Genomic DNA, 50,358 nt, shown 5'->3' with positions numbered 1-50,358 from the left:
GCGGGGGCGCGGTGCCCGCGGGGGCGCCGTACGGGGGCGGCGGCGCGGGGGCGGGCGGGAGCACGGTGCCGTGTGCGGGTGTCGCCACCGGCCGCTGGACGGGCGGTGCGGGCGCCCACGGCCCGGGGCCGCCGTAGGGAGGGGTGCCGTAGGGGTCCTCGGCGTGCAGCGGCCGCTGCCGGGGCGGCGCGGCGGGCGGGCCGCCGGCCGTCACCCCGGCGAGGGGCGAGGCCTCGGCGGTCTCCGGGGTGGCCTCGGGGGTCGTCGTGGCGGGCGCGGCGGTCGTCGGGGCCGCCTCGGTGGTCGCCGGGGCGGGCGCGGTGGTCTTGGTGGTGCCGTCCGCTGCCGTCTCCCGCGTGCTGTCGGGCACCTTGCCGAGCGTCACGGTCGACGGTTCCGGGCGCGTGCCGCCGGTGCCGTCCTCCGGGGCCCGGGGGGCGTTCGGGGCCGAGGCGTCCGGGGCGGTTGCGTCCGGGGCCGTGGTGACGGAGGGCGTGGTGACGGGGGCCGTGGACGGGGACGCCGCGCCGTCCGGGGTCCGGGCCAACTCGGTGGTCTCCTCGGCCCTTTCGGCCGGAATCGCACCCTCGGACGGGCCGGGCACGGGGCGCTGCGCCGCGCCGTCGCGCGGCTCCGGGGGGCGCATGAGCCAGTCCTCGGCCGGCTGCGCCCCGGACGGGCCGGGGGCCCCGGCCCCGGCGGCGGGCTCCGTACGCGCGGTGCCTCCCGGGCGGCTCCACCACTTCAGCTTCGGCCCGGCGGCCTTACCGTCGTCCATGCTCTCCCCAGACTTCGCCCGCGGTCCTGCGCGGGCCACCACCACCTCGCGGCATGCGCCCGCTCAGGGGTGCGCCGCCCAGAGGGATTCAACCAGTTCCGCGCGGGGCCGCGCAGGGGACGGTCAGTGCCGGGCGGGGGTTGAGCCATGTGCGGACGGGCCGGCCGGGGCGGCGGGGCCGATCAGCGGGCGCATGGGCTCCAGCGGGGGGAGCGGCGGCGGATTCTTGCGCGCGGGAGGGCCGCCGGTGGCCGCCGTCAGGGGCGGGAGGCCGTACGCGACGGCCGGACCGTTCGGGGCGGTCTGCGGCGACAGCCCGAAGCGCCCGGCCGGGGCGGCCGCGGGCGGGGTGTACGACGGCGAGGGGGACGCCGCACCGGGGCCGTAGAGGGTCATGGCGCTGGGGGCCGGGGCCAGGCTCGGGCCGCCGGACGGCTGCCGTACGCCCGTGCCGGAACGGCCGGCGGGGAACTGGTCGCCGCGCAGCAGCACATCGCTGTCGGCCGCGGGGCTGACGCTGAGCGGGGTGACGGTCGTGCCGTTGCCGTCGGTGCGTGCGCCGGGCAGGTCGGCGGCCGCCTCCAGCGGGAGGGCACCGCCGAGCGCGATCGCCGCGAGGGAGACCGCACCGGCCGCCGCGAAGGCGAACCGGCGCCGCTGGCCGGGCCGTTCGGCCTCGTGGACGCGGAAGCCGCGGGAGCGGGGCTGGGGGGCGATGCCGGCCAGGGCGTGGCCGGAGTGGTTCCGGGAGGCGACGTAGGAGAACGCGCCGCTGTCGCGGGCGAACTCGCCGCGGCCGAAGCTGCCGCCGTCGAGCCGGCTGCCGGGGCCGCCCGGGTCGCCGCCGGGCAGCTGCTGCAACCGCGCCAGCAGCCCCTCGGACGGGCCGGGGGGCGCGGTCTGCGCGAAGACGCTCTTGAGCCGACGCTGGGCGTCGGCCTCCGCCTTGCACTTGCCGCAGGTCGCCAGATGCGCGAGCACCCGCTCGCGCGCGTCATGCTTCAACTCGCCGTCGACCAGGGCCGCGAGGCGGTCGCCGAGATGCTGCTCGGCGGGGGACGGACCGCCGCTGCCGCTCACGCGATCCCGACCTCCCCCGTGGGGACCACGGCCAGCGAGCGCCGCTGCTCACGCTCTTCGGCGCGGGTGGCCGGGGCCCGGTGCTTGAGGGACTTGCGCAGATGGGAGCGGCCGCGGTGGATCCGGCTGCGGACCGTGCCGAGCTTGACGCCGAGCGTCGCGGCGATCTCCTCGTACGACAGCCCCTCGATGTCGCACAGCACCACGGCGGCGCGGAACTCGGGCGCGAGGGTGTCCAGCGCCTGCTGCACATCGGCGTCGAAGTGGGTGTCGTTGAAGTGCTGCTGCGGGGAGGGCTCCCGGCTGGGGAGCCGCTCGGCGGCGTCGTCACCGAGCGCGTCGAAGCGGATGCGCTGGCGGCGCCGGACCATGTCCAGGAAGAGGTTGGTGGTGATGCGGTGCAGCCAGCCCTCGAACGTGCCGGGGGTGTACGTCGACAGCGAGCGGAAGACGCGGACGAACACCTCCTGGGTGAGGTCCTCGGCGTCGTGCTGATTGCCGGTGAGGCGGTAGGCGAGGCGGTAGACCCGTGCACTGTGGGTGCTGACGATCTCCTCCCAGCTGGGCGGAGTCCACGCCTGGGCATCCGCGTCTGCGGCGAAGGTCGCGGTCGTTGCGGAGTCGGCGTTGGGGGTCCCCCCACTCGAGCGGAGTCGAGAGTGGGGGAGGAAACGGTCAGCGGTGTCGGTCACGGATTTCGGCTCGGCGAACGACCTTTTCAAGCGCCTCAGCACTCGACGGTCCCCCGTCGCAGCCGCACCTCCCCTGGTGGCTCTGGTGGTGTCCAGTAGAGCCCCTACCATATCCACCTCGCCCGTTAGCTCCGGATAAGCAGTTTTGACCTGCATTTGGTCCTGCTTCTGGCCTTGCCCCGTGTCTCGCGCGGTCTTCACCGGTGCGTCCCCCCGTCCTGCATCCACCCCTCTTCAACGCCCGGTCCCATCTGCGAGTTCCCGCATCCAGCGGATACAGTCACGGTTGCGTCAACTACGGGGACAGGAGAGGGCCATTACCGGCAACCGGCAGACGATCTTGGCATTCGCCGAGGCGTACGGCGCCGGGACCATCGACGAGGCCGCCGAGGCCGCCCTGACCTGGGCACGTGACCGTGCGCAGGAGGCCGGCATCCGTACGGTGACCAGCGGCACCGGCGCGGCCCTGCGCCTGCTCGCCGCCGCCGCGGACGCCAAGGCCGTCGCCGAGATCGGCACCGGCACGGGCGTGTCGGGCATCCATCTGCTGCACGGCATGCGCCCCGACGGGGTGCTGACCACCGTGGACCACGAGCCCGAGCGGCAGGCCTGCGCCAAGCAGGCGTTCCGCGCCGCGGGCTTCGCCGGCAACCGCGCCCGCTTCATCCCCGGCCGCGCCCTGGACGTCCTGCCCCGCCTCGCGGACGGCGGCTACGACCTCGTCTTCTGCGACGGCGACCTGCTGGAGTGCCTGGAGTACCTCGCTGAATCGTTGCGTCTGCTGCGCCCCGGCGGCCTGGTCTGCTTCGAGGGCGTCTTCGCCGACGGCCGTACGGTCGACTCGGCGGTGCAGCCCGCCGAGGTGCTGCGGCTGCGGGAGCTGCTGCGGGCCGTCCGGGAGAGCGCGGCGCTGGTGCCGGCGCTGCTGCCGGTGGGCGACGGACTGCTCTGCGCGGTCAAACGCGGCTGACGCCGTCACCCGCGCGGGCGGCGAAAAAGTCCCGGGACGCGAAACGGCCCGGGACACGGAAGGTGCCCGGGACGCGAAACGGCCCCGGCATGCGGCGCGCATGTCATGCGCGCCGCATGCCGGGGCCGGGGTATCGGCTGGGGATACCGGGGTCAGCCCCGGGAAACCGCCGGTTGCGCCGCCCTTGTCAGACGGTGACCTTGTCCAGGGCCTCACCCAGGGCCTTGGCTTCGTCGGGGGTCAGCTCGACGACGAGCCGCCCGCCGCCTTCGAGCGGAACGCGCATGACGATGCCCCGCCCCTCCTTGGTCACCTCGAGCGGGCCGTCGCCCGTCCGCGGCTTCATGGCCGCCATGCTCGTTCCCCTTCCTGAAACCAGCTCATCTCAGCCGACGGCCCGGATAGGCGCGTGTCACCGGCATCGAACACATTGCTTCCAGGCCATTATCCCGCATCGAACGACCCGATGACCAACATCGGACAGCATCCCTTCGGCAACGCACTCCGCAAACCCCCTCAATTCGGTGAGGGGGCTGGGATACTTCGCCGATCGCCGTCCCCCGGCGCGCCCGCATTCTTTGATGTACGTCACATGCCGGGGCCCGATGATCTCCGGCATCCTGAGCGCTGACTGCCGCTGCCGCGCAGTCCGAGCCGCGACGGAGGGGACTCCCACTATGGCCGACACCGTGCTCTATGACGTGACCGACGGGCTGGCGACGATCACGCTCAACCGCCCCGACGCGATGAACGCGCTGAACATCGAGGCGAAGGTCCTGCTGCGGGACACCCTGAAGGAGGCCGCCACCGATCCGGCCGTCCGGGCCGTTCTGCTGACCGCCACCGGGCGCGCCTTCTGCGTCGGGCAGGACCTCAAGGAGCACATCGGCCTGCTGGCCGAGGACCGGGCCACCGGCTCCGGCGCCACCATGAACACCGTGCGTGAGCACTACAACCCCATCGTGACGGCGCTGGCCTCGATGCCCAAGCCGGTGGTCGCGGGCGTGAACGGGGTCGCGGCGGGTGCCGGTGCGGGCTTCGCGATGGCCGCCGACTACCGCGTCGTCGCCGACTCGGCGTCGTTCAACACCTCCTTCGCGGGCGTCGCGCTGACCGCCGACTCCGGGATGTCCTGGACGCTGCCCCGGCTGATCGGCCAGGGCCGGGCCGCCGACCTGCTGCTCTTCCCCCGCAACATCAGCGCCCAGGAGGCCTACGACCTGGGCATCGCGAACCGGGTGGTGCCGGCCGCGGAACTGGCCGAGCAGGCCGCGGCCGTCGCCCGGCGGCTGGCCCAGGGCCCGACCGCGGCCTATGCGGCGCTGAAGGAGTCGCTGGCCTACGGGGCGGGGCACTCGCTCACCGAGACCCTCGCCAAGGAGGACGAGCTGCAGGGCCGGGCCGGGGCGTCGGAGGACCACCGGATCGCGGTCGAGGCCTTCGTCAACAAGGAGAAGCCGGTCTTCCTGGGGCGCTGACCCCGGCCGCGCCGCGGCTCCCGGACGGTCCCCCGCCGGCCGGCCCCGGCTCCCCCTGCCCGGCCCGGTGCCGCCCGCCGGGCCCGGGTCAGCGGGCCGCCGTCTCCACTGCCCGGCGGACATGGCAGTCCGCCAGATGGTCGTTGACCAGGCCGCACGCCTGCATCATCGCGTACGCGGTGGTGGGGCCGACGAAGCGGAAGCCGCGCTTCTTGAGGTCCTTGGCGAGCGCCGTCGACTCCGGGGTCACCGGCGGCACCTCGTCGACGGTGCGCGGCACCGGCCGGGCGGCCCGGTCGGGGGCGTAGGACCAGATCAGGCCGTCGAGTTCACCGGGGGCCAGCGCGGCGGCGACCTCGGCGTTGGCGAGCGTCGCGGCGATCTTGGCGCGATTGCGGATGATGCCGGGGTCGGCGAGCAGCCGCTCGGCGTCGGCGTCCGTGAACCGCGCGACCTCCGGGATGCGGAAGCCGGCGAACGCGGCACGGAAGCCGGTGCGGCGGCGCAGGATCGTCAGCCAGGAGAGCCCGGACTGGAACGCCTCCAGGGTCATCCGCTCGAAGAGGGCGTCGTCGCCGTGGACCGGGCGGCCCCACTCGGTGTCGTGATACGCGCGGTAGTCGGCCATCTGCGGCGACTCCATGCCCCACGGGCAGCGCGGCACGCCGTCCGGTTCGCGCACCACGCCGCTCATGTCCGCTCCTCGCCGTCCGCGGCCGCGGGGGCGCCGGGCCCGTCCGCGGACTTCCCGCCGCCGGTGTCCTCCGACGGCGCCTCTTCCGGTCCCAGGACGGGCGGGCCGTCCTGTATCAGCCCCGGGCCGCCCATCGCGGAGGCGTGCGCCCCCGCGAGCGCCGCCTCCAGCTCGGCGATCCGGGCGTCGCGCTCGGCCAGCTCGGCGCCCAGGCGGTCCAGGGCGTCGTCGACGTCGTTCATGACGTAGCCACGCACGGTCACCGGGAAGCGGACGGCCTCCACATCGGCGCGGCCCAGCGGGCGGTCCTGCGGCAGCGGGTCGTGCAGCCGGTCCGGCTCGGCGTCCCGCAGCCCGCCGCCGTCACCCCCGCCGACGACCACGAGCGTGACCGCGCCCACCACCACGACCATCGCGATCAGCAAGAACCAGAACACGACCAACTCCCCGGACTATGTGCCTGCACTGATCGTGCCATGCGGGTGTGACAGTTAGGGTCGCCCCCGGACCACGGAGAGGGAGTCAGGGAATGCTGCGGCTGGGGAATCGCGAGTTCGGTGCGTACGAGCCGGTGATCATGGCCATCGTCAACCGGACGCCGGACTCGTTCTACGACCAGGGCGCCACGTTCCGTGACGAGCCCGCGCTGGCCCGCGTGGAGCAGGCGGTGGCCGACGGCGCCGCGATCATCGACATCGGCGGGGTCAAGGCCGGTCCCGGCGAGGAGGTCACCGCCGAGGAGGAGGCCCGCCGCACGGTCGGGTTCGTGGCCGAGGTGCGCCGGCGCTTCCCGGACGTGGTGATCAGCGTCGACACCTGGCGGCACGAGGTCGGCGAGGCGGTCTGCGAGGCCGGCGCGGATCTGCTCAACGACGCCTGGGGCGGCGTCGATCCGAAGCTCGCGGAGGTGGCGGCGCGGCACGGCGCGGGCCTGGTGTGCACGCACGCGGGCGGTGCCGAGCCGCGTACCCGCCCGCACCGCGTCACCTATGAGGACGTGATGGCGGACATCCTCCGGGTGACGTGCCAACTGGCCGAGCGCGCCGTCGCGTTGGGCGTCCGGCCGGACGCGGTCATGATCGACCCGGGGCACGACTTCGGCAAGAACACCCGGCACAGCCTGGAGGCGACCCGCCGGCTGGGCGAGATGGCGGAGACCGGCTGGCCGGTGCTGGTGTCGCTGTCCAACAAGGACTTCGTCGGCGAGACCCTTGACCGGCCGGTCAAGGAGCGGGTGCTCGGCACCCTGGCGACCACCGCCGTCTCGGCCTGGCTGGGCGCGCGGGTCTACCGCGTCCACGAGGTCGCCGAGACCCGGCAGGTGCTGGACATGGTGGCCTCGATCGCCGGCCACCGGCCCCCGGCGGTCGCCCGCCGGGGCCTGGCCTGACCGGGCGGGCCCGCGGCCCCCACCGGCCGGGGCCGTCCGACACCCCCTAGATCCCGACCTCCTTGGTCACCAGCGAGACCGTCTCGTCCACGTCGTCGCTGAGGTGGAACAGCTCCAGGTCGTGCATCGACGCCTTGCCCTGGGCGATGAGGGTGTCGCGCAGCCAGTCGACCAGCCCGCCCCAGTAGGCCGTGCCGAACAGCACGATCGGGAAGCGGGTGACCTTGCGGGTCTGGACGAGGGTGAGCGCCTCGAAGAGCTCGTCGAGGGTGCCCAGCCCGCCGGGGAGCACCACGAACCCGCGGGCGTACTTCACAAAACAGGTCTTGCGGACGAAGAAGTACCGGAAGTCGACGCCGAGGTTCACATAGTCGTTCATGCCCTGCTCGAAGGGCAGCTCGATGCCCAGCCCGACGGAGGTGCCACCGGCCTCGTTGGCACCCTTGTTGGCGGCCTCCATGGCGCCCGGGCCACCGCCGGTGATCACCGCGAACCCGGCGTCCACCAGGGCCCGCCCGAGCCGCACCCCGGCGTCGTACTCCTTGGAGTCCCGCGGGGTGCGGGCCGAGCCGAAGACGCTGACGGCCGGGCCCAGCTCGGCCAGCGCGCCGAAGCCCTCGACGAACTCCGACTGGATGCGCATCACGCGCCAGGGGTCGGTGTGCACCCACTCCGAGGGGCCCTCGGAGTCCAGCAGCCGCTGGTCGGTGGTGCCGGACTGCACCTGCTCCTGGCGGCGCAGTACGGGACCCAGCCGCTGCTCCTCGGGGACCGGTGCTCCCTCGGGACTGGCCATGTCGTGCTCCCTCCGCTGGCAGTACGTGTGCCGTTTCAGCCTAGATCCGCCGAGGTGAAGAGCAGGGGAATTCGGGGCGGAGGGGAACGGTCGGCGGCCCGGCCCGCCGAGGTCAGTCGGTCAGCCAGGCGCGCAGCCGCTCCTCGCAGTGCCCGATGTGCTCGGTGGCGACCCGCTCGTCCCTCTTGTGCGCGAGCAGCGGGTTGCCGGGGCCGTAGTTGACGGCCGGGACGCCCAGCGCGCTGAAACGGGAGACGTCGGTCCAGCCGAACTTGGGCCGGGCGCTGCCGCCGACGGCCGTCATGAACGCCTTGGCCGCCGGGTGGGACAGCCCGGGCAGCGCGCCCGGGGAGTGGTCGTCGATGACGAACTCGTCCACGGGGCAGTCCGCGAAGACCTCCCGCACATGGGCCACCGCCTCCTCGGGCGTGCGGTCCGGGGCGTAGCGGAAGTTCACGGTGACCGTGCAGGCGTCGGGGATGACGTTGTTGGCGACGCCGCCCTCGACGCGGACGGCGTTGAGGCCCTCGCGGTATTCGAGGCCGTCGATGACCGGGTGGCGCGGCTCGTACGCGGCGAGCTTCGCCAGGATCGGGGCGGCGGCGTGGATCGCGTTGGCGCCCATCCAGCCGCGGGCGGAGTGGGCGCGCTCACCGGTGGTGCGCAGCAGGACGCGCAGGGTGCCCTGGCAGCCGCCCTCCACCTCGCCGTCGGAGGGCTCCAGGAGGACGGCGAAATCACCGGCGAGCCAGTCGGGGTGCGCCTCGGAGACATGGCCGAGGCCGTTGAGGTGGGCCGCGACCTCTTCGTTGTCGTAGAAGACGAAGGTCAGGTCGCGGTTGGGGGCGGGGACCGTGGCGGCCACCCGCAGCTGGACGGCGACGCCGGACTTCATGTCGCTGGTCCCGCAGCCCCACAGGAAGCCGTCCTCGTCGAGCCGGGAGGGCACGTTGTCGGCGATGGGCACGGTGTCGAGGTGTCCGGCGAGCACCACCCGCTCGTCGCGGCCGAGGTGGGTGCGGGCCACGACGTTGTTGCCGAACCGGTCGACGGTCAGGTGCGGCAGCGCGCGCAGGGCGTGCTCGACGGCGTCGGCCAGGTCCTTCTCGTTGCCGCTCTCGGAGGGGAAATCGACCAGCCGCGCGGTGAGCTGGGCGGCGTCGAGCGACAGGTCGAGGGAGGGATGCTGTCCGGTGTGCTCCATGGATCCGACCCTATCCGGAGCACTCCAGTACGGTGGGCCCGTGTCCGCCCAGCCCTCGTCCTCGCCGTTCCGTGCCCGCAGGTGGCGCACCGCCGCAGCCGTCGCCGTGCTCCTGGGGCTGGTCGGCTATCTCGTGGTGCAGTACGTCACCGGCGGCCCGGGGGCGCCGCACTGCACGGTGCGCGCCGAGGACGGCTCCGACGACTACGAGCTGTCGCCGGAGCAGGCCGCCAACGCGGCGACGATCTCGGCCGTGGCGTCCTCGCGCGGGCTGCCGGAGCGGGCGGTGACCATCGCGCTGGCGACCGCGATGCAGGAGTCGGGGCTGCGCAACATCGAATTCGGCGACCGGGACTCGGTCGGGCTCTTCCAGCAGCGGCCCTCGCAGGACTGGGGCACCGTGCAGCAGATCATGGACCCGGTGTACGCGGCCGGGGAGTTCTACCGGCATCTGGAGAAGGTGCCCGGGTATTCCCGGCTGCCGCTGACCGTCGCCGCCCAGAAGGTGCAGCACAGCGGCTTTCCGCAGGCCTACGCCAAGCACGAGGCGAATGCCGCGCGGCTGACCGGGGCGCTCACGGGCCGCTATCAGGACGCCATGACCTGCACCGAGAGCGGGCCGGTGAACGCGCAGGCGGGCGGCGCCGCCCAGGTGCGGGAGAAGCTGGTGCGGGAGTTCGGCCGCCAGGTGCTCCCGGGGGCGGCCGCCGGCGCGGGCGACGCGGCCGGCCAGGGGCGCGGGGTGACGATACCGGTGCGGCAGTCCGGGCCGGCGGCGGGCGAGGCCCCGCGGCGCGGCTGGGAGCTGGCGACCTGGGCCGTGGCGCACTCCGCGGAGCTGCGCATCGAACAGATCTCTTACGCCGGCCGGACGTGGCGCGCGGCCGATTCCGGGAAGGGCTGGCAGGCGAAGCCGGCGGCCTCCCCGGCGGCGGCACACGACGTTCGTATCATCACCGCGCAATAGTTTGCCCGGTCCCCCGAAAGGGGCACCCACGCCAATTCCCTTCGTGCGCGCGGAAGTTGGCGATGCGGCTTTCTCGCGTTCCGCCAATTGCCTTACGCACAAAGGGCCGTGACGTTTCCGCGCGGCCTTTGCCCGTGCACATATTGCCCGCCTTTATCCAGGCCCGATTATGTGACGCGTTACCAACTCTTTACCGGAGTTCACCGCAACCTTCGGGGTTCTGAAGCGGTAGTCAGTGCGTCCGCCCGGCGGACACGGCACATCTGTCAGAAGTCCGAGTCCCTCTCCGTAAAAGGAGCACCATGTCCCTCCCCGTTACGCGTCGGATCGCCCGAGCCGCCCTGCTCGTTGCAGCGGGTGCCGCTCCCGTGGTCGCTGCGGCCGGTTCCGCGAGCGCCGTGGAACTGCCCGCCAAGACGCCCGACCTGGGCGGGCTGACGGCGCCCCTGGAGTCCAAGAACACCAGCGCCACCCTCGACCGCACCGCGCACCACGGCGTCGGCCTGGTCAACGAGGCCGGCAGCAAGGCGGCCACCAAGCTCGCCCCGGCGCTCGTCGAGACCGCCGCTCCGGCCGTGAAGAAGGCCATGCCGCTCACCCAGGGCGCAGCCGACAAGGCCGAGTCCCTGGTCCGTCCGATCGCCGCGCACGGCGTCTCCACCAGCTCGCTGCCGCTCGACGCGGCCAAGGGCCTGGTCGGCTCGTCCCACGGCCTGCTCGGCCCCGCCCAGGGCCTGCTCGGCGGTCTGCCGCTCGGCGGCCGCTGACCGCCGCCGCCCGCAGGACGCGCAGGGGCCCGGGGAGTTGACGCTCCCCGGGCCCCTGCGCGTGGTCATGCGCGCCGGCGGCTCACGGCGCCAGGCGGCGCACCGCGGCGTCCACCCGCTCGTCGGTGGCGGTGAAGGCGATCCGTACGAAGCGCTCCCCCGCGGTGCCGTAGAAGTCGCCGGGGGCGACGAGGATGCCGCGGTCGGCGAGGGCCGCGACGGTGTCCCAGCAGGGCTCGTCGCGGGTGGCCCACAGGTAGAGCGAGGCCTCGCTGTGCTCGATGCGGAAGCCCGCGGCCTCGAAGGCGGCGCGCAGCGCGGCCCGGCGGCGGGCGTAGCGGGCGCGTTGCTCGTCGACGTGGGCGGTGTCGCCCAGCGCGGCGACGGTGGCGGCCTGGACCGGGGCCGCGATCATCATGCCGCCGTGCTTGCGGATCTGGAGCAGATCGCCGAGGACCGCGGGGTCGCCGACGAGGAAGGCGGAGCGGTAGCCGGCGAGGTTGGAGCGCTTGGACAGCGAGTGCACCGCGACCAGGCCGTCGGTGGAGCCGCCGCTGACGTCCGGGTGCAGCACGGAGACCGGGTCGGCCTCCCAGCCCAGTTCGAGGTAGCACTCGTCGCTGACGACCAGGACGCCGTGCTCGCGCGCCCAGGCGACGATGCGGCGCAGCTCGTCGGCGCCGAGCACCCGGCCGGTGGGGTTGGACGGCGAGTTCAGCCAGAGCAGCTTCAGCCCGCCGGGGTCGAGGGCGCAGGGGTCGTCGTAGACCACCGGTTCGGCGCCGGCCAGGCGGGCGCCGACCTCGTACGTCGGGTAGGCCAGGCGGGGGTAGCCGACCTTGTCGCCGGGGCCCAGGCCCAACTGGGTGGGCAGCCAGGCCACCAGCTCCTTGGAGCCGACGACGGGCAGCACCTGGGTGTGGTCCAGCCCCTGGGCGCCCAGGCGGTCCGCGGCCCAGCCGGTGAGCGCGTCGCGCAGCGCGGGGGTGCCCCACACCGTGGGATAGCCCGGGCTGTCGGCCGCCGCGGTCAGCGCCCGCTGCACCACGCCGGGGACCGGGTCGACCGGGGTGCCGACGGAGAGGTCGACGATGCCGTCGGCGTGCGCGGCGGCGGTGGCCTTGTACGGCTCCAGCCGGTCCCAGGGGAAGGCCGGAAGCCGGTCGCGGAGCGACGCCCGGGACGGGTGGGAGACGGGCTGGGGAGAAGAGGCTGCGCCCACGGTGCTCTCTTTCTGGTGGTGCTCGGACCCCGGCGGACATGCCTCGGTCCCGTACGGAACGGGCCGTACGGGACCGGGCGGCGCCGTGCGACCGCTGACGAACCGGGAAGCAAGAGGGAGCGGGCGGCTCCCCCCTGACCCCGGGTCGTTACTGGTTCTGCGGCGGCAGGGCCGCGATGAAGGGGTGGTCGCGCTCGATCAGGCCGAGCTTGCTGGCGCCACCGGGCGAGCCGAGCTCGTCGAAGAACTCCACATTCGCCTTGTAGTAGTCCTTCCACTCCTCGGGAGTGTCGTCCTCGTAGAAGATCGCCTCGACCGGGCACACCGGCTCACAGGCGCCGCAGTCGACGCATTCGTCCGGGTGGATGTACAAGGACCGGGAGCCCTCGTAGATGCAGTCGACCGGGCACTCCTCGATGCACGCCTTGTCCTTGACGTCGACACAAGGCTGCGCGATGACGTAGGTCACGCTGTCGTTCCTCCTCGGTAGGGCCGGCGGACCGATTGGCAGTACCGCCGCTGGGCGCGCGGGAGCGCGGCGTCGTCGATGCCCGCCATCTAGTATCTCCGTTCCCGGGCGCGAGACGAACAAGAGGGGCGGTTTGAGCGATGGAATTCCTGGCCGGTGGCCGCGGGGAGGTGCGCATCACCCCCGCTGACGTGGGCAAAAGGGTATCCGTCCGGCGTCTGACCGGGGACGGGGAGGGGTCGGAGAGATTCACCGACGCGGTCGGGGTGCTCACATCCTGGAACGAAGGTGTGCTGAGCATCACACGGCGCAGCGGCGAGTGCGCCCGGATCGCGGAGTCCTCCCTGGTGGCGGCCAAGGTCGTGCCCGCCGCCCCGGCCCGCCGCCGGGCGCCGGCGGCCACCGTCCGGGAACTCCAGGAGGTCGCGGCCCGCGGCTGGCCCGCCGTCGAGACCGCACGTCTCGGGGAGTGGACGCTGCGTGCCGCGGGGGGCTTCACCCGCCGGGCCAACTCCGTGCTGCCGCTCGGCGACCCCGGCGTGCCGCTGGAGGCGGCGCTGGAGCGGATCACCCGCTGGTACGGCGCCCGCGGGCTGCCGCCGGCGGTCGCGGTCGCCACCGGGAGCGCGGAGGCCGACGCGGAGCTGACCGCGCGGCTCGCGGAGCGCGGCTGGGCCGACGAGCGGCACACCAGGATCCGGATCGCGCCGCTGGCCCCGCTCGCCGACACTCCCCCGGATCCCGCCGGGGGCACCGTCGCGCTGGCCCGGGAGCCGGACGCGGACTGGCTGGCCCTGTACAACCGGACCGGCGAGGGCCCCGGCGGCCCGGTGGCCGAGGACGTCCTGAAGGTGCTGACCGGCGGCCCCTCGGTGTGGTGCGCGACGGCGCGCGGCGCGGACGGCCGGGCCACGGCGATCGGGCGGCTGGCCGTCGACGGGCGCTGGGCGGGCTTCTCCGCGGTCGAGGTGGCCCCGGACGCCCGGCGGCAGGGGCTGGCCACCCGGGTCATGGCGGCGCTCGCCGCACGGGCCCTGGCCGAGGGCGCCTCGGCCGCGTACCTCCAGGTCGAGGCGGACAACACCGGCGCCCTCGGGTTCTACGACCGGCTCGGCTTCACCGACCACCACGGCTACCACTACCGGCGGGCGCTGCCGGACGCCGCGCGCTGAAGGGCGGCCCTCCCGTGCCCCAGGAACCCGAGCCCGGCCCGGACGGCGCCCGCGCGGCGCGCCGGCGGCAGTTCGCCGAGGCCGCCCGCGCCGAGCGGCCCGACCTGGCACTGCTGTGCCTGCTGATCGCCGCCGAGGCCGATCCCGCGCTGGACGAGGCGGGCCTCGACGAGGCCCAGATCGAGCTGGACCGACTGGCCGGGCTGCTCCCGTACGCGCCCGCCGGCGGCCCGGAGGCCTGGGCCCGCAACCTCGCCGCGCTGCTCGGCGCCCGGAACGGCTTCGGCGGCTCGCCCGCCGACTACCGGCGGCTGGAGTCCTCGCTGCTGCACGAGGTGCTGCGGCGGCGCCGCGGGCTGCCGATCCTGCTGTCGGTGGTGTGGATGGAGGTCGCCCGGCGGGCCGGCGCGCCCGTGTACGGGGTGGCGCTGCCCGGCCACTTCGTCGTCGGCTTCGGCGATCCCCTGGGCGCGCATGTGCTGGCCGATCCGTTCGGGGGCGGCCGGCCGCTGTCCGAGGAGGACACCGCGCTGCTGGTCGCGGGCGCGACCGGGGAGCCGCTGAGCCGGCGGATGACGGCGCCCGCCGGCCCCCTGGAGATCGTGCTGCGGGTGCTCAACAACATCCGGGCGTGGGCCCAGGCCCGGCCCGAGCACAGCGCGGTGCAGCTGTGGGCGCTGGAGCTGTCGCTGCTGCTGCCGAGCCATCCGGCGCGACTGCGCCACGAGCGGGCGCAACTGCTCGTCGAGCGCGGGGAGTTCCTGGCGGGCGCGGCCGAGCTGGAGGAGTACGCGCGGGTCGTGGAGCCCGTCGAGCCCGCCGGGGCGAAGCGGATCCGGCGTCAGGCCGCGGCGGCGCGCGCCATGCTCAACTGAGCGGCGGTGGGGGTGCGGCGGACGACCAGGACCGTGGCGTCGTCCTTGAGGTCGCCGTGGGTGAAGGACTCCAGGTCGGCGCGGAGCGTACGGGCCAGTTCGGCCGGCTCCAGGTGCGTCCACCCGGCCAGCCGCTCCTCCAGCGGGTAGAACTCGCCGTCCTCGCCGCGCGCCTCGGTCACCCCGTCCGTGCACAGCACGAGCCAGTCGTCGGGGTCGGGGTGGATCCGCACGGCGTGGCGCGGCTCGTTCCCGAGCGTGCCCAGGCCGAGCGGCAGGCCCCCTTCGCCGTCCCGGCGCTCGTGGACCTCGCCGTGGCGCACCAGGTAGTACGGGATGTGGCCGCAGGACAGCACCCGGCCCTGGGTCCGGCCGGGCATGCTGCGCACCTCCATCAGCAGCGCGGTGACGAAGCGCTCGTCGGTGCCCTGCTCGGCCGAGCGGGCGTTGTAGCGGGCCAGCGCCTGCTCCATCCGCCCGGCCACCGACTCCAGCGAGTCCAGGTACTGCGCGGCCTCGCGGAACGACGCCAGCACCTCGATGCCCGCGCCGATCGCCGGCATGCCCTTGCCCTGGACGTCGCCGATCATCAGCCGCAGCCCGTGCGGGGTGTCGATGGCCTCGTAGATGTCGCCGCCGACCCGGGCCCCCTCCTGGGCGGAGACGTAGAAGCCGTACGCCTCGACCGGGCCCGCGCTGAGCGGCAGCTCGCGCAGCACCGCCCGCTGGACGGTGTCGGCCACCAGGGACGTCCGGGCGTGCAGCGCCTCCCGCTGGAGCCGGGTGCGGCACAGCACCAGGGAGAACAGGGCGACCAGGAAGGAGCCGAAGACGCCGACCACGCGGGTGGCCGGTATCCAGTCGGGCACGGTGAAGATGTCGACGAACGTCAGGCACACCACGAAGACGGTGGCCACCAGCAGCGTCCGGCGGAACGAGCAGCGCAGCGCGGCGTACAGCGGGACGATGCCCACGAAGGCCGAGATGTGCAGCTCCGGGCCGGTCGTCGCATCCAGGGCAGTGACGACGACGATCACAAAGATCAGGAACACGGGGGTCCAGCGGCTGCTGTCCGTGCCTCGGTCGGCTGGCATAACACTTCAAGCCTGCGATATGCCGCCCGCTCGCGCACCGGGACACCGGGCCGCGAGGCGGGCGTCCGGACGGACACGACCTAGAGCCAGCCCTTGTCGCGGGCCGTGCGGACGGCCTCGGCGCGGTTGCGGGCGCCGGTCTTCTGGATGGCGAGGGACAGGTAGTTGCGGACCGTGCCCTGGGAGAGGTGGAGCGCGTCGGCGATCTCGGCGTTGGTGACGCCGTCGGCGGCGGCCCCCAGGACCTCGCGCTCCCGCGCGGTCAGCGGGCTGGCCCCGTCGGCGAGCGCGGCCGCCGCCAGCACCGGGTCGATGACCCGCTCGCCGCGCAGCACCCGCCGTACCGCCTCGGCGAGCCGGGCCGCCGGGGCGTCCTTGACGAGGAAGGCGTCGGCGCCGGACTCCATGGCGCGGCGCAGATAGCCGGGGCGGCCGAAGGTCGTCAGGATGACGATCTTGACGCCGGGGCAGGCGGTGCGCAGCGCGGCCGCGGCATCCAGTCCGCTGAGGCCGGGCATCTCGATGTCCAGGAGGGCGACGTCCACGTCGTGCTCCCGTGCGGCCGGGACCACCTCGTCCCCGCGGGCCGCCTGGGCGACGACGTCGAGATCGTCCTCCAGGGAGAGCAGCGCGGCCAGCGCCTCGCGGACCATCGACTGGTCCTCCGCCAGCAGCAGTCGGATCATGCGGGCCACCTTAAGCCGTACGGGTGGAGGGGTGCGGCGGCGGCTACGCGCGGGGAGACGGCGCGACCGGGCCCGGCACCGGGCCGTCGGCGGCGGTCGCGGGTTCGGCGGCGCTCTCGGGGGCCGGGGCCGGGACGCCGGGGTGGGCGGCGGTGCCCAGCGGGACGCAGGCGCGCAGCGCGAAGCCGCGCCCGCGCGGGGCGGGGCCGGTCTCCAGGCGGCCGCCGGCCAGCCCGATGCGTTCGCGCAGACCGGCGAGGCCGTTGCCGTCGTGCTGGGCGCGGGGCGGGCCCTGGCCGTCGTCGAGCACCGTCAGGCACAGGTAGCGGCGCTCGTCGGCCTCCCACTCCTCGGAGAGCAGCAGCTCGCAGCGGCGGGCCCCGCTGTGCCGCAGGACGTTGGTGGCGGCCTCGCGCAGCGCCCAGGCCAGCGCGCCCTCCTCGTCGGCGGCGAGGCCGCGGTACTCGGCCTCCAGCGCCGGGTCGGCGGTCAGCTCGATCCCCGCGGTGCGCAGGGCGGTCCGGGCGGCGGCCAGCTCGACGGCGAGCCGGGGTTTGCGGTAGCCGGTGACCGCCTCGCGCACATCGACCAGCGCCTGCCGGCTGACCTGCTCGATGTCGGCGACCTGCCGGGCGGCGTCCTCGGGCCGGGCGGGCAGCATCCGGCCGGCCAGTTCGCTCTTGAGCGTGATCAGCGAAAGGGAGTGGCCCAGGAGGTCGTGCAGATCGCGGGCGAGCCGCAGCCGCTCGTCGTTCGCGGCCAGGCGGGCGACCTCCTGGCGGGCGAGGCGCAGCTCCGCGGTGGTGTGGATCAGGTGCTGCACGCCGACCATCATGAAGCCGCTGCCCAGCGCGGGCAGGCCGTAGGCGAAGAGGTAGTAGCCGCGCAGCTCCGGATAGCGCGCGCCGATGGCCAGCAGCAGCACGGTGATCAGCGGAATCGACCAGCGGGACTGCTGCCAGGGCAGCACCACCGCCGAGCTGACGCTGGTGAAGATGAACAGCACCAGCCACTCGCCGTTCAGCGTCCAGGACAGCACGGCCGACAGCGCCAGCATCACGCCCAGCAGGCCGTAGATCAGCGGGCGGGTGGTCCTGCGCCACATGTGCCGGAAGATCAGCAGGACGTAGCTGAGCACGAAGAGCGTGAGCCCCAGGCCGCCCCAGATCCGCTCGGCCAGCGGGGTGCCGGACTGCAGCGTCTCGCCGACCGGGCCGGCGAGGTACAGCAGCCAGATGCCGACCCAGGTCGTCTTGCCGATCGCCTGGCGGCGGGTGCGGGCGGCCTGCCCCATCATCATGGGGTTCTGGGCCCAGGGTTCGCTCTTCATCGTCCGGGTCTCATGCCTTCCGGGTGTCCTTGCGGTACAGCCAGGCCGCGCCGCCGGCGAAGACCAGCAGATAGCCCGCCAGGATGGCCATGTCCTTCAGGTGCGGGGCGCTGCCGCCCTCGACGGCGGTGCCCAGCGCCGCGTACGCGTGCGTCGGCAGCCACTCGGCGACATTCTGCGCCCACTGCGGCAGGAACGTCAGCGGCATCCACAGGCCGCCCAGGAACGCCAGGCCGAAGTAGCAGAGCATGGCGATCGGGCGCACCGCGTCGCCGGTGGCCAGATAGCCGATGGCCACGCCCAGGGCGGCGAAGACGAAGCTGCCGAGCCAGGTGCCGGCCGCGATGGCCAGCCACTGCCAGGCCTCCAGCCGTACGCCCTTGACCACCGCGGCGACCAGCAGGACCAGCAGGATCGACGGCAGGCTGACGGTCGCGGCGGCGGCCATCTTGGCGGCGACGTAGCCCCGGCCGGGCAGCGCCGTCAGCCGCAGCTGGCGCACCCAGCCGTTCTCGCGCTCCTTGGCGATGCGCTCGCTGTTGCCCAGCAGGACGGCGGTCATGGCACCGAATGCTGCCATGGACACCATGAAGTAGAGCCCCATGTTCAGCTGCATACCGGGGATCGGCCTGCTGTCCGCGCCGCCCGCGATGATCAGGTACAGCACCGGCGGGTAGATCACCGAGAAGAACATGAACTTCTTGTTGCGCAGCGCGCGGATGATCTCCAGCTTGATCAGGGTGGTCATCGGCCCGCCCCGCCTTCCTGCTCGGTGGAGCCGGTGGTGCTCGCGTCGGACGCCGTGGTGAGGGCGATGAAGGCCTGCTCCAGACCGAGGCCGGAGACTTCGAGGTTGCGGGGGTAGCAGCCGAGGCCGTAGAGGGCGTGCACGGTGGCGTCGGCGTCCCGGGACTGGATGCGGACCGTGCGGCCCGAGATCTCCAGGGACGTCAGCGACGGCAGGGCGCCGAGCGCCTCGCGGTCGACCGGCTCGTCGAGGTCGAAGGCGATCCGGCGGGCGCCGGCCCGGGCCTTGATCTCGGCGGCGGTGCCGTCGGCCAGCACCCGGCCGCGGTGCAGCACGATGACCCGGTCGGCGACCTCGTCGGCCTCCTCCAGGTAGTGGGTCGCGAAGAGGACGGTGCGGCCCTGCCGGGCCTGGCCGCGCATGGCGCCCCAGAAGGCCTGCCGGGCGGAGACGTCCATGCCGGTGGTGGGCTCGTCCAGCACGATCAGGTCGCCCGCGCCGGCGGTGGCCAGCGCGAAGCGGACCCGCTGCTCCTGGCCGCCGGAGAGCTTGTCGACCATGCGGTCGGCGATGTCGGTGATGCCGGCCGAGGCCAGGATCTCGTCGAGCGGGTAGCCGCGCGGGTGCAGGTCGCGGGCGAGCTTGACCAGCTCCCTGACCTTCACGCCCTCCATCAGGCCGCCGCTCTGGAGCATCGCGCCGACCCTGCCCTGCTCGATGGCGCGCTGCGGGGTCGTACCGAAGAGGGTCACCCCGCCGGCGTCGGGCGTGCGCAGCCCCAGGAGCAGATCGAGCGTGGAGGACTTGCCCGCGCCGTTGGGGCCGAGGAGGGCGACGGTCTCGCCCGGGTACAGCTCCAGATCGAGGTCGGCCACCGCGCGCACCGCGCCATAGCTCTTGGTGACCTGCCGGAAGCTGACCACGGGTGCCCGCTTCGCCCCCTCCGCGGGGGCGGCTGTGGTGGTCGCTGTGGTCGTCATACCCCCCAGCTTCCGGGACGCGCGCCGGGCGCGGCAGTGCCGGGTATCCGCACTCCCCCGTGACATCTGTCATGGGGGAGGCCCCCTAGGGGACGTTCCCGGTGAACCGGGAGCGCGCCCTGGGGGGCCTCGTGCCCGCGGGCCGTCGCCGCGCGGTCAGCTGCCGTCGGTGGCGATGGTCTGGATCCGCTCGGACGGGGTGGTGCCGAGCAGCGCCCTGCCGACCGCGCTCGCCACCTCCTCGACGCTCACCGGGTGCTTGGAGCCGTCGCCCTTGGTCACCTCGACGCCGTTGAAGGTGTCGCCGTAGAGGGCCTTGAGCGCCGGGCGGTCGTAGTACGGGACCAGGGCGCCGTTGACGATCTTGAAGGACAGGAACTTCGGGATCGACTTCTGCGGGCTGAAGGAGACCGTGTGCGCGGCGTCCGTACGGACCGTCACCAGGCCGGACATCGCGGGCTCGGCGAACTGCTTCAGCGCCCGGTCCACCGCCGCCTTGGTGACCTGCGGCCGCTGGGTGGTGGCGGCGAGGACCACCGGTGCGTCGGTGCCGGTCGTGGCGCGCTTGCGGTAGGCGTCGGCGACCTTCTTCTTGGACGCCTTCACATCGATGGCCTTGTGCGGCCTGCCGTAGTGCGGCACCGCCTTGCCGTTCTCGAAGGTGATTCCGCCGTCCGCGGCGGCTCCTCCGGGTCCGGCGGCGTTCTCCAGCGCGATCTGCAGCTTCTCGTCGTCGACGAGCACGGCCGGCTCGGCGGTGCGGTGCACGCCGAACAGCGAGCCGATGACGGAGACCGGGTTGTAGTCCCGGCCGGCCGCCCTGCGGACCGTGGCCTGCGGGTCGATGTCCAGACCGGCCCGGGCGGGCTGGAGGGTCTCGGACTTGCCGTCGACGGTGAGTTCGATGGGCTGGCTGCGGCGGCCCTTGAGCTCCGCCTCCAGCTTCTTCACGGCGTCTTCCTTGGTGGCGCCGCCGATGTCCACACCGAGCGCGGTGGTGCCGTTGGGCACGTCGGCGTGGTCGAGCAGCAGGCCCGCGCCGTAGGCGACACCGGCCAGGACCACGACGGCGACACCCAGGAGAACGAGCTTGTTGCGGCCCTTCTTGGGCGGGTTGATCGGCTCGGGGATCTTGGGCCGCGGCTTGGGGGCCGCGCTGTCGCCCTCACCGGCCGGACCGGCCGGGAACGGCGACGGGGACGACGGGCCGTCCGCGCCGGGGGTCTTGGGGATGCCGCTGACCAGCGTGTCACCGGAGACCCGGTCGTGGCCGCCGGACGCGGCGCCCTGCGGGCCGCTCCCGCCGCGCCTGCCCTGGGGACCGCCGGGCGCGCCGCCCTGGGGGCCGCCGGGCAGTCCGCCGGAGATGCCGCCGGCGCCGAGGCCGCCGCCCGGACCGGCGGGCGGTGCCGGCGGCTGCGGGGTGAGTTCGGCGGTGTCGTCGATCCGGGGCGTGCCGCCGGTGCCCGGGTCGCTGAAGCCGGGCGGCAGGTTCAGCGCGGAACTGCCGCGCGCCGGACCGGTCGTCGGCCCGCTGGGACCGCCCGGGGCGTCGAACGGGGTGTGGTCGCGGGCGGGAGCCGCGGGGGTGTCGAACGGCGAACCGCCGCCGGACGCACCGTCGAACGGCGAGCCGCCGCCCGGCCAGCCGCCCTCGAACGGGGCGGCGGCGGTGCCGGGGCCGCCGTCGCCCGGCGGGGCGCCCTCCGGCGCCGGGCCGTCCTGCGGGGCCGCGCCGTCGGAGAAGTACGGCAGGTCGGGGCGCTGCTGGGGGGCGGCGCCCGGGGTGCCGCGCGGCGGGGTCGCCCCGCCCGGGGCGGGCGGCGCCGGGTGGGAGCCGGTCGTCGAGGACTGACCGCCGGAGCCGGCCTGCGGCTTGCGCGGCGCGAACCAGTCGCTGGTCTTCTCGGGCCGGCCGGCCGCGGGGGCCTCCTCCGCCGGAGCCTCGGGACGCGGGGTGTTCGCCGTCCGCTCCGCGCTCCGCTCGGCGCCGCGCGCGGGGCGGGGCGTTCCCCGGGAGCCGGCGGAACCGCCGGATCCAGCCGATCCGTTCATGCCGGACTCCTCACCGACGGGCTTGCGCACGACGACCGGCGGGATGGGGCGTGACCCCGGAATGTTGATCTTGATCCGCGTCGTCAGCGTGGTCTCGGTCTTGGGTTCCTCCGGCTGCGCAGGGGCACCGGGCGCCGGCGCCTCGTCGGCGTCTCCCCTGGGCGAGCCGTACGGCGGCGTCCCGGACGGGTACGCGGCTCCGCCGCGGCCCTGGGGGCCGGAGGACGAACTGTCAGATTCACGACTCAAAGCAGGTTCTCCCGGTTGGCTCCGCCGCTCGTCAGAGATGATCCCCGGCCACAGGCCGGGAGGTGCCCCCAGGGCGGCGCGACGGCGCGCACCACCATACTGTCCGCCGCGAGCGGCCACCCGGGGAGCGTACGGACACCGCCGCCACGGGCGAACCCCCGGTACCCGGCCCGTTCACCCCGGCCCGCGTCGGATCCGTCCCGGTATCCACCACGTCATCCGCCAACTCGGCCGTGCCGGACGCCCGCCACCCGCATCTGGGCGGCGGTGGCACAGATCACAGCGACCAGGATCCCGCCCAGCAGGAACACGTACGAACCGAGCCCGGCGCCGAAGAGGAAGTCGCCTTCCGGCCGGACATCGCTGAGCAGCAGGAACACCGTCACCAGCCAGGCCGCGCCGGGCACCAGCACGCCCGCCGGGGTGCCGGTCGCCCGGCCGCCCCCGTAGAACAGGGCGGCGACCCCGCCGAGCGCCAGCAGCAACCCGCCGGGGAACCAGGCCGCTTGCACCAGCGTGCCGGCGACCGCGACCAGGACGCCGGCGACCAGCAGCAGCGCATAGGTGCCCGCCCGCCCGCCGGTCAGCGGGGGGACGCCGGCGTCCGGCACCGGCGCCGCCACCGCGGACGCGCCCGAGCCCGCCCGGGAGCGCGCTCCCTTGCCGGCGCCCGCCGCGCCGTTGCCCGTGCCCTTGCCCTTGCCGGCGGAACCGCCGCCGTTCGCGCCGCTCATTCCGCCGCCTCCTCGATCCGGGTGCCGTGCTGCCGGGTGTCCGCCGCTCCGTCGGTGCCGGCGAAGAGATCGTCCTCGCGCGCGCCGTCCGCCGCGCCCGCCGCGCCGTGCACCAGCCGGTAGTGCTCGGTGGCGAACAGCGGCTGGCCCAGGTCGTTGGAGAGCGCGAAGAACGGTCCGTCGACCGCGATCTGGGTGTGGTGCGCGCGCATCGCCGCGGTCTTGGCCGCAGCGGCCGCGCGGCCGCCGGTGACGGACGCCGTGACCTCGGCGTCCGGCACCACGCCGGGCACGTCGTCGACGGAGGCGATGCCGGGGAAGGGGTGACCGGCCGCGCGCAGCCGCTCGAATCCCTCCTCCACCACGGAACGGGGGTTGCAGTTCCAGTAAATCTTCCCGATCGCGTGCGCGCCGCCCAGCTCGGGCCGGAACCCGGCGTCCGCGGCCAGCTCCGCGCCGCGCATCGCCACCCGGTGCGCCTGGATGTGGTCGGGGTGGCCGTATCCGCCGTTCGGGTCGTAGGTGACCAGCACCTGCGGCCGGACCTCCCGGATCACGGCGACCAGCTCGCCGGCCGCCTCGTCCAGCGGGGCCTGCCAGAAGCAGTCGGGCCGCTCGTTCTGCGGGGCGCCCATCATCCCGGAGTCGCGGTAGCGGCCCGGCCCGCCGAGGAAGCGGTGGTCGGTGACGCCCAGGGCCTCCATCGCGGCGGCCAGCTCGCCGACGCGGTACGGCCCCAGGGTGTCGTCGCGGTCCGGCGCGAGGTGGGCGAGCCCGGGCGGGATGACCTCGCCCTCCTCGCCGCGGGTGCAGGTCACCAGCGTGACCCGGGCGCCCTCGGCCGCGTACCGGGCCATGGTGGCGCCGTTGTTGATCGACTCGTCGTCGGGGTGCGCGTGCACCAGCAGCAGCCGGCGCGACGGGACGGGGTGCGGGGCGGCGCCCGTGGCGGACGGTGGCGTGGGGGAGGCGGGCCGGTCGGTCATGCCGACAGCCTACGAGCCGCCCGCTCCGCCGTACGCAGGCGAGCCCGGCCGCCGCCCGTGCGGCCCCGCCGGGGGCGCGCACGGGACGGTCGGGCCGGGTCCCGAGGGGGTCAGAACTTGATGTTGCCGAGCATGCCGGCGACGTTCGTCGTCAGCTGCTTGATCGTCGGGGCGATGGACGAGCCGGCGAGATAGAAGCCCAGCAGCATGCAGACGAACGCATGCGCGGCCTTCAGTCCGGACTTCTTGACGAGCAAGAAGACGATGATCGCCAGCAGCACCACCGCCGAAATCGAGAGTGCCACGGCGGCTCACCTCCAAGTAGTCGTGATCCGGACCGGGTTACTGGCGCCCGGACCGTCCGCACGGTCCGCGCACCGGGGTATGCCAAGGGCTCTTTACCCCGAACCCACTACGCGCAAGGGATCATAACTTTCCGCGCTAGCGCATAAATCGGAGCACGGAAGCAGAGCGGGGGCGCACATGATCTTCACGAGCGCGACCGCGGTGAGCCCGTAGGCTCGGCACCATGACCGGACAGCCTTCGTTCCCGCGGCAATACGCCCGTACGCAGCGCTTCACTCTGGGCGCCCCGCGCGGCTTCGCACTCTCCCCCGACGGTGCACGCGTCGTCTTCCTGCGCTCCCCCTCCGGCACCGACCGCCGGCAGCGGCTGTGGGTGCTCGACCTGGAGCAGGGACGGGAGTTCACCGCCGCCGACCCCGACGCCCTGCTGGCCGGCGGCGAGGAGCGGCTGCCGCCGCAGGAGCGGGCCCGCCGCGAGCGCAGCCGGGAGAGTTCGGCGGGCATCGTCGGCTACGCCACGGACGCCGCCGTCGAGTTGGCCGCGTTCACCCTGTCCGGCCGGCTGTTCGTCTCCGAGCTGCGGGCCGGCACCACCCGCGAACTCCCGGTCGAGGGGCCGGTGGTGGACCCCCGCCCGTCGCCGGACGGCCGCTGGGTGGCCTACGTCGCGGACGGCCGGCTGCGGGTGGTAGCGGTGGACGGGGCCACGACCTCGGACGCCGACGACACCGGCGGCACCGACGGCTCCGCCCGCGACGAGACGGCCGCCGGGGCGCCGGACCGGGTGCTGGCGGAGCCCGACGGGCCCGAGGTGACCTGGGGGCTCGCGGAGTTCATCGCGGCCGAGGAGATGGGCCGCTACCGCGGCTTCTGGTGGTCGCCGGACAGCGACGCGGTGCTGGCCGCGCGGGTCGACGAGGCGCCGGTGCGGCGCTGGTGGATCGCCGACCCCGCCCACCCGGACCAGGAGCCCGCGCGGATCGCGTACCCGGCGGCGGGCACCGACAACGCCGCGGTCACCCTGACACTCCTGGGGCTGGACGGCACGCGCACCGACGTCGTCTGGGACACCGGGCGCTACCCCTATCTCGCGCGCGTCCACTGGTCCGCCGCCGGGCCGCCGCTGCTGCTCGTCCAGGCCCGCGACCAGCGCGACCAGCGCTATCTGACCGTCGACACCACGACCGGCGGGACCCGGACGGTGCACGACGACGAGGACGAGGCCTGGGTCGAGCCGTTCCCCGGGGTGCCGGCCTGGACCCCGGACGGCCGGCTGGTGCGGATCGCCGACGAGGGCGGCGCGCGCAAGCTGTTCGTCGGCGCCCGCCCGCTGACCGGGGCGCCGCTGCACGTCCGGGCCGTCCTGGACATCGGCGAGGACGACGTCCTGTTCTCCGCGAGCGGCGCCGACATGCACGACATCGGGGTCTACCGCGCCTGGTTCCGCGGCAGCGGCGACCAGGGCGGCTGGGAGCGGGTGGGCGCGCGGCCGCATCCGACGGTGTCCTCCGCGGTGCGCGGCGGGGCGCTGACCGTGCTGTCCCAGACGTCGCTGGAGTGGCCCGGCACCCGGGTGGAGGTGGTGCGGCTGGATCCGGACGGCGGGGAGAAGAGCCTCGCCGCGATCGGCTCCTGCGCCGAGGAGCCGGTGCTGACCGCCCGGCCCCGGCTGGTCCGGGCCGGGGAGCGGGAGATCCCGTGCGCGGTGCTGCTGCCCACCGGCTATACGGAGGAGCAGGGACCGCTTCCGGTGCTGATGGACCCCTACGGCGGTCCGCACGGCCAGCGGGTGGTCGCCGCGCACCACGCGTATCTGACCTCGCAGTGGTTCGCCGACCAGGGGTTCGCGGTGATCGTCGCGGACGGCCGGGGCACCCCGGGCCGCTCCCCCGCGTGGGAGAAGGCGATGTTCCGCGATGTCGCGGACGTCGCCCTGGCCGACCAGGTCCACGCCCTGCACGCGCTGGCCGAATCCTTTCCCCTCGATCTGGCGCGGGTGGCGATCCGCGGCTGGTCCTTCGGCGGCTATCTCGCGGGGCTGGCGGCGCTGCGCCGGCCCGATGTCTTCCACGCGGCGGTGGTGGGCGCGCCGGTGACCGACCTGCGGCTGTACGACACCCACTACCAGGAGCGGTATCTGGGCCACCCGGACGAGGAACCGGCGGTCTACGCGGCGAATTCGCTGGTCACGGACGAGGGGCTGTCGGGCGCCGTGGAGCCGCACCGCCCGGTGCTGATCGTGCACGGCCTGGCGGACGACAACGTGGTCGTGGCCCACGCGCTGCGGCTGTCCGCGGCGCTGCTGGCCGCGGGCCGGCCGCACGAGATGCTGCCGCTGACCGGGGTGACGCACATGGCCTCGCAGGAGCAGGTGGCCGAAAACCTGCTGCTGCTCCAAGTCGACTTCCTCAAGCGGTCGTTGGGGATGTCCGGCTGAGCCCGCTCCCGGCTCCCGCCGTGCGGCGGGGGCCGGGCGGCGGTGTCACCAGCCGGGCGGCAGCGTCGACGGCGGGGGCGGGGCGTGCGGCGGCCGCAGCTCGCCCGGGGCGGAGCCGTAGGCCCGTACGGCCTCGGCGTCCCGGGCGGTGTCCGGCAGACCGGACCGGGCCGCGGCGCACAGCGCGGTGAACGCCGCGGCCGACACGAACGCGGCGGTGCCCACCCCCAGCCGGGCGTGGGCGGACAGCGCGGCCAGGCGGCCGAACTCCCCGGTGCGGACGGCATGGGCGAGCGCCACGGCGCCGTAGGCCAGCAGCAGCGCCGCGGCCGTCAGCGCGGCGGGCCGGCTCCAGGGGGCGCGCCGCAGCACGGCGCCCGCGGCCCCCAGGGCCAGCACGGCGAACGCCGCCCCCTGCCAGTGCACCGGGGGCTGGAGCAGGGCGCGGAAGACGGAGGCGTCCCCCAGCAGTCCCTTGCGGTAGAGGGACCAGCCGAGCTGCCGGCACCAGTGGACCTCCCAGCCGGCGAGGAGGAGGCCGGCGGCACCCAGCAGGACGCCGGCGGTGGCGGCCGGCCCCCGGTACGGGCTGCCGGGCCGCCCGGGGTCGATGCCGGTGGGCACCGCACGGACCACGCCGTACACGCCCGCCGCCCCGACCATTCCGTGCGCGCCGTCCGCCGTGTGCCGCCCGGCCCGGCAACCCGTCCGCCGCCGTCCGGCCGCCACGATCATGATCAGCACGGCGGCCAGGGCGAGTTGGGCCCAGACGGTCAGCCGTGCCCACAGGGTGAGCCGGCTGTCCAGCCCTTGGAGCCAGTCCGCGCCCAGCACCCACACCAGTGGGATCCGCAGCAGCGCGACGGCGGCCGCCAGGGAGAGCAGCGCCCCCGCGGCCACGGACGAGGGGACGGCCCGGCGCACCTGGGCCACCGCGGCGGCGAGCGCGCCGAGCAGCAGCAGCGGGTCGAGCGCCGAGGTGGCCCAGGCGGTGAACTCCCTTGGCCTGCGGGTCTCGCCCAGCCAGGCCCATCCCACATCCGCGGGGTGCTCGGCGACGGCCAGGTCCCGGATGATCCATCCCGCGGCGAGCAGCGCGAGCAGCAGGCAGACCAGGGCGCCGGCGCCGCGTGCACCACGGGTGAGAACGCCGTCCCGCACTGTGGACACGGCCTGCCCCCTGTCCACGTCGTTGTTCTCGCATCGTCACGACGCCCCCGCGGCGGGGGTGTCCACCGCAGGTCTACTGCAGTCCCGGCGCGGGGACAACTGACCCGAATGGCGCAACGGACAAAACCCGCACAAACGGCGACCGGCCGGGGCGCCACCTGGCGTCCCGGCCGGTCTACGGCACCCGCACGGCCGTACGTTGTTCATCATGGCGCGTCCGTATATCGGAGTTGCGACAGGGAAGTTGCCAGCATGTTAAAGCGGTTTGATCCGATATGTCCGCTCATGCCGCACATGGCGCCCACCTGTCAAGCACGCCCGGGCGTCGATATGCGCAATCTTCGCTCAAGAAGCAGACGACCTGCGCATGAGCACACCCGATCCCCTTGACTCCGCCGTAAATAACTTGCGAAAGTCCGCTCATCCAGCGGTGCGAATCGGTGCCGCTTCACGTTCCAAGAGAACTCGGCGCGGGGGCACTTCGCGATGACTAGTCCATCCCAGACCGCGGCTGCAGAGTCCGATACCCCAGGACTTGGGCCCGAAGGTCTGAAGAAGGCAAAGAAGGGCAAGGGCGGTGAGCTCGTCGGCCGTTCCCCCGGCCAATTGATGTGGATGCGCTTCAAGCGCGACCGCACAGGCGTCATCTGCGCGGTCGTCGTGGTGGCCTTCTTCCTCATCGCGGCCCTGGCTCCGGTGATCAGCGCGGTGTACGGCAAGGACCCGTACACGCTCTACGGGAACAACGACCCCAACCTCCTCGACGAGTTCGGCTACCCCTCCGGCGCCAACGGGGGCATCTCCCCCTCGCACTGGTTCGGTGTCGAACCGTCCCTGGGCCGCGATGTGTTCATGCAGCTGGTCTACGGCATGCGGATGTCGCTGGGGATCTCCGTCGCGGTGACCCTGCTGACCGTGATCACCGGCATCCTGATCGGTGTCACGGCCGGCTACGTCGGCGGCCGCACCGACTACTTCCTCAGCCGGGTGATCGACTTCCTGCTGGCGTTCCCCAGCCAGCTGACCTTCGTGGCGTTCATGCCGGTCGTGGTGGCGCTCTTCGTGCCGCCCAGCGACGAGACGCCCACCTATGTGCGGGTCTGTGCCCTGATCATCGTCCAGTGGTTCCTGGGCTGGATGGGTCTGGCGCGACTGCTGCGCGGTCAGGTGCTCTCCCTGCGCGAGCGGGAGTTCGTCGAGGCGGCGAAGATCACCGGTGCCTCACCCTGGCGGATCATCCGCAAGGAGCTGCTGCCGAACGTCGTCACCCCGGTCCTGGTGCAGAGCACCTACATGCTGCCCCTGTTCGTGACCTCCGAGGCGGGACTGTCCTTCCTGGGCGTCGGCATCGTGGAACCGACCCCCGACTGGGGCCGGCTCTTCCAGGCGGGCGCGCACTACTACGAGAACGACCCCACCTTCTTGCTCTTCCCCGCCGTAGCAATGCTGATCTTCGTGCTGTGCTTCAACCTCCTCGGAGACTCGGTACGCGACGCCTTCGATCCCAAGTCCGGGCGCTGATCGTCCACTTGAAGGGGGGCTTGCTGTCACCCCTGCCGGGCCTGCCCGGGATGCGTCAGACAGCACATCTCGTCAACAACTGACAGGCAGGTGCTTGGAATCCCATGAACGCATTTTCTACGCGCAGAGCACGCGCGGCGATAGTGGCCCTCGCGGCCGGCTCGCTCGCGCTCACCGGGTGCAGCGGCGGCAGCGGCTCCGGGCAGGACAAGTCGCAGACCGACAAGGACGCCGCGGCCCAGGCCAAGGCGATCCCGATGGGCACCGCCGCCGACTCCGTCGGCCCGGCCGTCGCCGTCAAGGACGCCCACTCCGGCGGCACCATCCGGGTCTACCAGCGTGACAGCTACAACCACCTGGACCCGGGCCAGATGTACGTCAGCGACATGAAGGCGCTGTCGCAGCTGATCTTCCGCGGCCTGACCAGCTTCAAGCAGGACGACAAGGGCAACGCCAAGGTCGTGGGCGACCTCGCCACCGACGCCGGCCAGATGTCCGACGGCGGCAAGACCTGGAAGTACACGCTCAAGGACGGCATCAAGTTCGAGGACGGCACGCCGATCACCTCGAAGGACATCCGCCACAGCATCGAGCGGCTGTACGCGAAGTTCATCACCGACGGTCCGACCTACGTGCAGCAGTGGCTGTCGGGCGGCGGCACCACCTACCGCAAGGCCCTGCCGGACGGTCCGTACAAGGGCGACCACCTGCCCAAGACCGTGCTGGACACCCCGGACGCGAAGACCGTCATCTTCCACTTCAAGCAGCCGAACTCGCAGCTGCCCTACGCGCTGACGATGCCCGGCTACAGCGCCGTCCCGGACAGCGCGAAGGACACCAAGGACGCCTACGACGTCGCCCCGGTGTCCTCCGGTCCGTACAAGATCGCCTCGTTCAAGTCCGGCAAGGCCATGCAGCTGGTCCGGAACAAGAACTGGGACCCGAAGACGGACGCCATGCGCCACCAGTACCCGGACGGGTACAACATCACCTTCAACCACCAGGCCTCGGACTCCACCAAGCGCCTGATGGCCGACCAGGGTGAGGCCAAGAACGCGATCAGCTTCACCAACGCGGTCGACCCCACACTGACCAAGAACGTGCTGGACAACGCCGACGCCAGCAAGCGCCTGGTCCAGGGCTACCAGCCCTACGTGTGGCAGATGAACTTCAACATGGACCGCATCAAGGACAAGAAGATCCGCGACGCGATCACCTACGCCCTGCCGAACCAGCAGATCGTCCGGGTCAACGGCGGCAGCTACGGCGGCGAGATCGCGGGCGGTCTGCTCGCCCCGACCGTCGCGGGCTACAAGAAGGGCTACGACCCCTACGGCAAGATCTCGCACCCCAACGGTGAGCCCGAGAAGGCCAAGAAGCTCCTCAAGGAGGCCGGCAAGACCGGCATGAAGCTGGTCTACGCCTACTCCAACACCGAGGTGCGCCAGAAGGAAGCCGTCGTCATCGAGGACGCGCTGACCAAGGCCGGCTTCAACGTGCAGAAGAAGGAGGTCGACGCCGCCTCCTGGTACGAGCAGATGGGCAAGGTCAAGAACGGCTTCGACATCTACATGACCGGCTGGGGCCAGGACTGGCCGGACGCCTCGACCGTCATCCCGCCGTCCTACGACGGCACCACCATCCAGGACGGCTCGTCGAACTACTCGCACGTCAACGACAAGCACGTGAACGCCGAGATCGCCCGCATCTCCAAGATCACGGACGTCGCGAAGGCCACCGCCGAGTGGCAGAAGCTGCACCAGTACATCGTGGAGAAGGTCAACCCGGCCGCGCCGGTCTTCTACACCAAGATGCTCCAGCTGTACGGCTCGAACATCGGCGGCGCCCGCTACAACCTGGACGTCAGCTACATCGACCCGAACACGCTGTTCCTCAAGAAGTGACGAGAGCGCACCACCTCGTCTGACGAAGGCACTCCGGAGAGCGCGCACACGGCGGAACGCGCGCCCTCCGGGGCCTTCCCAGCCACCCCTCACACCCACTGCCGCCGCCGTCCTGAGAGCAGCGAACTGCCATGCTTCAATTCCTACTTCGCCGGACGTTCGGCGCTGTTGTCATCCTTGTTCTGCTCAGTGCCTTCACCTTCTTCGTGTTCTTCGGTGCCGGTGACCCGGCCGCGATGTCCTGCGGCAAGAACTGCACCGCGGACAACATCGCGCTGATCCACCAGAACCTCGGCCTCGACAAGCCCCTGACGACCCAGTTCTGGGACTTCCTCGTCGGCATCTTCGCCGGCCGCGACTACTCCATCGGCCACTGCAGCGCACCGTGCTTCGGCTACTCCTTCGCGACCAAGCAGGACGTCTGGTCGACGATGATGGACCGCCTGCCCACCACCGCCTCGCTGGCCATCGGCGGCGCCGTGGTGTTCCTGACCGTGGGCCTGGGCACCGGCCTGATCGCCGCCTACAAGCGCGGCTCGGTCCTGGACAAGGTCCTCACCTCGGTCTCGATGGTGCTGAGTTCGGCGCAGATCTACATCCTCGGTCCGATCGCGCTCGGCCTGTTCGTCTACAGCGGCATCATGGAGTCCCCCAAGTACGTGGACTTCACCTCGGACCCCGCGGGCTGGTTCATGGGGCTGCTGCTCCCCTGGCTCGTGATGTCGACGATCTTCACCGCGCAGTACACCCGTATGTCCCGCTCGACGATGATCGAGCAGCTGCAGGAGGAACACGTCCGGACGGCCAAGGCCAAGGGCATGGCCAGCTCGTACGTCTTCCTGCGCTACGCCTGGCGCGGATCGCTGATCCCCATCGTGACCATCCTCGGCATGGACCTCAGCTCGCTGTTCGGCGGCGCGATGATCACCGAGTTCACCTTCCAGCTGGCCGGCATCGGCCGCCTGGCGATCGACTCCGTCACCACCCTCGATCTGCCCATGGTCATGGGCGTGCTGATCTTCAGCGCCGCCCTGATCCTGGTGTTCAACATCATCGTGGATGCGACGTACGCCTTCATCGACCCGCGCGTGCGCCTGTCCTAGGAGAGCCTGAAGTGACCACACTCACCAAGACCGAAGGCACCGCGGTGCCGGCCGGGTCCGACCCCTTCCTGTCCGTCCGCGATCTGCAGGTGCGGTTCTCCACCGAGGACGGCATCGTCAAGGCGGTCGACGGTCTCTCCTTCGACCTGGAACGCGGCGAGACGCTCGGCATCGTCGGTGAATCGGGCTCCGGCAAGTCGGTGACCAACCTCGCGATCCTGGGGCTGCACAACCCGAAGGCCACCGAGATCGGCGGCGAGATCGTCCTGGACGGGGACGAGCTGACCGGGGCCCGCGAGAAGACGCTGGAAAAGCTCCGCGGCAACAAGATGGCGATGATCTTCCAGGACGCGCTGACCGCCCTGTCGCCGTACTACACGGTCGGCCGGCAGATCGCCGAGCCGTTCATGAAGCACACCGGCGCGAGCAAGCGCGAGGGCCGCCAGCGCGCCATCGAGATGCTGACCAAGGTCGGCATCCCGCAGCCGAGCCTGCGGGTGGACGACTACCCGCACCAGTTCTCCGGCGGTATGCGCCAGCGCGCGATGATCGCCATGGCGCTGGTCTGCAACCCCCAGCTGCTGATCGCGGACGAGCCGACCACCGCCCTGGACGTCACCGTCCAGGCGCAGATCCTCGACCTGCTCAAGGACCTCCAGCAGGAGTTCGGCTCCGCGATCATCCTGATCACCCACGACCTCGGCGTGGTCGCCAACACGGCGGACAAGCTGCTGGTGATGTACGCCGGCCGGGCCGTGGAGCGGGGCTCCGTCAAGGAGATCCTCACCCAGCCCCGCCACCCGTACACCTGGGGCCTGCTCAGCTCGATGCCGCGGCTGTCCTCGGACGTCAGCGAGGCGCTGCACCCGATCCCGGGTTCCCCGCCGAGCCTGCTCACCCCGCCCTCGGGCTGCGCCTTCCACCCCCGCTGCGGCTTCACCGCCGAGGTCGGCGGGGCGCGGTGCACCGACGAGCGGCCGCTGCTGGAGGCGGGGCGCGCCGCCGCGTGCCACCTGAGCGCCGAGCAGAAGCAGACCCTCTTCACCGAGCAGATCAAGCCCCGGCTGGGCTAGGGAGCTACCACCATGACAGACAACGTCACCCTCCCGGCGCCGCGTGGCGCCGCGCCCACGCCGGGCGAGCCGCTGCTCACCGCCGAGGGCCTCACCAAGCACTTCCCGATCTACGGCGGCTTCCCGTTCAAGCGGAAGGTCGGCGCGGTGCAGGCGGTCGACGGCGTCGACCTGACCGTGCACGCCGGCGAGAGCTTCGGCCTGGTCGGTGAGTCGGGCTGCGGCAAGTCCACCACCGGCCGGCTGCTGACCCGCCTGATGGAGCCGACCGCCGGCAAGGTCACCTACGCGGGCCAGGACATCACCCACGCCGGCCGCAAGGAGCTGGCCCCGGTCCGCTCCGAGATCCAGATGATCTTCCAGGACCCGTACGCCTCGCTGAACCCGCGGCAGACGGTGGGCACCATCATCGGCGGCCCGATGGAGATCAACGGGATCAACCCGCCCGGCGGCCGGGAGAAGCGGATCCGCGAGCTCCTGGAGACCGTGGGCCTCAACCCGGAGCACTACAACCGCTTCCCGCACGAGTTCTCCGGCGGCCAGCGCCAGCGCATCGGGGTGGCCCGCGCGCTCGCCCTGGAGCCGAAGCTGATCGTCGCGGACGAGCCGGTCTCCGCGCTCGACGTCTCGATCCAGGCGCAGGTCGTCAACCTGCTCCAGAAGCTCCAGCGCGAGCTGGGCATCGCGTTCCTGTTCATCGCCCACGACCTGGCGATCGTGCGGCACTTCAGCGAGCGGGTCGCGGTGATGTACCTCGGCAAGATCGTCGAGGTCGGCTCCCGCGACGACATCTACAACCGGCCGCGCCACCCGTACACCCACGCGCTGCTCTCCGCGGTGCCCGAGGCCAAGCTGGTGGAGAGCGAGGAGGAGGACCGCGAGCGCATCCGCCTCGCCGGTGACGTCCCCTCCCCCGTCAACCCGCCCTCCGGCTGCCGGTTCCGCACCCGCTGCTGGAAGGCGCAGGACAAGTGCGCGAGCCAGGAGCCGCCGCTGGTCCAGATCGGCGGCAACTCCGGAGGCCACCTGACGGCCTGCCACTTCCCCGAGGAGCCCACGACCGCGGCGCGGGACGAGGACATCATCCTCGACCCGGCGCTGGCCGCGATCGAGGACGTCACGCCGGCCGCCTCCGCCGAGGAGACCGGCACGACCGGCTGACCGGGCCGCACGCCACCGGAGCCCGCTTCCCCCTACGGGAGGCGGGCTTCGGCGCGTGGGGGCGGGCTACGGGGCGTGGGGCGGGCGCCCGGCTACCCGTTCGGCACCACCGTGCGCTCCTCCGCGAAGTGGCAGGCCGACGGGTGCCGCACGGGTCCCGGTGTCCGCCGGAACTCCGCGGGGACCTCCAGCGGCGGGGAGATCTCGGCGCACCGGTCCTGTGCCTTCCAGCAGCGGGTGCGGAAGCGGCAGCCGGAGGGCGGGTTCGCGGGCGAGGGGACGTCGCCGGCGAGCAGGATGCGGTCGCGGTGGGTGCGGGCGTCCGGGTCGGGGACGGGCACGGCGGACAGCAGGGCCTGGGTGTAGGGGTGGGTCGGGTGCTCGTAGATCTGCTCGTCGGTGCCGAGTTCGGCGAGCCGGCCCAGGTACATCACCGCGACGCGGTCGCAGATGTGCCGCACGACGGACAGATCGTGCGCGATGAAGACGTACGACAGCCCGAACTCGTCCTGCAACCGCTCCAGCAGATTGACCACTTGGGACTGCACGGAGACATCCAGCGCGGAGACCGGCTCGTCGGCGACGATGATCTCCGGGCGCAGCGCCAGTCCGCGGGCGATCCCGATGCGCTGGCGCTGGCCGCCGGAGAACTGGTGCGGATAGCGGTTGACGTACTCGGGGTCGAGCCCGACCACCTCCAGGAGTTCCTGGACCCTTCTGCGGCGCTCTCCCTTGGGGGCCGCCTCGGGGTGGATCTCGTAGGGCTCGCCGATGATGTCGCCGACGGTCATCCGGGGGTTCAGGGAGGTGTAGGGGTCCTGGAAGACCATCTGGATGTTGCGCCGTACCGCCTTCAGCGCCCGGCCGGAGAGGGTGCTGATGTCCTCGCCGCGGTAGCGGATCTGTCCGGCCGTGGGGTGTTCGAGGCCGACCAGCAGCTTGGCGACGGTGGACTTGCCGCAGCCTGATTCGCCGACGATGCCGAGGGTTTCGCCCCGGTGCAGGTCGAACGAGACCCCGTCGACGGCCTGGACCGCCCCGACCTGCTTCTTGACCAGCACGCCCCGGGTGAGCGGGAAGTGCTTGACCAGGTCGCGGACCTCCAGAACCGGTTCCGGGGAGTCGGCCGCCGGGGTGCCGGGGGCCGAGGTGCCGGGCTGCCCGGCGCCGGGAGCCGGAGTGCCGGGAGCCGGAGTGCCGGAGGACGGGGCCCCGGCGTCATCGTGCGCCATCGAGCGTCTCCTTCCAGAAGTGGCAGGCGCTGGTCCGGCCCGGTCCGACCTCGTAGAGCGGCGGGGGGTCGGTGCGGCAGACGTCCCGGACCAGCGGGCAGCGCGGATGGAAGGGGCAGCCCGGCGGCACGGCCGTCAGATTGGGCGGCATGCCCTTGATCGCGTACAGCTGCCGGCCCTTCTGGTCCAGCCGCGGGATGGAGTCCAGCAGCCCGCGGGTGTAGGGGTGCGCGGGCGCCTTGTAGAGCTGGTGGACGGGGGCGGTCTCGACGATCCGGCCCGCGTACATCACCGCGATGGTGTCGGCGACGTCCGCGACCACCCCCAGGTCGTGGGTGATCAGGATCAGTCCCATGGTCAGCTCGCGCTGCAACTCCGCCAGCAGGTCCATCACCTGCGCCTGGACCGTGACGTCCAGCGCCGTGGTCGGCTCGTCCGCGATGATCAGGTCCGGGCCCAGGGCCAGCGCCATCGCGATCATGATCCGCTGGCGCATCCCGCCGGAGAACTGGTGCGGGTAGTCGCCCACCCGCTCCCGGGCCGCGGGGATCTTGACCCGCTCCATCAGCTCCACGGCCCGGGCGCGCGCCTCCTTGCGGGACACCCCCTCGTGGACCTGGAACATCTCCCCGAGCTGGGCCCCGACGCTGAGGACCGGGTTCAGCGAGGACAGCGCGTCCTGGAAGATCATCGCCATCTTCGCGCCGCGGATCCTGCGCCGCTCCTCCCTGCGCAGGGTCAGCAGATCGCGCCCCTGGAAGACGATCTCGCCGCCGGTGAGGAAGCCCGGCGGGGAGTCGAGGATGCCCATCACGGCCTGTGCGGTCACGGACTTGCCGGAGCCGGACTCCCCGAGCACCGCCAGGGTCTGCCCCCGTGCCACGTGGTAGCTGACGCCGTTGACGGCCTTGGCCACCCCGTCGCGGGTACGGAACTCCACCCGCAGGTCGCGGACGTCGAGCAGCGGCGGCTCGGCCACGGCCGCCGCGGTGCCCGTTGGCTCCGGGGCGGCTTCCTGGTGCGTCATCTTCCCGCTCCTCAGCGCAACTTGGGGTCGAGGGCGTCGCGTACCGCGTCGCCGAGCATGATGAACGCCAGCACCGTGATGCTCAGCGCACCCGCCGGCCACAGCAGCATGTGCGGCGCGCTGCGGATGTACGGGGAGGCGGTGGAGATGTCGATGCCCCAGGAGATGGTGGGCGGCTTCAGCCCCGCGCCCAGGTAGGAGAGCGTCGCCTCCAGCGCGATGAACGTGCCGAGCGCGATGGTGGCGACGACGATGACCGGCGCGACGGCGTTCGGGGCGATGTGCCGCAGCAGCATCCGCCCGTTGCCGGCGCCCAGCGCCCGCGCGGCCTGGACGTAGTCGTTCTGCTTGGCGGTGACCACCGAGCCGCGGGCGATCCGGGAGACCTGCGGCCAGCCGAGCAGCACGATGAAGCCGACCACCGGCCAGACCGTGGTGCTGGCGACCATCGAGAGGAAGACCAGCCCGCCGAGGATCACCGGGATGCCGAAGAAGATGTCGGCGATCCGGGAGAGCAGGGTGTCCGACCAGCCGCCGAAGAAGCCGGCCAGCCCGCCCAGCAGGCTGCCGAGCAGCGCCGCGCCGGTCGTGGCGCAGACCCCGACGGTGATGGAGGCGCGGGCCCCGTAGACCACCCGGGTGTAGACGTCCCGGCCCTGGGTGTCGAAGCCGAAGGGGTGGCCGGGCTGGGAGCCCTGCTGCGCCTTGGCGAGGTCGGCGCGGTAGGGGTTGCCGGTGGCGATCAGCTGCGGCCAGATCGCGATGATCACCAGGAAGACGATGACCAGCGCGGAGACCACGAAGACGGGGTTGCGGCACAGATCGTGCCAGGCGTCGCTCCACAGGCTGCGGGGCTTGCCGGCGGGCACCCCGCCGGGCGGACCGGCGCCGGGCGGGGCCGCGCCGGGCCGCCGCTCCAGCGACTCCGCCTCGCCGAGGGCCAGCGCGGCGGAGCCGCCGTCGCCGTGGCCGATGGCTTCCTTGGGAACTGAGGGCTCAGGCATAGCGGATCCTCGGGTCGAGGACGGCGTACAGCAGGTCGACGAGGAGGTTCGCGAGGAGGAAGACCAGCACCAGGATCGTCACGAAGCCCACGACGGTCGGCGAGTTCTGCCGCAGGATGCCCTGGTAGAGCTGGTATCCGACGCCGTGGATGTTGAAGATGCGCTCGGTGACGATCGCGCCGCCCATCAGGGCGCCGATGTCGGTGCCGATGAAGGTGACGACCGGGATCAGCGAATTGCGCAGCAGGTGGCGGGTGATGACCCGGTGGCGCGGCAGGCCCTTGGCGACGGCCGTGCGGACGTAGTCGGCGCGGACGTTCTCCGCGATCGAGGTGCGGGTCAGCCGGGTCACATAGGCGAGCGAGACCAGCGCCAGCACCAGCCCGGGCAGCAGGAGTTCGTTCAGCGGCACCTCCGGGGAGACCGACGGCGCGGCCCAGCCCCACTGCACCCCGAACAGGAACTGCAGCAGATAGCCGCTGACGAAGGTCGGGATGGAGACCACGACGAGGGTGAGGACCAGGACCGAGGTGTCGATGCCGCGGCCGCGCCGCAGCCCGCTGAACACCCCCAGCACGACGCCCACCACCATCTCGATCACGACGGCGACCACCGTCAGCCGCAGGGTGACCGGAAAGGCGGAGACCATCAGCTCGATGACCGACTGGCCGTTGAACGCGGTGCCGAAGTTCCCCTGGAAGATCTGCCCCATGTAGTGCAGGTACTGCTTCCACAGCGGGGCGTCGAGGTAGAGCTCGCGGCGGATCTGCGCGGCGGTGGCGGGGTCGGGGGCGCGCTCGCCGAACATCGCGGCCACCGGGTCGCCCAGTGCGTAGACCATGAAGAAGATCAGGAAGGTGCTGCCGATGAACACCGGGATCATCTGGAGCAGCCGCCGGATCACATACCGTCCCATGAAGCGTCCACCTCCCTCACACCACGGTCAGTTGACCTTGATCTCGTTGTAGACCGGCACGCTGAACGGGTTCAGCGAGACATTGCTGATCCGTTCCGAATAGCCGCCGCTGCCGTTCTGGTACCAGAGCGGAATGGACGGCATCTGCGCGGCGAGGACCTTCTCGGCGTCCTGGAAGGTCGCCACGGCCTGGCCGGTGTCGGTCTGCGCGTTGGCCTTGTCCACCAGGGTGTCGAAGCCGTGGTTGCTGAACTTCCCGTCGTTCGCCGAGCCGTTGGTGTAGTAGAGCGGCTGGAGGAAGTTCTGGATCAGGGGGTAGTCCATCTGCCAGCCGGCCCGGAAGGGGCCGCTCATCCGCTTGGCCGCGATCTTGTTCCGGAAGTCGCCGAAGGTCCCGACCGGCGCCCCGGTGCAGGCGTTGTCGCTGCCCAGGGAGGTGTTGATGCTGTTGCAGAGGGCGTCGATCCAGTCCTTGTGGGAGCCGGTGTCGGCGTTGTACGTGACGGTCATGTGGCCGCCGGGCAGTCCGCCGCCCTGCTTGATCAGCTGCCGGGCCCGGCCCGGGTTGAACACGCAGGCCTCGCCGCAGAGCCCCGCCTTGTAGCCGCCGTCCGCGCCCAGGACCGGTGAGGTCCAGTCCGTGGCGGGGGTCCGCGTCCGCTGGAAGATCTCCCGGGTGATCTGGTTCCGGTCGATCGCCATCGACAGCCCGCGCCGGACCTTCTCCTTGCCCGGCCCGCCCCACGCCTTGTCGTACATGGGGAAGGTGAGGGTCTGGATGATCCCGGCCGGCTGATTGATGTACCGGCTGCCGAGGTCCGATTTCACGCTCTTGAGCTGCGAGGCCGGCACGTCGTCGACGAGATCGAGGTTGCCGGCCTGGAGGTCGGTGTAGGCCGTGTTGTTGTCGGTGTAGACCCGCAGATCGATGCCGGAGTTCCGCGCCGGGTCCGGTCCCGGGTACTTCCCCCATTTCCGCATCCGCAGCACGGACCCCTTCTCGTAGGAGTCCACGCGGTACGGACCGTTGCCGACCGGCTTGCGCAGCCACCCGGAATGGTCCTTGTAGAACGCCTGGGGAAGCGGCATGAAGGCCGCGTACCCCAGGGTGTCCGGCCAGCTGGAGAACTTCTGGTTGAGCGTCACGGTGAAGGTCCTGTCGTCCTTCACCACCAGGCCCGACAGCGTCTTGGCCTTGGGGGATCCGCTGGTGGGGTGCACCTTCGCGAAGCCGTCGATGTACTGGAAGAAGGGGGCGTTCTTCTGCTCGTTGGTCAGCAGCGCGCCGTAATTCCAGGCGTCCACGAAGGATCGGGCGGTGACCTTCTCGCCATTGCTGAAGGTCCAGCCGCCCTTCAGGGTGACGGTGAAATGCTGCGAGTCCGTCGTCTCGATGCGGTCCGCGAGCACATTCTCCGCGGCGCCCGTTTTCGGGTTGTACCGCTTGAGGCCGCGGAAGAGCATTTCCAGGACCTTGCCGCCCTGGACCTCGTTGGTGTTCGCCGGCTCCAGCGGATTCTGCGGGTCGCCCCAGGAGGCACTGACCACCCCGGCGCTCCCCCCGCCGCCGCCCCCGCACGCGGTGGCCGCCAGACCGGTGGCAGCGGCGCACAGGGCCCACTTCGCGAGGGTGGCTCCCCGCATGATGCCTCCTCAGGTCCGGACTCCTGCCCAGCCCACATAAGATCGCAAAGCGGGAGGTATCGCACTTCGGCGGCGACCGCCACTGCTCCGCGGACCCGAGAAAACCCCCGTATGCCCGATCGGCCCGGGGTGGGAGGGGCCGCCCTGCGACAGGAGCGGCTCCGTGCCGGAACGGTGGATCAGGAAGCGGCGCCCGAGGCGTGGTGGACGGCCTCCACCGTGCATATCCGCGGGTCGAAGGACTCCGCCAGGGCGGCGGCCTGCGTCATGTGCTCCTGGGCCGCCGGATCGGCCAGCATCGCCCGGAAGTGCGCCTCGCTCTCCCACTGGGCGTAGTTGACGACCCGTTCGCCGTCCGTGCTGGCATGGAGGTTCGCCGAGAGGAAGCCCGGACGGTCCCGCATCGTCTCCTCGGTGGCCCGGCTCAGCAGCGCCACCAGCTCCGCCTGCCGCTCGGGCCGCACGGTGAACACATTGATCAGCGTGGCGATCCCGCTACCGGCCTCGATCTTCGTTGTCTGCGTCATGCCCCCCAGTCTGCCGCCGACCACTGACAACGCCGCCGCCGAGCGGGCCGGGCCGCCGGCCGGGACGCGAGACGGCGCCGCCGCGACGGGCCGGAGCGGCGCCCCGGGAACGACTAAGGGGCGCCCCTCACGCGGAGGGGCGCCCCTTCATGTCGTGCCGGAGTCCCGGCGGCCGGCGTTACCCGGCGGCAGGCGTCAGCGCCTGGCGCGGTCCGTCAGCGCTTCGCGCGGGAAGCCGTGCGGCCGCGCTCCTTCTGGTCCAGGACGACCTTGCGGATGCGCACGGCCTCCGGGGTGACCTCGACGCACTCGTCGTCGCGGCAGAACTCCAGGGACTGCTCCAGGGAGAGCTTGCGCGGCGGGACGATCGCCTCGAAGGAGTCGGCGGAGGAGGAGCGCATGTTGGTGAGCTTCTTCTCCTTGGTGATGTTGACGTCCATGTCGTCGGCGCGGGAGTTCTCGCCGACGATCATGCCCTCGTACACCTCGGTGCCGGGGTCGGTGAAGAGCACCCCGCGCTCCTGGAGGTTGGTCATCGCGAAGGCGGTGACGGCACCGGCGCGGTCGGCGACCAGCGAGCCGTTGTTGCGGGTCTTCAGCTCGCCGAACCACGGCTCGTGGCCCTCGTGGATGGAGTGCGCGATACCGGTGCCGCGGGTGTTGGTCAGGAACTCGGTACGGAAACCGATCAGACCGCGGGACGGGACGATGAACTCCATGCGGACCCAGCCGGAGCCGTGGTTGGACATGTTGTCCATCCGGCCCTTGCGGGTGCCCATGAGCTGGGTGACGGCGCCCATGTGCTCCTCGGGCACGTCGATGGTGATGCGCTCGATCGGCTCGTAGGTCTTGCCGTCGACCTGCTTGGTGACCACCTGCGGCTTGCCGATGGTCATCTCGAAGCCCTCGCGGCGCATCTGCTCGACCAGGATGGCCAGCGCCAGCTCACCGCGGCCCTGCACCTCCCAGGCGTCGGGGCGCTCGGTGTCCAGCACGCGCAGCGAGACGTTACCGATCAGCTCGCGCTCCAGGCGGTCCTTGACCTGGCGGGCGGTGACCTTGCGGTCCTTGACCGCGGACTTGGCGTCCGCGCCCTTGCCGGTGCCGCCGCGGCCGACCAGCGGGGAGGTGTTGGTGCCGATGGTCATCGAGATCGCGGGCTCGTCGACCGTGATCAGCGGCAGCGCGATCGGGTTCTCCGGGTCGGCCAGGGTCTCGCCGATCATGATGTCGGGGATACCCGCGACCGCGCAGATGTCACCGGGGCCGGCCTTCTCGGCGGGCTTGCGGGTGAGCGCCTCGGTCATCATCAGCTCGGTGATGCGGACGCTGGTGGTGGTGCCGTCGCGCTTGATCCAGGCGACGGTCTGCCCCTTCTGCAGCTCGCCCTGCTCGACCCGGAGCAGCGCGATACGGCCGAGGAAGTTGTCCGCGTCGAGGTTGGTGACGTGCGCCTGCAGCGGAGCGCTCTCGTCGTACTCGGGGGCCGGGACGTGCTCCAGCAGCGTGGAGAAGAACGGCTCCAGGTTGGTGCTGTCGTTCGGGACCGTGCCGTCCTCGGGCTTGGTCAGCGAGGCGACGCCGTCGCGGGCGCAGGCGTAGACGATCGGGAACTCGATCTGGTCCTCGTCCGCGTCCAGGTCCAGGAACAGGTCGTAGGTCTCGTTGACGACCTCGTCGATCCGGGAGTCGGGACGGTCGGTCTTGTTGATGCACAGGATGACCGGCATCCGGGCCGCGAGGGCCTTGCGGAGCACGAAGCGGGTCTGCGGCAGCGGACCCTCGGAGGCGTCGACCAGCAGGACGACCGCGTCGACCATCGACAGACCGCGCTCGACCTCGCCACCGAAGTCGGCGTGGCCGGGGGTGTCGATGATGTTGATCGTGATCGGGTCCCCGCCGTCCTTGGGGTGATACTTCACCGCCGTGTTCTTGGCGAGGATCGTGATGCCCTTCTCACGCTCCAGGTCGTTGGAGTCCATCATCCGGTCGTCGAGCTTCTCGGCGGCGTGCTCGGCGAACGAACCGGCCTGCTTGAGCATGCCGTCGACGAGGGTGGTCTTTCCGTGGTCGACGTGGGCGACGATGGCTACGTTACGAATGTCGTGACGGGTGGGCATACTGGCGGCGCTTCTCCCGGAATCGTGGATGGCGACGCGTCCATCCGGTACGCGCGCCCGCCGGGCATCTCAGCACGCCACGGCCTCACCCCATGGTACGTGGCTGCGGCGGCACCGGCCGCCGCAGCCCGTCCATACCAGCTCTGGCCTGCGTTTTCCTTCCCTTTTGGGGCTCCGGTGAGACCTCCTGGGGTCCCTTACCTCGTGTAGCCGATGTCCTGGAAGCGGGGGGTGGCGAAGCCGAAGGCGCCGACGTTGGCGAGCGTCTTCTTCGTGGCCACCAGCTCGGGCCGCTGGTAGAGCGGAATCGACCCGGCGGCCGCCCAGATCCGGGCGTCGGCCTGCGCGACCAGGGTGCGCGCCGAGCCCTCGTCCAGCTCGGAGGAGGCCTGGTCGAAGAGCTGGTCGATGTGGTCGGTGCCGACCCGGGTGTAGTTCTGCTCGACGGTCAGCGAGCCGTCGGGCGCGGGCTGCGGCTTGGCGTAGATCGGGCGGGCGTCGGTCGCCGGGTAGGCGGTGCCGGGCCAGGAGTACAGCGCCAGGTCGTAGTCGCCGGAGGCGATGTGGTCCTGGAAGTAGCTGGCGTCGGAGACCCGCTGGACGGAGGTCTGCACGCCGATCTTGGCGAGCATCTCGGAGATCCGCCGGCCGACGGTCCGCAGTTGCGCGGAGGCGGCGCCGTCGGGCACCACGAAGCGCAGGGTCAGCGGCCTGCCGTTCTTCTTGACGGCGGCGGCCCGGGCCGGCCGGTCACCGGCCGGCTGCGGTGCGGCGGCCGCGGACCGCTCGGCGGCGGCGTGCCGGGCGCCGGGGTGCCCGCCGGAACCCGGCAGGTGCGGGGCCTGGCCGGTCTCGATCATCTCGGCGGCGCCCAGTGCCCGCGCCGCGCGCTTCTTGTAGCTCCGGTACTTGGCGTACGCCGCCGACTCGGTGTCGCCGTCCGCCGCCCGCTTCTCACCGGCGGCCGCCTGCTTGTAGAACGAGGCGCTCTGCCGCAGCAGGGCGGACTGCTGGACCTCCGAGCCGACCGCGCCGGTGAAGGACAGCGGGGCCTCGGCGGCGGCGGGCCGGGCGTCCGCGCCGTGCTCGCCCACGGCCGTGCGGCCGCGGCCGGACCGCGCCGGGTTGCGGTCGTCGGCGCCGTCGTCGTACCCGCCCCGGTCGTCGGCCCCGTCGCCCGCGGACTCGTCCCCGTACGGGTCGCCGTCGTAGCGGTCGTCGGAGCCGGGTGCGGGGGCGCCCGCGTTCTGGCCGGCCTGCTGCCGGTCGCTGCCGTCGCTCTTCCAGCCGGCGTCCGCGAGCAGCGCCTTGGCCGCCCCGGTGTCCTGGCCGCCGAGGGCGTCGCTGTGGTCCTCGTAGCCGGTCTGCCCGGCCATCAGCAGGTGGCTGCCGAGCGGCCGGGAGGGCAGGTCGAGCGGCTTGAGGACGGTGTCCGCGAGCACCTGCCGGTCGAGGGCGCGGGCCACCGCCCGGCGCACCCGGTCATCGGCCAGCGGCCCGCTGCTGCCGTTGAGGGCGAGCTGGGTGTAGGCGGGCTCCAGCGCCTTGCGGACGGTGTAGCCGCGCAGCACCGTGTCCTGCGCGGCGACGCCCTTGGCGTCTGCCTTGGCGCCGTCGCCCAGCGGTCCCGCGTTGCCGTCGCCGGGCTTGTGGGACGGGGCGCCGGAGGCCGCGCGCCGGGCGGAGGCGACCCGCTTCGCGGCGATCTGGTCGACCGCGGCGACATCGACGCTCCCGTCGGCCAGCGCCGCGGCCCGCTTGTCACCGGGCAGCGACTCCAGCACGATCTTCTTGAGCTTGGCGCGGTCGCCCCACCACTCCGGGTTGCGGACGAGGGTGACGCGCCCCTCCTCGGTGTCCCGCTTCTGGACCCGGAACGGGCCCGCGACGACCTTGAGTTGCTCGCGCGCGCCCTCGTTGAAGGCGTCGGCGTTGCCCATCACGCTCTTGGGATAGAGCGGGGTGAACAGGGACCGCCAGTCGGCGTAGGGCCGGGCGAAGGTGACCTTCACCTCGTGGGCGCCCGCGCCCTGTTCGACCTTGCCGATCCGGTCGTAGCCGGCGTTGCGGGCGGTCCAGAACGCGTTGTTCTTGCCGCGCAGCGCGTTCCACTGGGCGATGAAGTCGGCGGCGGTGATCGCCGATCCGTCGCTCCACCGCGCCTTGGGATTGATCTTGTAGGTGACGACCTGCTTGGGGTCGCGGGCGCTGACGTCCGCGGCGTCGAGGTAGTCGGCGTTGCGCTGCGGCCGGCCGTTCGCGTCGAGGGTGAACATGCTGGGCAGCACCGCGCCGGCGATCCGCGCGGTGGTCGTGTCGGCGTCGGACTGGAAGGCGTTGAGGGTGCCGGGCATCGCGTCGATGGCCCAGCGCAGGGTGCCGCCGTCCTTCAGCTCGCCGCGCGGCGCCGGGGCGATGTCCTGGGACGCCGAGACCGACGCCTCCCGTTCATCGCTGCTGCATCCGGTCAGGGCCGGCAGCGGGAGCAGCGCCCCCGCCGCGATGAGCGCGGCGCAACGGCGTCTGCGGTCCGCCGCGCGGCGGCCTGAGAGGGGGTGGTCGTGGTCGGTCATGACGGTTACCTCCGGGCTCACCCGCGCCGCGCCGAGCACCGCCTGGGCCTGACCGGCGCACCACGTTCGGCCGAGTTTGCGGCTCATCACATCTATGGCACCCCCACTGAAGGCGACCGCGCCCGGACCGGCCGCCCGACACGACGGCCACCACCCCAAGGCCACCCGCCCGGCCCAACATCCCGGGCCCCGGCGGGGTCACGGGGACCTCACCCCGGCAGACCCCGGCGGCGCGCGGCGCGCCCGTGTCCGTATCGGCGTTCGAGGGGTGCCGGGGTGCGCCGTTGCCGAAACGCACCGGTTCGAGTCGTAATCACGCACACCCCCTTCCCAACCCCTACTGTGACGCGCGACACTCTCGGGCGCATGAGATCGCCCACCACACCTTCAGAAGTGAGGGCACGTCATATGTCCCTTAAGGATGATCTGACGGCGGTTGAACGCAGCCTGGACCATCTCGCCCGGTCGGTGGGGAAGCTGGAGGCGCAACTCGGCGCCGGCCTGGACATCCGCCGGGTCCGCAGCGACACGGACCATCTGCGCGAGAGTCTCGGCCTGCTCAAGCAGAGCGCGGCGGCCGGCGGGCCGCGGCGCCAGGTGGCGGCCACCGTCGAGATGGTGTCGATCTCCGACGCCCCCTACAACTCCGCGCTGTGGACCGACGCGGAGGACGAGGGCCTGGGCTCCAGGAACGGCCACGCGCCCTGAGCGGCCGTGGCACGAGCACCGCCGTCCGCCCCTCATCCCGTCCCGCCCCGCCCCGGCCGCGCGCCTCGATTCGCCGCCCGGACGGAGCGCCCTTCACGGAGACCGACGTTGGCCACTGGCACCGAACCCACCTCGCAGACCGGCGCGACCGGTGTGCACTCCGCCTCGCGCGCCGCCATCCCCGCCCGCCATCTGCGCACCGACCGCTGGTGGCTGGCCCCGGCCTGCACCGCCGCCGGGCTGCTCGCGTTCATCGTCTACTCGACCTGGCGGGCGTTCGCGAACGCCGACTACTACCACGCGCCCTATGTCTCGCCGTTCTACTCGCCGTGCCTGGCGGAGAACTGCCACACCATGCGCGGCGGCCCCAACTGGGAGCTGTTCGGCAGCTGGTGGGGCCTGTCCCCCGCGCTGCTCATCCTGATCTTCCCGCTGGGCTTCCGGCTGACCTGCTACTACTACCGCAAGGCCTACTACCGCGGTTTCTGGGCGTCGCCGCCGGCCTGCGCGGTCGCCGAGCCGCACAAGAAGTACACCGGTGAGACCCGCTTCCCGCTGATCCTGCAGAACATCCACCGCTACTTCTTCTACTTCGCGGTGCTGGTCGCCGGCGTGCTGACCTACGACACCGCGCTGACCTTCCGCGACGAGAACTACGCCTGGGGCCACATGGGCCTGGGCACCCTGATCTTCCTCGCCAACATCGTGCTGATCTGGGCGTACACCCTCTCCTGCCACTCCTGCCGGCACATCGTCGGCGGCCGGCTGCGGCACTTCTCCCAGCACCCGGTGCGCTACCGGCTGTGGGGCTGGGTCGGCAAGCTCAACGCGCGCCACATGCTGCTGGCGTGGTCCTCGCTGATCAGCGTGGCCGCCGCGGACTTCTATGTCTTCCTGCTGGCCAGCGGCGCGATCACCGATCCGCGCTTCTTCTGACGCGCGCCCCTCTCCTTCTCCTTGCGCAACAGCAACTCCTTTGACAGTTCATCTACGGAAAGGTGTGCCCCGCGATGGCGCATGTGGACCGGCAGGCATGGGACGTGGTCGTGGTGGGCGCGGGCGGCGCCGGACTGCGCGCCGCCATCGAGGCCCGCGAGGCCGGCATGCGCACGGCCGTGATCTGCAAGTCCCTGTTCGGCAAGGCCCATACGGTGATGGCCGAGGGCGGGATCGCCGCCAGCATGGGGAACGCCAACGCGCACGACAACTGGCAGGTCCACTTCCGGGACACCATGCGCGGCGGCAAGTTCCTCAACCACTGGCGGATGGCCGAACTCCACGCCCGGGAGGCCCCGGACCGGGTCTGGGAGCTGGAGACCTGGGGCGCGCTCTTCGACCGCACCGCGGACGGCCGGATCTCCCAGCGGAACTTCGGCGGCCACGAGTACCCGCGGCTGGCGCACGTCGGCGACCGTACGGGCCTGGAGCTGATCCGCACCCTCCAGCAGAAGATCGTGGCGCTCCAGCAGGAGGACGAGCGGGAACTGGGCGCGTACGACGCACGGTTGAAGGTCTTCCAGGAGTGCACGGTCACCCGGATCCTCAAGGAGCCGGGCGGCCCGGGCGCGGGCTCCGGGAAGGTCGCCGGCGCCTTCTGCTACGAGCGGGAGTCCGGCCGCTTCTTCGTCCTGGAGGCCCCGGCGGTCGTGCTGGCCACCGGCGGCATCGGCAAGTCGTTCAAGGTGACCTCCAACTCCTGGGAGTACACCGGTGACGGCCACGCGCTGGCGCTGCTGGCCGGGGCGCCGCTGATCAACATGGAGTTCGTGCAGTTCCACCCCACCGGCATGGTCTGGCCGCCGTCGGTCAAGGGCATCCTCGTCACCGAGTCGGTCCGCGGCGACGGCGGGGTGCTGCGCAACAGCGACGGCAAGCGCTTCATGTTCGACTACATCCCGGACGTCTTCAAGGAGAAGTACGCGGAGACCGAGGAGGAGGGCGACGGCTGGTACGAGGATCCCGAACGCCACCGCCGCCCGCCCGAACTCCTCCCCCGCGACGAGGTCGCCCGCGCCATCAACGCCGAGGTCAAGGCGGGCCGCGGCTCCCCGCACGGCGGCGTCTACCTGGACGTCTCCACCCGGATGCCGGCCGAGGTCATCGAGCGCCGGCTGCCCTCGATGCACCACCAGTTCAAGGAGCTGGCGGATGTGGACATCACCGTCGAGCCGATGGAGGTCGGCCCGACCTGCCACTACGTGATGGGCGGGGTGGAGGTCGACCCGGACACCGCGGCGGCGACCGGCGTCCCCGGGCTGTTCGCGGCCGGCGAGGTGGCCGGCGGCATGCACGGCTCCAACCGCCTGGGCGGCAACTCGCTGTCCGACCTGCTGGTCTTCGGCCGCCGCGCGGGGCTGCACGCCGCCGAGTACGCGGCCTCGCTCGACCGGCGGCCGGCCGTCGACCCGCTCCAGATCGACGCGGCGGAGGCGGAGGCGCTGCGCCCCTTCAGCGCCGAGGGCGGGCAGGACGCCGGCGAGGGCCGCGGGGAGGACGCCGGCCGGGAGACGGGCCCGGCGGAGAACCCGTACACCCTGCACCAGGAGCTCCAGCAGGCGATGAACGACCTGGTCGGCATCATCCGCAAGGAGAGCGAGATGTTCGAGGCGCTCAAGCGGCTGGCCGATCTGCGGGTGCGGGCCCGCCGGGCCGGCGTCGAGGGCCACCGGCAGTACAACCCCGGCTGGCACCTCTCCCTCGACCTGCGGAACATGCTGCTGGTCAGCGAGTGCGTGGCGCGGGCGGCGCTGGAGCGCGAGGAGAGCCGCGGCGGCCACACCCGCGACGACCATCCGGCGATGGACCGCGGCTGGCGCAACATCAACCTGGTCTGCGAGGTCGCCCACCCGCAGGGCGAGGCGCGCACCGCGGACCCGGCGCTGGGCCAGATCCGGCTCTCCCGGCGCGAGACCCCGCCGATCCGCCGCGATCTGCTGGAGTTGTTCGAGAAGGACGAGCTGGCGAAGTATCTGACGGACGAGGAGCTGAGCCGGTGAGCGTGTCGCAGGAAGAGCAGAAGTCGGGGGCCTACCAGGCGCACTTCCGGGTGTGGCGGGGCGACGAGCACGACGGCGACCTGGCGGACTACACGGTCGAGGTGCACGAGGGCGAGGTGGTGCTCGACATCATCCACCGCCTCCAGGCGACCCAGGCCCCCGATCTCGCGGTGCGCTGGAACTGCAAGGCGGGCAAGTGCGGTTCGTGCAGCGCGGAGATCAACGGCCGGCCGCGGCTGATGTGCATGACCCGGATGTCGGTCTTCGACCGCGCGGAGACCCTCACGATCACGCCGATGCGGGCCTTCCCGGTCGTCCGCGACCTGGTCACGGACGTGTCCTTCAACTACACCAAGGCCCGGGAGATCCCGGCGTTCGTGCCGCCCGCGGAGCTGGCCCCCGGCGAGTACCGCATGCAGCAGGAGGACGTGGGACGGTCCCAGGAGTTCCGCAAGTGCATCGAGTGCTTCCTGTGCCAGGACACCTGCCATGTGGTGCGTGACCACGAGGAGAACAAGACCGCGTTCGCCGGTCCGCGCTTCCTGATGCGCATCGCCGAGCTCGACATGCACCCGCTGGACGCGGCACCGGCCTCGGGCCTGGACCGCAAGGCCACCGCGCAGGACGAGCACGGGCTGGGCTACTGCAACATCACCAAGTGCTGCACCGAGGTCTGCCCCGAGCACATCAAGATCACCGACAATGCGCTGATCCCGCTCAAGGAGCGGGCCGCGGACCGCAAGTACGACCCGCTGGTCTGGCTCGGCAACAAGATCCGGCGCCGCGGCGAGTGAGCGGCGGGGCGGGACCCGGGCGCACCGCCCCGGTCCCGCCCCGTCCCCTCAGAACATGCTCAGCAGCGCTTCCGCCGGGTCCACCGCGGGCGACTCCCCGTCGGGCAGCGCGAGTTCGAACCACACCGTCTTGCCGCGCGGGGTGCGCCGGCTGCCCCAGCCCTCGCTGAGCAGGCCGACCAGCTGCAGCCCGCGGCCGCCCTCGTCGGTGTCCCGGGCCCGGCGCCGGCGCGGCTGGGCCAGATCGGCGTCCCAGACCTCGCAGACCAGGGTGCGGTCCAGCAGCAGCCGCAGCCGGATCTCGCCGTGGCCGTGCCGCAGTGCGTTCGTCACCAGCTCGCTGACCAGCAGCTCGGTGGTGTCGACGAGGCCCTGCAGGCCCCAGTCCGTGAGCTGGTCGCGGGCCAGCTCGCGGGCGCGGGCCACCGAGCGGGGCTCCGGCGCCAGATTCCAGTCGCCCACCGCGTCCTTGGGCAGCCCCTGCACCCGTGCCATCAGCAGCGCGATGTCGTCCTCGCCGTGCGAGGTGTCCATCGCGCTCAGCACGTGGTCGCAGGCGTCCTCCAGCGGACGGTCGGCGCCCGACAGGGCCCGGCGGAAGGCCTGCAGCCCCTCGTCCAGCGGATGGTCGCGGGACTCCACCAGGCCGTCGGTGTAGAGCGCCAGCAGCGCGCCGTCCGGCAGCTCGACCTCGATCTCCTCGAACGGCTCGCCGCCCACGCCGAG

At 72.5% G+C, this 50,358-nt stretch carries 45 protein-coding genes and 1 pseudogene (1 of these 46 running past the window's edge); 17 read left to right on the top strand and 29 right to left on the bottom strand.

Annotated elements, in window-relative coordinates:
* The 3 genes and pseudogenes from IEY78_RS34280 to sigE all read right to left on the bottom strand — a co-directional run.
* Window positions 1–778 (bottom strand): annotated as a pseudogene (locus IEY78_RS34280) (hypothetical protein); the annotation flags it as partial.
* Between the two features lie 123 nt (window positions 779–901).
* Complete coding sequence (locus tag IEY78_RS10550; RefSeq protein ID WP_189097364.1) at window positions 902–1,858, bottom strand: zf-HC2 domain-containing protein; 957 nt, start codon at window positions 1,856–1,858, stop codon at window positions 902–904.
* Window positions 1,855–2,550: an RNA polymerase sigma factor SigE gene (gene sigE / locus IEY78_RS10545; RefSeq protein WP_229699836.1), complete on the bottom strand. Its 696-nt coding sequence runs from the start codon at window positions 2,548–2,550 to the stop codon at window positions 1,855–1,857. Before sigE ends, IEY78_RS10550 begins: the two co-directional genes overlap by 4 nt.
* 286 nt (window positions 2,551–2,836) lie before the next feature.
* Between sigE and IEY78_RS10540 the strand changes: the two genes are divergently transcribed.
* Window positions 2,837–3,520 carry an O-methyltransferase gene (locus tag IEY78_RS10540; protein ID WP_189097362.1) on the top strand — a complete coding sequence of 228 codons (684 nt, stop codon included), beginning with the start codon at window positions 2,837–2,839 and terminating at the stop codon, window positions 3,518–3,520.
* Between the two features lie 187 nt (window positions 3,521–3,707).
* Here IEY78_RS10540 and IEY78_RS10535 read toward each other — a convergent pair whose 3' ends face one another.
* Window positions 3,708–3,875 carry a DUF3117 domain-containing protein gene (locus tag IEY78_RS10535; RefSeq protein ID WP_006603288.1) on the bottom strand — a complete coding sequence of 56 codons (168 nt, stop codon included), beginning with the start codon at window positions 3,873–3,875 and terminating at the stop codon, window positions 3,708–3,710.
* 322 nt (window positions 3,876–4,197) lie between these two features.
* On the opposite strand from IEY78_RS10535, the gene chcB reads away from it, so the two are divergent.
* Complete coding sequence (gene chcB / locus IEY78_RS10530; RefSeq protein ID WP_189097361.1) at window positions 4,198–4,998, top strand: 2-cyclohexenylcarbonyl CoA isomerase; 801 nt, start codon at window positions 4,198–4,200, stop codon at window positions 4,996–4,998.
* Window positions 4,999–5,086: 88 nt separating this feature from the next.
* Here the strand turns inward: chcB and IEY78_RS10525 are convergent, their stop codons facing one another.
* Both IEY78_RS10525 and IEY78_RS10520 read right to left on the bottom strand, forming a co-directional pair.
* The gene (locus tag IEY78_RS10525) at window positions 5,087–5,692 is read right to left on the bottom strand and encodes a DNA-3-methyladenine glycosylase I (RefSeq protein WP_189097360.1); all 606 of its coding nucleotides are present in this window, start codon (window positions 5,690–5,692) and stop codon (window positions 5,087–5,089) included.
* Entirely contained in the window at window positions 5,689–6,129 is a 441-nt protein-coding gene (locus IEY78_RS10520) for a DivIVA domain-containing protein (RefSeq protein WP_189097359.1), read from the bottom strand. Before IEY78_RS10520 ends, IEY78_RS10525 begins: the two co-directional genes overlap by 4 nt.
* A gap of 92 nt (window positions 6,130–6,221) precedes the next feature.
* Between IEY78_RS10520 and folP the strand changes: the two genes are divergently transcribed.
* Window positions 6,222–7,082 (top strand): dihydropteroate synthase, encoded by an 861-nt coding sequence (gene folP / locus IEY78_RS10515; protein ID WP_189097358.1) that lies wholly within the window; start codon window positions 6,222–6,224, stop codon window positions 7,080–7,082.
* A 46-nt stretch (window positions 7,083–7,128) separates the two neighbouring features.
* On the opposite strand, the gene IEY78_RS10510 is transcribed toward folP, so the two are convergent.
* Complete coding sequence (locus tag IEY78_RS10510; RefSeq protein WP_189097357.1) at window positions 7,129–7,878, bottom strand: LOG family protein; 750 nt, start codon at window positions 7,876–7,878, stop codon at window positions 7,129–7,131.
* 112 nt (window positions 7,879–7,990) lie between these two features.
* The gene (dapE, locus tag IEY78_RS10505; RefSeq protein ID WP_189097356.1) at window positions 7,991–9,082 is read right to left on the bottom strand and encodes a succinyl-diaminopimelate desuccinylase; all 1,092 of its coding nucleotides are present in this window, start codon (window positions 9,080–9,082) and stop codon (window positions 7,991–7,993) included.
* A gap of 40 nt (window positions 9,083–9,122) precedes the next feature.
* On the opposite strand from dapE, the gene IEY78_RS10500 reads away from it, so the two are divergent.
* Together IEY78_RS10500 and IEY78_RS10495 are read left to right on the top strand one after the other, a co-directional pair.
* Window positions 9,123–10,049, top strand: a complete 927-nt coding sequence (locus IEY78_RS10500) for a VldE C-terminal domain-containing protein (protein ID WP_189097355.1) — start codon at window positions 9,123–9,125, stop codon at window positions 10,047–10,049.
* A 302-nt stretch (window positions 10,050–10,351) separates the two neighbouring features.
* Entirely contained in the window at window positions 10,352–10,816 is a 465-nt protein-coding gene (locus tag IEY78_RS10495; protein WP_189097354.1) for an ATP-binding protein, read from the top strand.
* Window positions 10,817–10,898: 82 nt separating this feature from the next.
* On the opposite strand, the gene dapC is transcribed toward IEY78_RS10495, so the two are convergent.
* Window positions 10,899–12,038 (bottom strand): succinyldiaminopimelate transaminase, encoded by a 1,140-nt coding sequence (dapC, locus tag IEY78_RS10490; RefSeq protein WP_189097353.1) that lies wholly within the window; start codon window positions 12,036–12,038, stop codon window positions 10,899–10,901.
* 148 nt (window positions 12,039–12,186) lie between these two features.
* Complete coding sequence (gene fdxA / locus IEY78_RS10485; protein ID WP_018089397.1) at window positions 12,187–12,507, bottom strand: ferredoxin; 321 nt, start codon at window positions 12,505–12,507, stop codon at window positions 12,187–12,189.
* A 140-nt stretch (window positions 12,508–12,647) separates the two neighbouring features.
* Here fdxA and IEY78_RS10480 point away from each other — a divergent pair, with 140 nt between their 5' ends.
* Entirely contained in the window at window positions 12,648–13,679 is a 1,032-nt protein-coding gene (locus IEY78_RS10480; RefSeq protein ID WP_189097352.1) for a GNAT family N-acetyltransferase, read from the top strand.
* Window positions 13,680–13,693: 14 nt separating this feature from the next.
* Window positions 13,694–14,554, top strand: a complete 861-nt coding sequence (locus IEY78_RS10475) for a transglutaminase-like domain-containing protein (RefSeq protein ID WP_189097351.1) — start codon at window positions 13,694–13,696, stop codon at window positions 14,552–14,554.
* Here the strand turns inward: IEY78_RS10475 and IEY78_RS10470 are convergent.
* The 9 genes from IEY78_RS10470 to IEY78_RS10430 all read right to left on the bottom strand — a co-directional run bounded on the left by IEY78_RS10470 (window position 14,521) and on the right by IEY78_RS10430 (window position 23,721).
* Window positions 14,521–15,648: a PP2C family protein-serine/threonine phosphatase gene (locus IEY78_RS10470; protein ID WP_189097350.1), complete on the bottom strand. Its 1,128-nt coding sequence runs from the start codon at window positions 15,646–15,648 to the stop codon at window positions 14,521–14,523. The two genes, IEY78_RS10475 and IEY78_RS10470, sit on opposite strands and share 34 nt — an antisense overlap.
* An 80-nt stretch (window positions 15,649–15,728) precedes the next feature.
* Window positions 15,729–16,334, bottom strand: coding sequence for a response regulator transcription factor (locus tag IEY78_RS10465; RefSeq protein WP_189097349.1), 606 nt, complete (start codon window positions 16,332–16,334; stop codon window positions 15,729–15,731).
* A gap of 43 nt (window positions 16,335–16,377) precedes the next feature.
* A complete protein-coding gene (locus IEY78_RS10460; protein ID WP_229699835.1) occupies window positions 16,378–17,664 on the bottom strand; it encodes a sensor histidine kinase in 1,287 nt (428 codons plus the stop codon).
* Window positions 17,665–17,674: 10 nt separating this feature from the next.
* Window positions 17,675–18,412: an ABC transporter permease gene (locus IEY78_RS10455; RefSeq protein WP_189097348.1), complete on the bottom strand. Its 738-nt coding sequence runs from the start codon at window positions 18,410–18,412 to the stop codon at window positions 17,675–17,677.
* Entirely contained in the window at window positions 18,409–19,392 is a 984-nt protein-coding gene (locus IEY78_RS10450) for an ABC transporter ATP-binding protein (protein WP_189097347.1), read from the bottom strand. The genes IEY78_RS10455 and IEY78_RS10450 overlap by 4 nt, the downstream gene beginning before the upstream one ends.
* Window positions 19,393–19,548: 156 nt before the next feature.
* On the bottom strand, window positions 19,549–21,696 hold the full coding sequence (locus IEY78_RS10445; protein ID WP_189097346.1) for a hypothetical protein: 2,148 nt from the start codon (window positions 21,694–21,696) through the stop codon (window positions 19,549–19,551).
* Between the two features lie 215 nt (window positions 21,697–21,911).
* Window positions 21,912–22,430 (bottom strand): DUF6113 family protein, encoded by a 519-nt coding sequence (locus IEY78_RS10440; RefSeq protein WP_189097345.1) that lies wholly within the window; start codon window positions 22,428–22,430, stop codon window positions 21,912–21,914.
* Complete coding sequence (mshB, locus tag IEY78_RS10435; RefSeq protein ID WP_189097344.1) at window positions 22,427–23,416, bottom strand: N-acetyl-1-D-myo-inositol-2-amino-2-deoxy-alpha-D-glucopyranoside deacetylase; 990 nt, start codon at window positions 23,414–23,416, stop codon at window positions 22,427–22,429. The genes IEY78_RS10440 and mshB overlap by 4 nt, the downstream gene beginning before the upstream one ends.
* 110 nt (window positions 23,417–23,526) lie before the next feature.
* Window positions 23,527–23,721 (bottom strand): hypothetical protein, encoded by a 195-nt coding sequence (locus IEY78_RS10430; protein ID WP_129248201.1) that lies wholly within the window; start codon window positions 23,719–23,721, stop codon window positions 23,527–23,529.
* A gap of 224 nt (window positions 23,722–23,945) precedes the next feature.
* Between IEY78_RS10430 and IEY78_RS10425 the strand changes: the two genes are divergently transcribed.
* Window positions 23,946–26,159, top strand: coding sequence for a S9 family peptidase (locus IEY78_RS10425; RefSeq protein WP_189097343.1), 2,214 nt, complete (start codon window positions 23,946–23,948; stop codon window positions 26,157–26,159).
* A 45-nt stretch (window positions 26,160–26,204) separates the two neighbouring features.
* Here IEY78_RS10425 and IEY78_RS10420 read toward each other — a convergent pair whose 3' ends face one another.
* On the bottom strand, window positions 26,205–27,329 hold the full coding sequence (locus IEY78_RS10420) for a hypothetical protein (protein WP_229699834.1): 1,125 nt from the start codon (window positions 27,327–27,329) through the stop codon (window positions 26,205–26,207).
* Between the two features lie 486 nt (window positions 27,330–27,815).
* On the opposite strand from IEY78_RS10420, the gene IEY78_RS10415 reads away from it, so the two are divergent.
* The 5 genes from IEY78_RS10415 to IEY78_RS10395 all read left to right on the top strand — a co-directional run bounded on the left by IEY78_RS10415 (window position 27,816) and on the right by IEY78_RS10395 (window position 34,091).
* A complete protein-coding gene (locus IEY78_RS10415; RefSeq protein ID WP_268240262.1) occupies window positions 27,816–28,850 on the top strand; it encodes an ABC transporter permease in 1,035 nt (344 codons plus the stop codon).
* A gap of 104 nt (window positions 28,851–28,954) precedes the next feature.
* Complete coding sequence (locus tag IEY78_RS10410; RefSeq protein ID WP_189097342.1) at window positions 28,955–30,754, top strand: ABC transporter substrate-binding protein; 1,800 nt, start codon at window positions 28,955–28,957, stop codon at window positions 30,752–30,754.
* A gap of 131 nt (window positions 30,755–30,885) precedes the next feature.
* Window positions 30,886–31,857 carry an ABC transporter permease gene (locus IEY78_RS10405; protein ID WP_189097341.1) on the top strand — a complete coding sequence of 324 codons (972 nt, stop codon included), beginning with the start codon at window positions 30,886–30,888 and terminating at the stop codon, window positions 31,855–31,857.
* Window positions 31,858–31,868: 11 nt separating this feature from the next.
* A complete protein-coding gene (locus IEY78_RS10400) occupies window positions 31,869–32,930 on the top strand; it encodes an ABC transporter ATP-binding protein (protein ID WP_189097340.1) in 1,062 nt (353 codons plus the stop codon).
* Window positions 32,931–32,942: 12 nt separating this feature from the next.
* Window positions 32,943–34,091 carry an ABC transporter ATP-binding protein gene (locus tag IEY78_RS10395; protein ID WP_189097339.1) on the top strand — a complete coding sequence of 383 codons (1,149 nt, stop codon included), beginning with the start codon at window positions 32,943–32,945 and terminating at the stop codon, window positions 34,089–34,091.
* 92 nt (window positions 34,092–34,183) lie between these two features.
* On the opposite strand, the gene IEY78_RS10390 is transcribed toward IEY78_RS10395, so the two are convergent.
* From IEY78_RS10390 to IEY78_RS10355, 8 genes are all read right to left on the bottom strand, one after another.
* Window positions 34,184–35,323 carry an ABC transporter ATP-binding protein gene (locus IEY78_RS10390; protein WP_229699833.1) on the bottom strand — a complete coding sequence of 380 codons (1,140 nt, stop codon included), beginning with the start codon at window positions 35,321–35,323 and terminating at the stop codon, window positions 34,184–34,186.
* Window positions 35,310–36,350 carry an ABC transporter ATP-binding protein gene (locus IEY78_RS10385; protein ID WP_229699832.1) on the bottom strand — a complete coding sequence of 347 codons (1,041 nt, stop codon included), beginning with the start codon at window positions 36,348–36,350 and terminating at the stop codon, window positions 35,310–35,312. Before IEY78_RS10385 ends, IEY78_RS10390 begins: the two co-directional genes overlap by 14 nt.
* Window positions 36,351–36,361: 11 nt before the next feature.
* Window positions 36,362–37,354 (bottom strand): ABC transporter permease, encoded by a 993-nt coding sequence (locus IEY78_RS10380; protein WP_189097338.1) that lies wholly within the window; start codon window positions 37,352–37,354, stop codon window positions 36,362–36,364.
* Window positions 37,347–38,270 carry an ABC transporter permease gene (locus IEY78_RS10375; RefSeq protein WP_189097337.1) on the bottom strand — a complete coding sequence of 308 codons (924 nt, stop codon included), beginning with the start codon at window positions 38,268–38,270 and terminating at the stop codon, window positions 37,347–37,349. Before IEY78_RS10375 ends, IEY78_RS10380 begins: the two co-directional genes overlap by 8 nt.
* A gap of 27 nt (window positions 38,271–38,297) precedes the next feature.
* Window positions 38,298–39,914 carry a peptide ABC transporter substrate-binding protein gene (locus IEY78_RS10370; RefSeq protein WP_189097336.1) on the bottom strand — a complete coding sequence of 539 codons (1,617 nt, stop codon included), beginning with the start codon at window positions 39,912–39,914 and terminating at the stop codon, window positions 38,298–38,300.
* Window positions 39,915–40,093: 179 nt separating this feature from the next.
* Window positions 40,094–40,441 (bottom strand): putative quinol monooxygenase, encoded by a 348-nt coding sequence (locus IEY78_RS10365; RefSeq protein ID WP_189097335.1) that lies wholly within the window; start codon window positions 40,439–40,441, stop codon window positions 40,094–40,096.
* A 215-nt stretch (window positions 40,442–40,656) separates the two neighbouring features.
* Entirely contained in the window at window positions 40,657–42,561 is a 1,905-nt protein-coding gene (typA, locus tag IEY78_RS10360) for a translational GTPase TypA (protein WP_189097334.1), read from the bottom strand.
* 197 nt (window positions 42,562–42,758) lie between these two features.
* Window positions 42,759–45,134, bottom strand: coding sequence for an ABC transporter family substrate-binding protein (locus IEY78_RS10355; RefSeq protein WP_189097391.1), 2,376 nt, complete (start codon window positions 45,132–45,134; stop codon window positions 42,759–42,761).
* Between the two features lie 408 nt (window positions 45,135–45,542).
* Between IEY78_RS10355 and IEY78_RS10350 the strand changes: the two genes are divergently transcribed.
* From IEY78_RS10350 to IEY78_RS10335, 4 genes are all read left to right on the top strand, one after another.
* Window positions 45,543–45,842 carry an Rv0250c family protein gene (locus IEY78_RS10350; protein WP_189097333.1) on the top strand — a complete coding sequence of 100 codons (300 nt, stop codon included), beginning with the start codon at window positions 45,543–45,545 and terminating at the stop codon, window positions 45,840–45,842.
* Window positions 45,843–45,950: 108 nt separating this feature from the next.
* The gene (sdhC, locus tag IEY78_RS10345) at window positions 45,951–46,778 is read left to right on the top strand and encodes a succinate dehydrogenase subunit SdhC (protein WP_189097332.1); all 828 of its coding nucleotides are present in this window, start codon (window positions 45,951–45,953) and stop codon (window positions 46,776–46,778) included.
* A gap of 74 nt (window positions 46,779–46,852) precedes the next feature.
* Window positions 46,853–48,838: a fumarate reductase/succinate dehydrogenase flavoprotein subunit gene (locus IEY78_RS10340; protein WP_189097331.1), complete on the top strand. Its 1,986-nt coding sequence runs from the start codon at window positions 46,853–46,855 to the stop codon at window positions 48,836–48,838.
* A complete protein-coding gene (locus IEY78_RS10335) occupies window positions 48,835–49,632 on the top strand; it encodes a succinate dehydrogenase/fumarate reductase iron-sulfur subunit (RefSeq protein WP_189097330.1) in 798 nt (265 codons plus the stop codon). Before IEY78_RS10340 ends, IEY78_RS10335 begins: the two co-directional genes overlap by 4 nt.
* Before the next feature lie 48 nt (window positions 49,633–49,680).
* On the opposite strand, the gene IEY78_RS10330 is transcribed toward IEY78_RS10335, so the two are convergent.
* Window positions 49,681–50,358: the 3' portion of a SpoIIE family protein phosphatase gene (locus tag IEY78_RS10330; RefSeq protein ID WP_229699845.1), read on the bottom strand. 1,986 nt of this gene lie beyond the right edge of the window; the window shows 678 of its 2,664 coding nt (coding positions 1,987–2,664); its start codon lies beyond the right edge, outside the window; its stop codon occupies window positions 49,681–49,683.

The organism is Streptomyces kronopolitis (genome assembly GCF_014646275.1).
Lineage (GTDB): Bacteria > Actinomycetota > Actinomycetes > Streptomycetales > Streptomycetaceae > Streptomyces > Streptomyces kronopolitis.
The sequence above is the reverse complement of the archived record's forward strand: the minus strand, read 5'-3'. Positions and strand labels throughout refer to the sequence as shown.

Excerpts from the sequence above, each read along its gene's own strand:
- IEY78_RS10535 (WP_006603288.1), bottom strand. The coding sequence starts at position 3,875 with ATGGCGGCCATGAAGCCGCGGACGGGCGACGGCCCGCTCGAGGTGACC.
- chcB (WP_189097361.1), top strand. The coding sequence starts at position 4,198 with ATGGCCGACACCGTGCTCTATGACGTGACCGACGGGCTGGCGACGATC.
- IEY78_RS10525 (WP_189097360.1), bottom strand. The coding sequence starts at position 5,692 with ATGAGCGGCGTGGTGCGCGAACCGGACGGCGTGCCGCGCTGCCCGTGG.
- folP (WP_189097358.1), top strand. The coding sequence starts at position 6,222 with ATGCTGCGGCTGGGGAATCGCGAGTTCGGTGCGTACGAGCCGGTGATC.
- IEY78_RS10510 (WP_189097357.1), bottom strand. The coding sequence starts at position 7,878 with ATGGCCAGTCCCGAGGGAGCACCGGTCCCCGAGGAGCAGCGGCTGGGT.
- dapE (WP_189097356.1), bottom strand. The coding sequence starts at position 9,082 with ATGGAGCACACCGGACAGCATCCCTCCCTCGACCTGTCGCTCGACGCC.
- IEY78_RS10495 (WP_189097354.1), top strand. The coding sequence starts at position 10,352 with ATGTCCCTCCCCGTTACGCGTCGGATCGCCCGAGCCGCCCTGCTCGTT.
- IEY78_RS10480 (WP_189097352.1), top strand. The coding sequence starts at position 12,648 with ATGGAATTCCTGGCCGGTGGCCGCGGGGAGGTGCGCATCACCCCCGCT.
- IEY78_RS10470 (WP_189097350.1), bottom strand. The coding sequence starts at position 15,648 with ATGCCAGCCGACCGAGGCACGGACAGCAGCCGCTGGACCCCCGTGTTC.
- IEY78_RS10465 (WP_189097349.1), bottom strand. The coding sequence starts at position 16,334 with ATGATCCGACTGCTGCTGGCGGAGGACCAGTCGATGGTCCGCGAGGCG.
- IEY78_RS10460 (WP_229699835.1), bottom strand. The coding sequence starts at position 17,664 with ATGAAGAGCGAACCCTGGGCCCAGAACCCCATGATGATGGGGCAGGCC.
- IEY78_RS10455 (WP_189097348.1), bottom strand. The coding sequence starts at position 18,412 with ATGACCACCCTGATCAAGCTGGAGATCATCCGCGCGCTGCGCAACAAG.
- IEY78_RS10450 (WP_189097347.1), bottom strand. The coding sequence starts at position 19,392 with ATGACGACCACAGCGACCACCACAGCCGCCCCCGCGGAGGGGGCGAAG.
- IEY78_RS10440 (WP_189097345.1), bottom strand. The coding sequence starts at position 22,430 with ATGAGCGGCGCGAACGGCGGCGGTTCCGCCGGCAAGGGCAAGGGCACG.
- mshB (WP_189097344.1), bottom strand. The coding sequence starts at position 23,416 with ATGACCGACCGGCCCGCCTCCCCCACGCCACCGTCCGCCACGGGCGCC.
- IEY78_RS10425 (WP_189097343.1), top strand. The coding sequence starts at position 23,946 with ATGACCGGACAGCCTTCGTTCCCGCGGCAATACGCCCGTACGCAGCGC.
- IEY78_RS10415 (WP_268240262.1), top strand. The coding sequence starts at position 27,816 with ATGACTAGTCCATCCCAGACCGCGGCTGCAGAGTCCGATACCCCAGGA.
- IEY78_RS10410 (WP_189097342.1), top strand. The coding sequence starts at position 28,955 with ATGAACGCATTTTCTACGCGCAGAGCACGCGCGGCGATAGTGGCCCTC.
- IEY78_RS10405 (WP_189097341.1), top strand. The coding sequence starts at position 30,886 with ATGCTTCAATTCCTACTTCGCCGGACGTTCGGCGCTGTTGTCATCCTT.
- IEY78_RS10395 (WP_189097339.1), top strand. The coding sequence starts at position 32,943 with ATGACAGACAACGTCACCCTCCCGGCGCCGCGTGGCGCCGCGCCCACG.
- IEY78_RS10390 (WP_229699833.1), bottom strand. The coding sequence starts at position 35,323 with ATGGCGCACGATGACGCCGGGGCCCCGTCCTCCGGCACTCCGGCTCCC.
- IEY78_RS10385 (WP_229699832.1), bottom strand. The coding sequence starts at position 36,350 with ATGACGCACCAGGAAGCCGCCCCGGAGCCAACGGGCACCGCGGCGGCC.
- IEY78_RS10380 (WP_189097338.1), bottom strand. The coding sequence starts at position 37,354 with ATGCCTGAGCCCTCAGTTCCCAAGGAAGCCATCGGCCACGGCGACGGC.
- IEY78_RS10375 (WP_189097337.1), bottom strand. The coding sequence starts at position 38,270 with ATGGGACGGTATGTGATCCGGCGGCTGCTCCAGATGATCCCGGTGTTC.
- IEY78_RS10370 (WP_189097336.1), bottom strand. The coding sequence starts at position 39,914 with ATGCGGGGAGCCACCCTCGCGAAGTGGGCCCTGTGCGCCGCTGCCACC.
- IEY78_RS10365 (WP_189097335.1), bottom strand. The coding sequence starts at position 40,441 with ATGACGCAGACAACGAAGATCGAGGCCGGTAGCGGGATCGCCACGCTG.
- typA (WP_189097334.1), bottom strand. The coding sequence starts at position 42,561 with ATGCCCACCCGTCACGACATTCGTAACGTAGCCATCGTCGCCCACGTC.
- IEY78_RS10355 (WP_189097391.1), bottom strand. The coding sequence starts at position 45,134 with ATGACCGACCACGACCACCCCCTCTCAGGCCGCCGCGCGGCGGACCGC.
- IEY78_RS10350 (WP_189097333.1), top strand. The coding sequence starts at position 45,543 with ATGTCCCTTAAGGATGATCTGACGGCGGTTGAACGCAGCCTGGACCAT.
- IEY78_RS10340 (WP_189097331.1), top strand. The coding sequence starts at position 46,853 with ATGGCGCATGTGGACCGGCAGGCATGGGACGTGGTCGTGGTGGGCGCG.